Source organism: Nostoc sp. JL31 (genome assembly GCF_017114965.1).
In the GTDB taxonomy this organism is placed as follows: domain Bacteria; phylum Cyanobacteriota; class Cyanobacteriia; order Cyanobacteriales; family Nostocaceae; genus Nostoc; species Nostoc punctiforme_A.
Genome location: NZ_JABXKO010000096.1, coordinates 115344 through 173014, shown reverse-complemented (window position 1 = coordinate 173014; position 57671 = coordinate 115344). Strand labels below are relative to the sequence as shown.

At 42.1% G+C, this 57671-nt stretch carries 48 protein-coding genes (2 of these 48 cut by a window edge); 26 read left to right on the top strand and 22 right to left on the bottom strand.

Annotated features, from left to right (window positions below; translation table 11 throughout):
- A protein-coding gene (locus HWQ43_RS23025; protein ID WP_292738303.1) for a hypothetical protein crosses the window boundary here: on the top strand, positions 1-740 show its 3' portion. 31 nt of this gene lie to the left of the window's left edge; the window shows 740 of its 771 coding nt (coding positions 32-771); its start codon lies off the left edge, out of view; its stop codon occupies positions 738-740.
- Positions 741-879: 139 nt separating this feature from the next.
- Here the strand turns inward: HWQ43_RS23025 and HWQ43_RS23020 are convergent, their stop codons facing one another.
- Positions 880-1740, bottom strand: a complete 861-nt coding sequence (locus tag HWQ43_RS23020; RefSeq protein WP_292738302.1) for a PhnD/SsuA/transferrin family substrate-binding protein — start codon at positions 1738-1740, stop codon at positions 880-882.
- A gap of 181 nt (positions 1741-1921) precedes the next feature.
- Here HWQ43_RS23020 and HWQ43_RS23015 point away from each other — a divergent pair, with 181 nt between their 5' ends.
- Positions 1922-2836: a DUF3365 domain-containing protein gene (locus HWQ43_RS23015; RefSeq protein ID WP_292738301.1), complete on the top strand. Its 915-nt coding sequence runs from the start codon at positions 1922-1924 to the stop codon at positions 2834-2836.
- Positions 2837-2892: 56 nt separating this feature from the next.
- Here HWQ43_RS23015 and HWQ43_RS23010 read toward each other — a convergent pair whose 3' ends face one another.
- Together HWQ43_RS23010 and HWQ43_RS23005 are read right to left on the bottom strand one after the other, a co-directional pair.
- Positions 2893-4281 carry a serine/threonine-protein kinase gene (locus HWQ43_RS23010; RefSeq protein WP_292738300.1) on the bottom strand — a complete coding sequence of 463 codons (1389 nt, stop codon included), beginning with the start codon at positions 4279-4281 and terminating at the stop codon, positions 2893-2895.
- Positions 4282-4446: 165 nt separating this feature from the next.
- Entirely contained in the window at positions 4447-4773 is a 327-nt protein-coding gene (locus HWQ43_RS23005) for a DUF4278 domain-containing protein (RefSeq protein WP_292738299.1), read from the bottom strand.
- 311 nt (positions 4774-5084) lie between these two features.
- Between HWQ43_RS23005 and HWQ43_RS23000 the strand changes: the two genes are divergently transcribed.
- Together HWQ43_RS23000 and HWQ43_RS22995 are read left to right on the top strand one after the other, a co-directional pair.
- Entirely contained in the window at positions 5085-5339 is a 255-nt protein-coding gene (locus tag HWQ43_RS23000; protein ID WP_094348386.1) for a hypothetical protein, read from the top strand.
- Between the two features lie 3 nt (positions 5340-5342).
- The gene (locus tag HWQ43_RS22995) at positions 5343-6602 is read left to right on the top strand and encodes a murein transglycosylase A (protein ID WP_292738384.1); all 1260 of its coding nucleotides are present in this window, start codon (positions 5343-5345) and stop codon (positions 6600-6602) included.
- A gap of 71 nt (positions 6603-6673) precedes the next feature.
- Here the strand turns inward: HWQ43_RS22995 and HWQ43_RS22990 are convergent, their stop codons facing one another.
- Both HWQ43_RS22990 and HWQ43_RS22985 read right to left on the bottom strand, forming a co-directional pair.
- A complete protein-coding gene (locus tag HWQ43_RS22990; RefSeq protein WP_292738298.1) occupies positions 6674-7543 on the bottom strand; it encodes a DUF5895 domain-containing protein in 870 nt (289 codons plus the stop codon).
- A gap of 282 nt (positions 7544-7825) precedes the next feature.
- Complete coding sequence (locus HWQ43_RS22985) at positions 7826-8518, bottom strand: haloacid dehalogenase type II (protein WP_292738297.1); 693 nt, start codon at positions 8516-8518, stop codon at positions 7826-7828.
- Positions 8519-8879: 361 nt separating this feature from the next.
- On the opposite strand from HWQ43_RS22985, the gene HWQ43_RS22980 reads away from it, so the two are divergent.
- Positions 8880-10652 carry a ScyA-related TPP-binding enzyme gene (locus HWQ43_RS22980; RefSeq protein ID WP_292738296.1) on the top strand — a complete coding sequence of 591 codons (1773 nt, stop codon included), beginning with the start codon at positions 8880-8882 and terminating at the stop codon, positions 10650-10652.
- A gap of 21 nt (positions 10653-10673) precedes the next feature.
- Complete coding sequence (locus tag HWQ43_RS22975; RefSeq protein ID WP_292738295.1) at positions 10674-11804, top strand: 3-oxoacyl-ACP synthase III family protein; 1131 nt, start codon at positions 10674-10676, stop codon at positions 11802-11804.
- A gap of 174 nt (positions 11805-11978) precedes the next feature.
- On the opposite strand, the gene HWQ43_RS22970 is transcribed toward HWQ43_RS22975, so the two are convergent.
- Positions 11979-15521, bottom strand: coding sequence for an NB-ARC domain-containing protein (locus tag HWQ43_RS22970; protein ID WP_292738291.1), 3543 nt, complete (start codon positions 15519-15521; stop codon positions 11979-11981).
- A 440-nt stretch (positions 15522-15961) separates the two neighbouring features.
- Here HWQ43_RS22970 and HWQ43_RS22965 point away from each other — a divergent pair, with 440 nt between their 5' ends.
- Positions 15962-16141, top strand: coding sequence for a CopG family transcriptional regulator (locus HWQ43_RS22965; RefSeq protein WP_292738290.1), 180 nt, complete (start codon positions 15962-15964; stop codon positions 16139-16141).
- On the opposite strand, the gene HWQ43_RS22960 is transcribed toward HWQ43_RS22965, so the two are convergent.
- Complete coding sequence (locus HWQ43_RS22960) at positions 16122-16274, bottom strand: hypothetical protein (protein WP_292738289.1); 153 nt, start codon at positions 16272-16274, stop codon at positions 16122-16124. The genes HWQ43_RS22965 and HWQ43_RS22960 overlap by 20 nt on opposite strands.
- A 362-nt stretch (positions 16275-16636) precedes the next feature.
- Positions 16637-16783 carry a ribbon-helix-helix protein, CopG family gene (locus tag HWQ43_RS22955; RefSeq protein ID WP_094348756.1) on the bottom strand — a complete coding sequence of 49 codons (147 nt, stop codon included), beginning with the start codon at positions 16781-16783 and terminating at the stop codon, positions 16637-16639.
- Between the two features lie 1220 nt (positions 16784-18003).
- Between HWQ43_RS22955 and HWQ43_RS22950 the strand changes: the two genes are divergently transcribed.
- The 5 genes from HWQ43_RS22950 (at position 18004) to HWQ43_RS22930 (ending at position 24997) form a co-directional block, all read left to right on the top strand.
- A complete protein-coding gene (locus HWQ43_RS22950) occupies positions 18004-18504 on the top strand; it encodes a fatty acid hydroxylase (protein WP_292738288.1) in 501 nt (166 codons plus the stop codon).
- Positions 18505-18883: 379 nt separating this feature from the next.
- Entirely contained in the window at positions 18884-19078 is a 195-nt protein-coding gene (locus tag HWQ43_RS22945) for a hypothetical protein (protein WP_292738287.1), read from the top strand.
- Positions 19065-21044 (top strand): ATP-binding protein, encoded by a 1980-nt coding sequence (locus HWQ43_RS22940; RefSeq protein ID WP_292738286.1) that lies wholly within the window; start codon positions 19065-19067, stop codon positions 21042-21044. The genes HWQ43_RS22945 and HWQ43_RS22940 overlap by 14 nt, the downstream gene beginning before the upstream one ends.
- 13 nt (positions 21045-21057) lie before the next feature.
- Positions 21058-24429, top strand: coding sequence for a PAS domain S-box protein (locus HWQ43_RS22935; RefSeq protein WP_292738285.1), 3372 nt, complete (start codon positions 21058-21060; stop codon positions 24427-24429).
- Positions 24430-24619: 190 nt separating this feature from the next.
- On the top strand, positions 24620-24997 hold the full coding sequence (locus HWQ43_RS22930; protein WP_292738284.1) for a response regulator: 378 nt from the start codon (positions 24620-24622) through the stop codon (positions 24995-24997).
- Between the two features lie 431 nt (positions 24998-25428).
- Here the strand turns inward: HWQ43_RS22930 and HWQ43_RS22925 are convergent, their stop codons facing one another.
- Positions 25429-25641, bottom strand: a complete 213-nt coding sequence (locus tag HWQ43_RS22925; protein ID WP_094348399.1) for a hypothetical protein — start codon at positions 25639-25641, stop codon at positions 25429-25431.
- 389 nt (positions 25642-26030) lie between these two features.
- Between HWQ43_RS22925 and HWQ43_RS22920 the strand changes: the two genes are divergently transcribed.
- The 3 genes from HWQ43_RS22920 (at position 26031) to HWQ43_RS22910 (ending at position 28501) form a co-directional block, all read left to right on the top strand.
- Entirely contained in the window at positions 26031-26732 is a 702-nt protein-coding gene (locus HWQ43_RS22920) for an IS4 family transposase (protein WP_292738283.1), read from the top strand.
- Entirely contained in the window at positions 26725-27075 is a 351-nt protein-coding gene (locus HWQ43_RS22915; RefSeq protein WP_292738282.1) for a hypothetical protein, read from the top strand. The genes HWQ43_RS22920 and HWQ43_RS22915 overlap by 8 nt, the downstream gene beginning before the upstream one ends.
- A gap of 331 nt (positions 27076-27406) precedes the next feature.
- On the top strand, positions 27407-28501 hold the full coding sequence (locus HWQ43_RS22910; RefSeq protein ID WP_292738281.1) for a phosphotransacetylase family protein: 1095 nt from the start codon (positions 27407-27409) through the stop codon (positions 28499-28501).
- Between the two features lie 61 nt (positions 28502-28562).
- On the opposite strand, the gene HWQ43_RS22905 is transcribed toward HWQ43_RS22910, so the two are convergent.
- Positions 28563-29057, bottom strand: coding sequence for a DUF4188 domain-containing protein (locus tag HWQ43_RS22905; RefSeq protein ID WP_292738280.1), 495 nt, complete (start codon positions 29055-29057; stop codon positions 28563-28565).
- A 95-nt stretch (positions 29058-29152) separates the two neighbouring features.
- On the opposite strand from HWQ43_RS22905, the gene HWQ43_RS22900 reads away from it, so the two are divergent.
- From HWQ43_RS22900 to HWQ43_RS22885, 4 genes are all read left to right on the top strand, one after another.
- Complete coding sequence (locus HWQ43_RS22900; protein ID WP_292738279.1) at positions 29153-29698, top strand: PadR family transcriptional regulator; 546 nt, start codon at positions 29153-29155, stop codon at positions 29696-29698.
- Between the two features lie 84 nt (positions 29699-29782).
- Entirely contained in the window at positions 29783-30286 is a 504-nt protein-coding gene (locus tag HWQ43_RS22895; RefSeq protein ID WP_041565591.1) for a hypothetical protein, read from the top strand.
- Positions 30287-30373: 87 nt separating this feature from the next.
- Positions 30374-30772, top strand: a complete 399-nt coding sequence (locus HWQ43_RS22890) for an MAPEG family protein (protein WP_292738278.1) — start codon at positions 30374-30376, stop codon at positions 30770-30772.
- Positions 30773-30866: 94 nt separating this feature from the next.
- Entirely contained in the window at positions 30867-31358 is a 492-nt protein-coding gene (locus HWQ43_RS22885) for a YajQ family cyclic di-GMP-binding protein (protein WP_012411046.1), read from the top strand.
- A gap of 85 nt (positions 31359-31443) precedes the next feature.
- On the opposite strand, the gene HWQ43_RS22880 is transcribed toward HWQ43_RS22885, so the two are convergent.
- Both HWQ43_RS22880 and HWQ43_RS22875 read right to left on the bottom strand, forming a co-directional pair.
- Positions 31444-32001, bottom strand: coding sequence for a glutathione S-transferase family protein (locus HWQ43_RS22880; protein WP_292738277.1), 558 nt, complete (start codon positions 31999-32001; stop codon positions 31444-31446).
- Between the two features lie 6 nt (positions 32002-32007).
- Complete coding sequence (locus tag HWQ43_RS22875) at positions 32008-32472, bottom strand: hypothetical protein (protein ID WP_292738383.1); 465 nt, start codon at positions 32470-32472, stop codon at positions 32008-32010.
- A gap of 447 nt (positions 32473-32919) precedes the next feature.
- Here HWQ43_RS22875 and HWQ43_RS22870 point away from each other — a divergent pair, with 447 nt between their 5' ends.
- The gene (locus HWQ43_RS22870) at positions 32920-33639 is read left to right on the top strand and encodes a tetratricopeptide repeat protein (protein WP_292738276.1); all 720 of its coding nucleotides are present in this window, start codon (positions 32920-32922) and stop codon (positions 33637-33639) included.
- A gap of 262 nt (positions 33640-33901) precedes the next feature.
- On the opposite strand, the gene HWQ43_RS22865 is transcribed toward HWQ43_RS22870, so the two are convergent.
- Positions 33902-34312, bottom strand: a complete 411-nt coding sequence (locus HWQ43_RS22865; protein WP_292738275.1) for a hypothetical protein — start codon at positions 34310-34312, stop codon at positions 33902-33904.
- 317 nt (positions 34313-34629) lie between these two features.
- Positions 34630-34719 (bottom strand): photosystem I reaction center subunit XII, encoded by a 90-nt coding sequence (psaM, locus tag HWQ43_RS22860; protein WP_040630342.1) that lies wholly within the window; start codon positions 34717-34719, stop codon positions 34630-34632.
- A gap of 200 nt (positions 34720-34919) precedes the next feature.
- On the opposite strand from psaM, the gene HWQ43_RS22855 reads away from it, so the two are divergent.
- Positions 34920-36182: an FGGY-family carbohydrate kinase gene (locus HWQ43_RS22855; RefSeq protein ID WP_292738274.1), complete on the top strand. Its 1263-nt coding sequence runs from the start codon at positions 34920-34922 to the stop codon at positions 36180-36182.
- 354 nt (positions 36183-36536) lie between these two features.
- On the opposite strand, the gene HWQ43_RS22850 is transcribed toward HWQ43_RS22855, so the two are convergent.
- Entirely contained in the window at positions 36537-38120 is a 1584-nt protein-coding gene (locus HWQ43_RS22850) for a DUF2357 domain-containing protein (RefSeq protein WP_292738273.1), read from the bottom strand.
- Positions 38098-40212: a tetratricopeptide repeat protein gene (locus HWQ43_RS22845; RefSeq protein ID WP_292738272.1), complete on the bottom strand. Its 2115-nt coding sequence runs from the start codon at positions 40210-40212 to the stop codon at positions 38098-38100. Before HWQ43_RS22845 ends, HWQ43_RS22850 begins: the two co-directional genes overlap by 23 nt.
- 378 nt (positions 40213-40590) lie before the next feature.
- On the opposite strand from HWQ43_RS22845, the gene HWQ43_RS22840 reads away from it, so the two are divergent.
- Positions 40591-41331 (top strand): dienelactone hydrolase family protein, encoded by a 741-nt coding sequence (locus HWQ43_RS22840; protein ID WP_292738271.1) that lies wholly within the window; start codon positions 40591-40593, stop codon positions 41329-41331.
- Between the two features lie 26 nt (positions 41332-41357).
- On the opposite strand, the gene HWQ43_RS22835 is transcribed toward HWQ43_RS22840, so the two are convergent.
- From HWQ43_RS22835 to HWQ43_RS22825, 3 genes are read right to left on the bottom strand one after another with little or no spacing between them, the layout of a single operon-like run.
- A complete protein-coding gene (locus HWQ43_RS22835; RefSeq protein WP_292738270.1) occupies positions 41358-42314 on the bottom strand; it encodes an N-acetylglucosamine kinase in 957 nt (318 codons plus the stop codon).
- Between the two features lie 14 nt (positions 42315-42328).
- Positions 42329-43591, bottom strand: coding sequence for an MFS transporter (locus HWQ43_RS22830; RefSeq protein ID WP_292738268.1), 1263 nt, complete (start codon positions 43589-43591; stop codon positions 42329-42331).
- A 44-nt stretch (positions 43592-43635) separates the two neighbouring features.
- Positions 43636-44058, bottom strand: a complete 423-nt coding sequence (locus HWQ43_RS22825) for a GxxExxY protein (RefSeq protein WP_292738267.1) — start codon at positions 44056-44058, stop codon at positions 43636-43638.
- A 57-nt stretch (positions 44059-44115) separates the two neighbouring features.
- Here HWQ43_RS22825 and HWQ43_RS22820 point away from each other — a divergent pair, with 57 nt between their 5' ends.
- On the top strand, positions 44116-47100 hold the full coding sequence (locus HWQ43_RS22820; RefSeq protein ID WP_292738265.1) for a valine--tRNA ligase: 2985 nt from the start codon (positions 44116-44118) through the stop codon (positions 47098-47100).
- Between the two features lie 178 nt (positions 47101-47278).
- Positions 47279-47713 carry a hypothetical protein gene (locus tag HWQ43_RS22815; protein WP_292738382.1) on the top strand — a complete coding sequence of 145 codons (435 nt, stop codon included), beginning with the start codon at positions 47279-47281 and terminating at the stop codon, positions 47711-47713.
- Positions 47714-47823: 110 nt separating this feature from the next.
- On the opposite strand, the gene HWQ43_RS22810 is transcribed toward HWQ43_RS22815, so the two are convergent.
- Together HWQ43_RS22810 and HWQ43_RS22805 are read right to left on the bottom strand one after the other, a co-directional pair.
- Positions 47824-52233: a cadherin-like domain-containing protein gene (locus tag HWQ43_RS22810; protein ID WP_292738264.1), complete on the bottom strand. Its 4410-nt coding sequence runs from the start codon at positions 52231-52233 to the stop codon at positions 47824-47826.
- A 64-nt stretch (positions 52234-52297) separates the two neighbouring features.
- A complete protein-coding gene (locus HWQ43_RS22805; RefSeq protein WP_292738263.1) occupies positions 52298-53401 on the bottom strand; it encodes a TIGR03032 family protein in 1104 nt (367 codons plus the stop codon).
- 899 nt (positions 53402-54300) lie between these two features.
- On the opposite strand from HWQ43_RS22805, the gene cysC reads away from it, so the two are divergent.
- Positions 54301-54873, top strand: coding sequence for an adenylyl-sulfate kinase (gene cysC / locus HWQ43_RS22800; RefSeq protein WP_292738381.1), 573 nt, complete (start codon positions 54301-54303; stop codon positions 54871-54873).
- Positions 54874-54904: 31 nt separating this feature from the next.
- On the opposite strand, the gene HWQ43_RS22795 is transcribed toward cysC, so the two are convergent.
- Positions 54905-56896, bottom strand: a complete 1992-nt coding sequence (locus HWQ43_RS22795; protein WP_292738262.1) for an AarF/ABC1/UbiB kinase family protein — start codon at positions 56894-56896, stop codon at positions 54905-54907.
- Positions 56897-57189: 293 nt separating this feature from the next.
- Between HWQ43_RS22795 and recN the strand changes: the two genes are divergently transcribed.
- A protein-coding gene (gene recN / locus HWQ43_RS22790; RefSeq protein ID WP_292738261.1) for a DNA repair protein RecN crosses the window boundary here: on the top strand, positions 57190-57671 show its 5' end (the start). The gene runs 1267 nt beyond the window's last position; the window shows 482 of its 1749 coding nt (coding positions 1-482); the start codon lies at positions 57190-57192; its stop codon lies off the right edge, out of view.

Genomic DNA, 57671 nt, shown 5'->3' with positions numbered 1-57671 from the left:
TACAAGATTATGAGCCGATTCCAGAACTGGAAAAACGTCCGCCAGACATTCGCTTAAGCAAAAAAAGCCTGCTGAAATCAGCATTGCGAGCAGACTTTTTGGAAGATAGTGACGAAGTTAAGAAATCAACTTGGTTTGGGCGCTATTTAGAAGGGGAAAATATTGAATTTTATATTGAAGGTAGTGGCGGCTATTGCGTCTCTAACATTGACTTAATTAGTCATGAAATTTATTTCACCAAGCAGGCGGTGTTGGCTCAGTTAGAACCAACGATTTTTTTATCCTATCAAACTGAGTATGCCGCAGCGACGAATATTCTCAAAGAAGAACTGCGAAAAAGTTTGGATAATTTAAACTTGCGATCGCGTCTTCCCCTAACATTGATAGAATCCTCGCGTCCCAGCGGTGCTACTTTCCGAATTAACCGCACAATTATGCGGAAAATCCGTAAGAGTTTGTTATTTATCGCTGACACCACGCCCATTGCTAGTATTGATGGGAAAGAAACCTCCCAATTAATTCCTAGTCCGAATGTCTGTATTGAGATTGGCTATGCCCTCCAAAGTAAGCGGTCTGAACAGATTCTACTAGCGCAAATGCAACGCCCAGATTTTGAAGGTGAATTTCCCTTCGACCTACCGACACAGCAAATTTTGCAATTCCAAGACACTACAGAACTGAATAAAATTCTGATAGAGACGATTAAAAACCAGCTAGCACGATTCAAATTGTTTTTTTGACCGAATTTCCCTGTCAGACTTGCTGGCTGTTTTTTCTTCTCAGTTTATACTTGACACAATCTAGTAATAACAATGCTCTCTTTCACAGGAGGGCTTTTTTTAGCGAAAGCAAAGACTAAAAGTATTGTTATTGCTTTAATTAGAATAAACGAATAGGCTTCTTTTGCAGCTTGGAACTAATTGAACTTACCCGATCGACCACAGAAATCATGTATTTGTAATCTGGTACTTGTCCATTAGGTACATACCCCACTTCTTGAGCTAAACCTGAAGGTGAATCACTCATTACTTTGCGGATAAACTCTTGTCGGTTACGTTCTACATTCGGCCCAATCAAGACCACACCTAATGGTACATAATGAGGGTCTTTAAATAGTATGCGGAATTCGGTTGGCGCCAATTGTGAACTGTAGAGACTTAATTCCGCCTCCGAGACAGCACAAGCGATCGCTTTTCCTTGAGCGACCAATTCCAGTGCTGCTTTGGGTGTGGGTGCAAACATTATCTCAGCCAGCGTTGTACCATAAAGATTGTAAAGAGGAAGATAATATCCTGTTGCTGAACCTAACTGTCCTAAAGCCACTGTTTTGCCTTGCAATTGTTTCAAGTCAGTTATCGGATTATCTTTACGAACAACGAAGATTGAACGTAAATTACTAATACCTATTAAAGGAAATAGGGGAACATATTGGTGACGTGCGATCGCAATAGCCGCTAAACCCGGTGGAGCAAATACCAATGACCAAGCACGAGCATCAAGGCGCTCAACCGCTCTATTTTCATTAAAAACAGGCTCTAGCTGAATATATGAGTTTGTTTTTTCACCCAAGTAACTATTAAATTTAGCATATTGATTAATTATCTGTTCGCCTCCACCATAGTTGATTACACCAATAGTTAACGTGCCCTCAACCCCATCTCCATTTTGTGGTTTGCAGGCAGCAAATGTAAAACCTAGTAGATGAAACAGAAATAAACGACGGGGAAATCGCACAAACATCACTAATTATGGTTAAGGAAATAATTTGGCTTTCAGGACTAATTTAGATAAATTTGACTGCTGCCTAAAGCGGTTATATTGCAGTAAAAAGTTAATATTTATTTAAATATTGTTCAGAGGCTTTCTAACAGGTATAAATAAATATTAGATAAACTCGCAGGCTACCTTCGTTGCTTAGGTTATGTTAAACAACATTACGTTAAAAAACTTAAAAATAGGTGCTAAATTTAACTTGCTTTTAATATTAGTTTTCATCATCAGTATTTTGGGAAGTGGCATTGCCTTATCCAGTGTACTTCAAGGGAGAGCGCAAAATGAAGTAAGTTCTCAAGCGCAGATTCTCATCCAAATGGTGAATGCAGTTAGAGACTATACACAAAATCGTATAGATCCCCTATTAGAACCTAGATTATATACTAACCCAACGTTTACGCCTGAAATAGTACCAACTTTTTCGTCTAAAGAGGTTTTTGAAAATTTTCGTAAAAAGCCTGAATTTAAAAACTTTTTTCATAAGGATGCAACACTTAATCCAACCAATTTAGCGGATAAAGCTGATAATTTTGAAACTCAACTTGTCGAGCGTTTTCGCAACGAACCTAATACTCTAGAAATTACAGGCTTTCGTAAATTGTCAGAAGGCGAAGTATTTTACATTGCACAACCACTAAAGATTACAGAAGCGAAATGTTTGCGATGCCATTCTACACCAGATCAGGCTCCTAAAAGTCAGTTGCTAAATTATGGCTCGGAAAATGGTTTTGGCTGGCAACTCAATCAGATTGTGTCTGCCCAAATCATCTCTGTTCCTTCTCAAGATATTTTTGCCAATGCCAAACGGACTTGGATATTGATAATGGGACTTTTAATTACGATCTTTGCGATCGTAGTTTTCTTAATTAACTTCTTAATTACAAAATATGTGATTCAGCGTATCAGAAGAATAGAGAAAATAGCTCAAAAAGTTAGTATTGGTGATATGAGCGCTGATTTTGAAGAAAGCTCTCATGATGAAATTGGCGGGTTAGCAGAAGCATTTAATCGGATGAAAGCTAGCTTGAAAATAGCTCTGGAGATGCTGAATAATCAGAGCTAATAATTCGTAATTTGTAATTCGTAATTAACGAAGACAAAAACGCAATTTTGAAAAATTCAAGATAGTAGGCGTTGCTCAAATTGCAAAGCTTTTTGAGGTTCGGGTATTTGTGATGCTAAAATTTTCACAAATTCTACACGAGAGATTTCTCCAGAAGATTTCACAGCTTTTTGAACTAGAAACTTAGCTATTGGGCCAATTAATTTAGCCAACTCCCGTTCGCACTCTTCCAGAAATTTGTCACTAATGACTTGAGATTCTTGGTTTAGTAAATTGTTTGAGTTAATACCAGATTGATCGGATTTAACAGTAAGTTGTTGTAGTAGAGTAGGTTTCTCTAGTAGAAACATTGTTGTCTTCTTAAAATCAATTTGTTGATTTTCTCGAAGATGAATAGCTAATTGACTAATTAATTCTTCAAAATTGGATGCTGAGGCCGCAACTTGTCGTAGTAATCTTGAGGCGATGGGGCCGACAAATTCTAAAAGAATTGTTTCTAAGCGGTTGTAATTTTCCCCAGACAGAATAGAAGCAGTCGGATACCCAATTAAGTTTTGTTGAGCAAGCGAAGTTTGAGGCGATTGTGTAAAAGATGGTAGTTGAAGTGATTGCGGTTCTACTCTAGTATCGAGATCCTTAAGCACGTGTAAAACTTCAGCCGCAGACTGATAGCGCTGTTTAAAGTGATGTAGCACCATCTTAGATAGCACAGATGCCAACTCAGAACTGACGTTAGCTTGATGCTGCCAAGAAATTTCTCCTGTATCTGGGTCTTCTTCAAAGTTTATCGGATGTAACCCTGTCAGCGATTGTATACCAATAATACCCAAGGAATAAATATCACTGTTGGGGCGGGGCTTACCTTGCCCCTGTTCTGTAGACATATATCCGGGAGTACCAATGATAATAGTAGCCCTCGTGTGCCCTGCAATTGTAAGCAGTTGAGTTTGGACTTGTTTAACTGCGCCAAAGTCAATCAGCACAAACTTACCATCTTGTTGCCGCCTAATTATATTGTCCGGTTTGATATCTCGATGAATAACGTTGTGGCTGTGAATAAATTGTAGAATACCCAGAACTTGTTGGAGCAATTGAATTACTCGATCTTCTGTCCAACGTTGATTGGGGAATAGTTCCGCTTTCAGGGTATGTCCTTCAATGAACTCTTGCACCAAGAAGAACTCTTGGTTGTCTTCAAAATAGGCTAAAAGCCGAGGAATTTGATCATGGTAGCCGAGTTGTTCTAGCGTTTCTGCCTCACTAGTAAATAGCCGTCTGGCAGTTTCGAGAAATTCAGGGCTACGAGTGACGGGCTTCAGGTGTTTGACAACGCATTTTGGGAAACCTGGCCGATGGGTATCTTGGGCTATGTAAGTTTGACCAAATCCACCTCCACCTAATGTCTGAAGGACTTGGTAACGTCCGTCTAATAATTGTCCTAACATTGTGTCACAAGACTTAAGTCCTCAAATTAATCTTGGCACAACTACCAGCTTTGGTAAGGTTTGTTGAGATAGAAAGTCGGTAGTGCCAAAATTTCAAGCAAGGTTTTTTGAGGATTATATTACAAGTTTATGACTAACTAAACTCCAGATCGGCTTGTAGGCATATTATTGTTGAAGCTTTAATAATTCCTCAGAAATTGCCAGTGCCTCAGCTTTTGAAGTAGTTGTTGGTTGAGAGACGACGCTAACTTCTCCTAATTGATTTTTATTTACAAAATAGGTGATTCCCCGAAAGCTCAGTTTATAGGTTACTGGTGGTAGAGGAGCTTCCGCCGATTTGGAATTTGGATCGACACGATAGTTAACGCCACGGTACATCAAATTATAAGCTGGCCCAATTTGAGGAACTGGTTGAAACGGCTGTTCTGTTTTTTTACTACCAACTTTGTTTGGGTTATATTCGTAGCTCAGACCACGATAGTAAAGTTTCATAATTTTCGTCTCCTGAATAACTATTTTTCAATAATGCCAATGACTTATCAGACGTTGATTAGAGAGTTATGCAAGAGTTAAGGTAAACTTACACTTTTTTAAGGAACTGCTTAAAGGATTAGGCGTCTAGAGTGAAGAGTCATTGGGCATTGGGCATTGCAGGGGAGGCAGAGGGGCAGAGGGGAAAACTTACTGCAACTTCTCCTCTACTTTCCTGCTCCCCTGCTCCCAACCTCCCGTATGCTTACCCTTTTCATTCGGGGGTTACGTGGTTAACAATGGGTTGAATGTTTTTTAAATGATTCAATTTTATGGCTAGAACTGCAAATGAATATGCCGTATACATCCTACTGGAAAGCGGCCACCGAGAAGAAGTACGTTTTCCTACTATTCAAGAGTTTCAGAAATGGTATAGCGGCGAACTTGTGCCAAAATCTGCTTCTAATGACTTTATTAGCGTACCGATCAAAAATATTCAAGGGGAATATATGGTAGTACGCCCTTCTCGGATTGTGGCAATCCGGGTAGAACCCATTTTTAGTTCCAGTGTTGAAAGATTCAACTAAATGATGAGAAAAACCCTTGCTTTGCTTTCCTTGAGTCTAGGAATTGCCCTCGTAAACCCTCTCTGGTCGGCTGTTGCTCAGGTTCCTAACTTACTGCCGTTGCCACTACCGACTACTCCCGATCTTCCACCTATACCAATACCGATCGCTCCTGCGATCACGCCGCCGCTAAAACCAATCACTATCGGAAGCGATTGTACAGTCCGGCCGACTTGCTTGGGTTGGGATGAGCAAATTTGGGGTCAAAGAGGTAAAATAGGCGATCGCAAAGCGCTCTTGGCTTCCATTGATAACAGTCTGCTTTACCTAACAAAGGGTGACGCGATCGCAGCATATCAAAATTATCCAGTTCGGGAAATTACCCTTGATCGCGTCCGCCGGAGTTTGCTACGTTTCCGCCAACTGGTTGTCAGTTCTAAGTCAGCAGCGCAACTACAAGCTGCTGTCAGTCGTGAGTTTGTCTTCTACCAGTCCGTGGGCAACGATGGCAAGGGTACTGTTAAGTTCACTGCTTACTATGAACCTGTTTACACTGCTAGCCGTGTCAAGACTGCAATCTATAAGTATCCTCTTTATCGGCTACCACCTGATTTCAGCCAATGGCCTAAACCTCACCCAAAACGAATTGATTTGGAAGGGAAAGATGGTTTAAAAGGGAATAAGAGCAAGTTACGCGGTTTAGAACTGCTTTGGTTTCGCGATCGCCTAGACGCATACATGGTACATATCCAAGGTTCTGCCCAAATTAAATTAACTAATGGCAAGACAACATCAATTGGCTATGCCGGTGGAACTGATTACCCTTGGACTAGTATCGGCAAAGAACTAGCCAAAGATGGCAAACTGCCACTAAATGGATTAACAATGCCACGTTTGATTAGTTATTTCCGACAAAAGCCTCAAGAGTTGAACAATTATCTGCCCCGCTGGGAACGATTTATTTTCTTCCAAGAAACAAGCGGTAGAGGTGCTACTGGTAGTATTCATGTGCCAGTAACAGCAGAACGTTCCATTGCTACAGATAAGTCTCTCATGCCACCGGGAGCGTTAGCCCTGATTTACAACTCATTTCCCTATCCTGCCAATGGTGGCAAACTAGAGAGGCTTACTGTCAGCCGCTTTGTGCTTGACCAGGATACAGGAAGCGCCATCAAAGGGCCGGGCCGGGTGGATTATTTTATGGGGTCTGGCAAACTAGCAGGCGATCGCGCTGGTGTCACAGGTGGTAACGGTTCACTATATTATTTGCTGCTCAAAGAATAAAGTTAGAAGTTAGAAGTTAGGAGTTATTAATTCAAAACTGATTATTCATCACTCCTAACTCCTCACTCTTTTTAATACGGCGGATAAGCAAAATCATCTTCATCAGCATAAACGTAAGAGTTGGAAACTCCTGCCATTGCCAATTTAGGGGTTTCTGATTTTATAGGTTCCTTGCCAAATTCTTTGTATTCTTCAAAAGTCTTACAAATCATTGCAGACTCAAGAGCATCGGAAGCAATTAAATATTGTGTTAAAGTCCCTACGGTCGGATGTTTATAGTCTACAGTTGAAGCTACCAAAACTGTATTTGGTTCAATACCTCTTTCTTCACACTCAATGATGGGACAAAAAATCCCGTGAGCGTGGAATAAAGGCCCTTTTGGTGTCAAAGGTTGCTTGCGGTAGATAGCATAAGCTTTTTCTAGTTCAGCAACGAATCCACTTACTACTCTGCCTTGTTGATATTCGCAGTAGGTTTTGCTGAAACTCGCTCCGGCTGCACCATTAAGAGTTAGTTGTAGTGGTGATTCATGTAAAAACTTTTTATTCTCACCCACTATAAAAATTAGATAGCGAGTAAAGGTTTTAAATTTAAGTTTGTCGGCTAAAAAAGCATCATAATTGTCTTTGAGCGTACCCAGCTTTAGACCACTTTCTCGGTCTTTAACAGACAATGGCCCCCGACGCACTATAACCAAGCGTGGAGTAGCACTAATAAAGACTGTTTCTACTCCAGAGCTAAATTCATGCTCAACTTGCTGCCAATTATCATCTGGCACAAAGCCGACAGCATTGGCATTATCCAGCTTAATCGCCAAACCGTGAGATTGTATACCATCTGTGCCATACCGAGGATTAATCATCTGACACCAGGGAAGGACTTGAGAAGGCGGTGCATTGAATTTATCGTCTTCAAAGTCAAAATTAGCAGATGCTTTCATCGTTTTAGGCTATCAAAGTGTTTTATTGAACAAGGTTATCGGCAGGGCGCTGATCTGGAAAGCCAGTTATATGCTGTGGTTCTCAAAGTTTAAGAACATTAAACTGGCATAGTAGTTTTTCTAGAGTAAAACAGAATCAATCTATGTTGCAATCCCTGTTTAGTTTTTTAACAACAAATTCTTTCTTTGGCATCTCTCTATCTCTCTACAATTTTCTGCAATTTTTGGTCAATAATGCGATCTACTTTTTGTTCCTCTCGTGGTTAAATTAAAATCAGCAAATTAGTATGAACTTAAAGCAGCGATAGTCTTCAAATCAGGCACTTCTAAATCAGGTTGACTGACTGGTGGTAAGTTTGCACTAACCCCTTCCTCTGCTCGACGATTTACCCAGACTGTTGATAATCCCAAAGATTTGGCTGTCACAATATCATGATATACACTAGCAGCAACGTGTAATATCTGCTCTAGCGGCAAATCAATTCTCTCAATAGCCAGTCTGAAGTTGTTGAAGGAGGGTTTGTAGCTTTTGGCCTGTTCTGCTGTGATTATCTGGTCAAATTCCACCTCCAAGTGCTTTGCCGAGAAAGCAAAAAGATCGTCATCTACATTTGAGATAATTACCAGCTTAAACTTTTGCTTTAAAGTTCTAAGTGCCTCAACTGTATCGGGGAAAGGCAGCCAATCCTGAATCGAATCGGCAAGTGAGTTTAGTTCGTCAGCAGTTGGCTCAAAACCAAATCGTTCACCAAATTTCTGAACTACTCTTTTCAAAACTTCTCGATATTTGATATATTCTCCTTTTTCCATTTCTGCTTCAAATTCAGCAAAAATATTGAGAATTTGCTCATCATCCAAATTAGTTTTGTGTGCCAGCAGAAGTGGCTTTAACACTCGTAAGATGCCATTCTCCCAATCAATTAGGGTTCCGTAACAATCGAAAGTTAAAGCCTTATACTGATTTAATTCAATCACCTTTTTATACTCCAGAGCTTGATTAATAGCGTTCAGTTTTCACCAACCAAAAGACGGGTGAACCCATCTGCGTTGGCCCAGCCCGCCGCAGGCATTGCGACATCCACTGTTATTGAAGTCTCTGAACAATTTTCTATATCACGGCAACGCGGAACTTATAGGTTGCTCAAAGATTGGCAAAGTGAACCACCAAGGTAGTTTTACCGTTATACCTGCGTTAGAGAGCAGTGCTAACCGAAGTTGTATAGCCGTTATCCAAACAAATTCATATTACATTGATAATACAATGTTACTAAGTTTAGGTGTGAGATATGGGATAATAGTTATTCCAGAAAGGAAATTATTCCTAAGTATAGTTTGTATGGATGTTAAATTTCAGGATACACAAGCGAATACCACTAAAGAATTAAACTCAAGTAAACAGTCATCTCATAGCAAGGCATCCGAAACTTTGTCGGTAGCGGAAACAGTAGTAAAAATCCTGGAAGAGATGGGAGTGCAGTATGCCTTTGGTGTCTCGGGAGGTGCGATCGCGCCAGTGTGGGCTGCATTACATCAAAGTTCCATCCAGGTGCTGCATTTTCGGCACGAAGCTGGAGCAGCTTTTGCAGCCATTGAGGCGTACTTTGCTAGCGATCGCCCGGTTGTAGTATTCACTACCACAGGTCCGGGGATCACCAACGCTTTGACAGGGCTGTTAGCTGCCCGTTGGGAGGGCGCTAAGGTCATTTTCGTGTCAGCTTCGACCTCAGCACCACAGCGTGGCCGGTGGGCTTGCCAAGAAACTAGCACCTACACAATGCCTAGCGCCGGGATTTTTACTTCTGGGCAAATATTCCATTATGCAACCACTCTCGAATCCAGCGATGAACTCCCAGAGGTTTCTCGAAGGCTTGCTCTTGGACTAGGACAACCAGGAGGATTCGTAGCTCATATAAGTATTCCTACAAATATCCAGACAAGTTCATTAAAGACATCATTGCCACGCTTAACTCTGTCTCATGGTGTAGTAACAGCAGCTGAGGAAACAATCGCAAAAAGTGTCCAGTTACTGTCTGAGGGGCCGTTTGCAATCTGGGTCGGTTTCGGGGCACGAGGTGCTGCAAAAGAGATTCGCCAGCTTGCTGAGAATACAGGGGCTGGTGTAATGTGTTCACCACGGGGTAAGGGTATTTTTCCTGAAGACCATCCTCAGTTCGTAGGTGTAACTGGCTTTGGTGGGCATGAGTCAGTTTTCAGGTACATGCAGGAGTATTGTCCTTTACGGACATTAGTTTTAGGAACACGCTTGGGTGAACTTACCTCGTTTTGGAACCCCATAATGGCTCCTCGGCAAGGCTTTTTGCATGTTGATATAGACCCAGAAGTGCCAGGAACCGCGTACCCATCTATCGAAACTTTTGCCGTCCAATCCGATGTGAGAGTTTTTGTCAAGTCCTTACTAAAATATTTTCCTGAGCGTCCTGACAAGACAACAGTTCTGTCACAGTCAATAGTTAAGCGGTCAATCCCCGAATCCAACTTAATCAACCTCCATGCAGACGCTCAAGTAAGACCAAATGTGCTTATGAATGCAATTCAAAAGTTGATTGTCGAAGAGAGCAATGCAGTTGTCATGGCTGAGGCGGGTAACTCATTAGTTTGGGCAATTAACCTGCTACGATTTGCCGAACCGCATCGTTTTAGGGTCAGCACTGGCTTTGGTTCTATGGGACATTTTGTAACTGGTGTAGTTGGTGCAGCTTTGACGGGAAATCGTAAGGCTGTTGCCATTGTTGGAGATGGCGCTATGCTCATGAACAACGAGGTCAGCACAGCCGTAAAATATCAAGTTCCTACAGTCTGGATTGTCCTTAACGATGGGCGTTACAACATCTGTGAACAAGGCATGGGGTATCTAGGATTTAAAGATGCCGATGCTACTATTCCCCAAGTAGATTTCGTAAAACTTGCTGAGGGAATGGGAGCAGAAGGTGTTCGCGTGAAACAAGAGACTGAGGTGCAAGCAGCGTTAGAAGAAGCGATCGCAGCGACTACTCCATTTGTCGTTGATGTGGTCATAGATCCGACGCAAATCGCACCTACTCAAACTCGTAATCAAAGCCTGTTTTCACAAGGCGCTACCAACTATTAAGATAAGAGACAATTTTTTTATATGGTACATTCCCCAGTAGGTATTCGCTCACTTGCACTCACTTTTCCAACTATTAAACGTACTAATAACTATTACGTAGAAAAGTATCCTGAGTTAATAGCTCAGGCTGAACAAAAAGGATTAGCAAGGCTGTTTTCGCTGACTGGAACTCCCCCGAGTAACGAGTTTGACATGGAAATGCTGCCTTATCTCTCAGATCCCTTTCGTGGTACTGTTGAGCGCTGGGTGCTTGGCCCTGGCGAGTCCTCGTTAACCTTGGAGTATCGTGCGGCAATAGATGCCCTCAATGCGGCCAAACTTTCTCCCAATGAGGTTGATCTGATGATTGTCGCCTCAGTTTGGCCTGAACACATTGGATTTGGCAATGCCGCCTTCCTTGCCCGTAAACTTGGTCTTGTGGGTGCTGCATGGAATCTTGATGGAACATGCGGAAGTACGCCAGTTGTACTTCAAACTGCCTGTGCTTTGGTGCGAGCAGGAGAGTATCGTAATGTACTTGTAGTGATTTCGTGTTCCTACTCTCGCGTTTTTGACGAGCAAGATACTGTGTCTTGGTTCCTTGGTGATGCTGCCGGCGCCTTCGTAGTCGGTTCACTCGAACCAAATCAGGGTATCCTTGGCACCAAGACAGTTCATACAGGTGCGCTGTGTGAGGTAGTATCTGCTGATCTCGTAAAAGACGAACAAGGAAATTCACGAGTTCGTATGCAGACGGGCAAGGGTGCGAAGGCTCTACGCGAAACGGCTGCGGAGTTTCTTTGTGTATGTTGCGAGGGTGCGATCGCATCTGCTGGTGTCACGTTGGAGCAAATCGACTTTTTTCTTTTCAATACCCCTACTGCTTGGGTTACAAGCTTCTGCACGCGGCTACTCGGTATTGATCCAGAACGCACAATCAACCTCTACCCTGTATGTGCAAACATAGGGTCAGTACTAACTGTGGCAAATATGTACTATGCTGCACAGTTAGGCAAGATTCATGAAAATGACTTGGTTCTTATTTATGGTTCTGGTGCAGCAGGTGTTGCCAGTGCAAGTGTAATGCGCTGGGGTAATGTGGTGCTAGGTTCAGACCCTCTTGAAAGCTCTAAATCAGCAAAAAAAAGCTCTAAAAATTGGAGCGAGATTTAGCATTCTCAGCACTTAAGCCAGTACCAGTACCCGAACCATCTGCTGGATTAGGGATGCTAGAATACAGTGTTTTAAGTGCAGTTTTGTTACTGAAACGCAAAGTAATCAACTGAATTAGCGTTTGATTACAGTCCAGGTTAAATCTGTATTATCAGTCTAAATATTAAGCTTTATTTAATACTCAACTGCTCCTAAAGCTTTTAAAGTATCCTTCTGAGACTCTGTTAACCCAGTTATGCTAGTGATATTCATTCCCTCATAAGGGCTTTTGCTTCTCCAAGTTTTCAAGCATTCACCTGTTTCTACATCCCAAATCTTAATTGTCTCATCTTCACTGCAACTGACCACAGTTTGACCATCGGGACTAAAGCCAACTGACCAAACCCACCTAGTATGTCCTGATAAAGTCCTTAAACAGTCACCTGTGTCAACATCCCAAAGCTTCACTGTTTGGTCACCACTACCACTCGCTAGTATGCGACCATCCGAACTGAAAGCAACTGAATATACAGTATTTGTATGCCCTTGCAAAGTTGTGACACACTTACCAGTTCTGACATCCCAGAGTTTTATCGTTTGATCGCCACTGCCACTAGCCACGGTGCAACCATCTGCATTGAAAGTAACTGAATATATCCAGTCAGCATGACCCTGTAGAGTCTGAAGGCATCCGCCAGTGCGAACATCCCAAAGTTTCACTGTTCGGTCATGACTACCACTAGCTAATGTATAACTGTCAGGGCTGAAAATGACTGACCATGTTCTACCATTATGTTCTCGTAAAGTATTGAGGCATTCACCAGTACTGATATCCCAGAGTTTTATTGTTTGGTCATCGCTACCACTGGCAAGAAAATGGCTGTCGGCACTAAAAGTAACTGATGTAACTCGATTACCATGCCCTCTCAAGATTTTAAGACATTTACCAGTACTCAGATCCCATAACCTTATGGTTCGGTCTTCGCTGCCACTAGCAAGTAATTGAGAATCAGGGCTAAACACAACTGATGTGACTCTCGTACCATGTCCGTGCAAAGTTTTGAGAGATTTACCAGTCGTAGCATTCCACAATGTCACTGTTTGGTCATTACTGCCACTGGCAAGGATATTATCGTTTGGACTGACAGCAACTGACCATATCCCATTGTTGTAACCCTGGAATGTCTTAACACATCTACCAGTAGCGATATTCCATAACTTTACCGTTTGGTCATCACTGCTACTGGCGCAAATGTTTTTATTTATACATGTCGCTAACGACCATACCCTATTTCTATGTCCTTGTAAAGTTTTAAGACATTGACCAGTACTAAAATCCCATACCTTAACTGTTTGATCATCACCGCAACTAACAAGCGCATTACCATCTACACTAAAGGTAACTGAATGTACCAAGTCAGTATGCCCCTGCAAAGTTTTAAAACATTGAGCAGTACTAATGTCCCAAAGTTTCACTGTTTGGTCATGGCTCCCACTAGCTAGTGTATTACCATCAGGGCTGAAAGTGACTGAGTATACCCTCTGAGTATGACCCTCTAAGGTTTGAATACATGAACTGCTGTTAATATCCCACAGCCTTACCGTATAGTCATCATTTCCACTTGCCAATATGTAATCTTTTGGACTGAAGGCAACAGACCATACACTACAACCAACTTCTTGTAAGGTTTTTAGACATTTGCCTGTAGTGGTATTCCATAGCTTCACTGTTTGGTCATCACTGCCACTAGCAAGAACCTGACTGTCGGGACTAAAAGTGACTGAACGAACCCCACCACTATGACCCTCTAAAGTTTTAAAACACTGACCATTATCGGTATCCCACAGCTTTATTGTTTGATCATTACTACCACTAGCAAGAACCTGACCGTCGGGACTAAAGGAAACCGACCAAACCCAACCAGCATGACCCTTACAAGTCAGAATTTGCTGACTACTGGCAACTTCGTACAAGCGAATTTCTCCATTGGTATCACCAGTAGCTAAAAGCTTTCCACTGGGGCTAAAGGCTACCGAAAAAATACCACCAAAGGTTTCAACAAAAACAGACTTAGCTAGATGGGCGTGAGCAAAATTTGTATTATGTAACTTGACGTTTTGCAGGTCGGCTTGCCAAATAGTTAGATAAGAAAAATCATAACCACTAAGATCAGTTTCTAAATCACAAAGTAGGTTAAAGACATTTCCTGCCGTATAACTTTGTTCTAGAGGGGATATCTCTCGTAGGGTTGCTAAAATTTGAACTAAGTGATTTTCTAAGTTTTTTTTACTTCTAAAGGCAGTAAGCAGACCATTTATAACTGGTTTGATAATGAGGCGAATTTGAGTATCCCTAACATATTCTTTTGCCGTCGCTTTTATCAAAGCTTTGCTTGTGAATAAATCAATATTCTGAGTGGCAATCTCCTCACAGATGAGTTCTATCAAGTTAGTAGTCACATACTCCATGACCACAGGCTGGAGGGTAAAAAGTGATCCAGTTTTTTCAAGGAGCGTAGGCGTAGCCTTTTCGATTAGCGATCGCCTTCCTAAAGATTCCACAGCTTCTAGTAATTTTGCTTGTGGTACTGGTGATATAATATCATCTCGCAATTCTGATAGTGCGATGGACTCCCGATTAATCGCGAGCCAATACATTATTTCCTTTTCTAAATCTGACAAGCGCTCAAACTGCTGCTCTAAGATATCGCGAATGTCTCCAAAAACAGCAGTGTCTTGTTGCAAAAACTCAGTTATATTACCATCAAAAACATCTTGAATGGTCGTGGCAACTATCTTTAAGGCTAATGGATTGCCTGCGTAATGTTCAATCATTAGTTTCCATTCATCTTCTGCCGCCGATAGTCCCTTGAGTTTTAAGATTTCTTGCCCTTCTGCCACCTTTAAGCCACTCAATGGTAATGAGCGAACTGTTAGCGCTTGTCCTTCTAGCAATGCCACTTCTCTAGGTTTTTCACGACTAGTAAGCACTAAGCAGCTTTGGTGAGTTGCTTCTCCTACCCGTCTTAAAAGCTCACCATATTCCTCATATCCTTCTCGATAAAGTCCGGCGCGGCTACCACTGCGGAGAATTGATTCTGCATTATCAAGGATCACTAAACAGCGATAATTTTGTAAATAATAGAGTAGTCGCGATACGCGATCGCTAAAACTTTCTGGTAAGTTACTTTCTGTTTCCTGTTCGTCAGATAAAAATTGGATTAAGTTACCTAGAATAATTTTAACAGGTGGTGCTTCTCGTAGCGATCGCCAGATCACATACTCAAAGTTGTCCTGAATTTTTTGAGCAAACTTTACAGACAGTGCTGTTTTGCCAATACCTCCTATTCCCAATAGTGCAACCAATTGGCAGTGCTCATTGAGAATCCATTGCTCTAGTGTAATAAGTTCTTCTACACGCCCATAAAAAGCGGAGTTAAAGATAGCCTCTCCCCAATCTAAACGAGTATTTGAGCTTGAATAGTCACTTTTATCTATTTTTAAGTTAAAAACTGAAAAAAGCTTCTCAATAGTCTGTTTATCAACTCCTCCTTCCCGATTCAATACTTTCGAGATGGTAGCGGAATATAAACCAGAACGTACACTCATTTCTTCAAGAGTGTATCTATTTCCAAAATTTTCTTTTGCTTCTGACTGATGCTTTGCTTCTTTTATTTTTTGTAAACCCTTGGTAGTAAGTGCAACGCCACGCTTACGTCTCCAATTCTGTAAAGTCATGTATTAACTCACTGTTCGTTTAATCACTTTTTACTAAAAGGAATTATCTACTAGGTTGCTATAGATATGGGGTAATAGCCATAACAATCGAATAATTTCATTTTGCAGAGGATTTAAAACAGGTATATTAGCAAAATATTCACTGATAAAAACCACCTTTGGCATCTACTCATCTCGTTAATTCAACACCGCTTGCTCAACAGACTATCTGGTCTGTAGGGCATTGCTGACATCATCTCTTCAGCCGAAAGCTTCTTACATTTGGTGATCGCAGATTTATTACGTATGGTAATAGTTATTTAATACCTCGTATTTTTCCGTAATATTTTCGGGGCGTAAAGCTTAAGTTCAATCTCAAAATCTCGATTTTCACTGGTAAAGACAGCTTGGAATTGGCAATCTTGTTAAGGAAAGTTTGTATATATCTAGCTTATCAATCAATGAATAAAACTGCTGTACTTAAATTTCCCCGTTTGACAACCTCTAGTAAAAAAAGAGCGCTTAAGCGAATCACTATCAACTTGACATCAGATGAAGCCCAAAACCTTGAAAAGTATTGTGAACAGACAGGCAGACTACCATTAGACGTGATTCGAGAACTCATTCAAGCTTTGCCTTAAACTGCTGAACGTTGACACCAAGCCTGAAAAGCCCCAGTCCAGAAAAGTCATCGCTGAAGTAGAAGGTGTTGCAGATTTGGACAAAGGTTTTTAATTTTACTCTGACATGAGTAGTTGCAGGAGCAGTAATCATAGATTAGCTCCTCACGGCTGTATATTTGTTACCTCAATGCTGTTGTTTATTGTAAAAATTATAAACAATATGGGTTAGAGATTATTTTCTGACGAAGGTGACGACAGAATAAGGATAGTCATCGAACCAAAAAAATATTCTCTCACTCTTCATTGTGCAACTCAATAATAGCGATCGTGCATCTTCTTTTCGGCGCGCTGCGCTCGTCGTAAATGGGCGCAGCACGCCTGAAACTAAATTTTTATATCCTCTCAATCATATCAAAAAATTACTACCTCTTAATTTCAGACCTCCAATTAAACCAAATTATAATGCTTATATCTTGAAAATCAACCAAGGTAAAATTGTTCGCAAATCTACTTTTATTTCGTCAGTGGCAAGGCTCGAATGAGTTCTCTAATTACATCTGTTGCTGGTCTGCCTGTCTGTTCACAATATTTTTCAAGGTTTTTGGCTTCATTTGATGCCAGGTTTATAGTGATTCGCTTGACCGCCCATTTTTTGTTCATGCTGAAACAGATAAATCGTGTAATCATAACTTCAAATCCTGATTTTACCTTCCAGATGGAAAGTAACCGAAATTTTGGATAAACTGAGATACCCTTTAAATAGGACACGTTGTAAATAAATATTGCAGGTGTGCTTTACTGATTTACTAACTTGTCTATAAATGATAAAGGAAGAATCAATATTTGTTACTCTATCATTTAATTTTTTATACCTTTTAGCTTAGACTATAGTCTCATGCTTACCCGTTCGCTATGCGTAGCAAGCTATGCGCAGCAGCAACCACAGGACAAGGGTGACACATAAAGTCACTAGTGTCTACAACAAGAGCGAGCTAATAGTCTAGAGTCAGCGAATTCAAACGCACTTGGCAAATAAAGATAAATTATAAAAGTATCCCTGTCTTTTCAATATTCATCATTGAAAGTGCAGGTTGATAGCGATATTATTACTCGATTTACAGAAAAATATTTATGGCATCTAGTTAATTCTAGATTATCCAAATTTTACAGCATTTAAATTAAAATATAAACCTGCTTGATTCACCTCAATAACTCAATGAATATTGGCAGAATATCTATTTATATGCTTCTAATTCGAGTCATAATTGAAGCTTAATTGCAATAAATTTAGAATTAACAATATTGCAGAAAGCCTTAACCTAAATTTGTACTAAGTTTAACTCAACCTTTGCTTACGCTGTATGCCTTAGTAAGAAGATTGTGTAGTAACTATGGCAAAATACTGCACTCCCATCGTGTTTTAGATGTATTGATACCATTAACCCAGAGCTAAAAGTCAAATTGGAGGTTCTTACGAGTTGCTGATTAGTGCATTAAGGATCGGAGATTCATAGAAACTGCAACTGACCCAATTACATATACTCTGAGCAAAATGGCACTAAGAAAAGCCCAAAGGCTTGTGTAGTCTTGTTCCCAGCCTCCAGGCTGGGAATGTACTTAAAGTGGGCTTCTGCCTCAATTCAAGCTACTGGAGGCGGCAGCCCTTCCAGAATGGGTTCCCAGCCTAGAGGCTTGTTCCAGTCAGAGCAAGGGCTGTATCTTTTCTTCGTGCCATTATACTCTAAGCCAAATTACCTGGAGCGTAGACACATGAGACGCACAGATGCTGCTTGAATAGCGGAAAAATAGGTGTCTACGTCCACCGCATGACATTTGCATATTTTCTGTGGAGTTTTCTTAACTATTCTTGAGGAGTACAAATGCTTGAGGCTATCGCTGTTGCTTGGTTATTACTGTTTTTTGGTGATTTTCTATCTACATTCTTTTACCACGTACCCGAGCACGTTTTTGGTAGCCTTCATTTAAAAACGCACCACTCCTGGAAGAAAGACTTCCGCCACTACGCTATTTTGACTTTTAATCCCCAAGTTCTTTTGGATGGTATCTTGGGAGCTTTACCTTATGTACTTATAGCAGTAGTTTTGTGGTCTTTCTCTCCCATTGGCGTTATCTCTGGATTACTGCTTGGTCAGTTTCATGTATGGTGGAGACACATAAGTGTACTGGGTTGGCAAACTCCAAAGCCTGTAAATATTTTATGTCAAATTCTATTTATTACCACTCCTGAGAGACACTGGTTACATCATCACAAAACTAATTTAGGTTTCGGCGATATTTTCACCTTCTTTGGACAGCCTGCACAAATTTGGTTACGCTGGCTACGATTACTCAGACTTCGTTTTCGCGACTCTCGGATCTAATTAAAACTAGCGCTTACCTAAATACTTTTTAAAATTACCAAAAGAAGCTGCGATCGCAGCTTCTTTTGGTACACTCAGGGCGATTATTCTACTCTCCGAAATAGCGCTCACCTATATGTTCAAAAAGCTAATTCCCAATTTATGAGGAGTAGCAATAAGAGACATGAATTTACCATAGACTTAAATCTATGCTTTTTTCTAACTATTATTTTTTTATTTATAGTTATTTTAACTGATTAAACAGTAAGCGAGTTACAAGGAAGAATGGCTCTGGTACAGAGTTTAAAGGTATTTGCTACCGCTCGACTTCGCTGTTATATCGCTAATGTTTTTGGGAAAACTAGTCTTAATTAGTAAATTATTATATCCCTAGATTTTTATGACAATTCCTCTCTTTTCGGGAGATGCTAGGCGTAGTTTGGTTATGCAAAGGGGGACGGATAGCTACGGTGAAGGTGGCAGGAAGTTGCAATACAGTGTAGGTTTCTCTTTGAGACACTACGCCAACGAACCAACACTGATTGCTAGAAATTTGCAACCTGCTCTAGATGAGGTGTTTCATGCCCGCAGTTAGCCTCAGAAAGATGCTCAACAAAAAAGAGTTGCCATCTCTTATTCATAACTTAGTCTACCAGTTCAACATCGCGATTGATGTTGAACTGGTAGACGGTACGAAACTGATTAGCATTGGGGAGCAAACTGGAGAAAATCGATATCCAATCGAGGTTTCAGGAGAAATTATCGGTTGGGTTGTTGGGCAAGAACAGGCAACTCTACTTGCAAATTTGCTCTCATTTCTGGCAAAGCAGGAAGCTGAGAAGAAAGTACTCGCCAAAGAATTGCTGGAGCGATATCAGGAAATTGATTTGTTTGACGATATCTCGACTCAACTGACAACAAGTTTAGATACGCGACAGATTGCCCAACTTGTGCTTCAAGAATTGAGTCAATTAATTGAATCATCTGCGGGGATGATTCTGCTTTTGAGTTCAGATGCAACTGCGTTTGAAATCATTGCCGAATTTGGAGTGTTTTTTGACCACAATCAGCCAGAACCGGGTAAGGGAATTATCGGCAACATTGTGCAATCCAACCGGGCAGAACTCGTCAATGATGTGCAAGCCGATCCGCGATTAGAGGGGCAAAAAAACGTTAGTGCAATGATTTGTGTACCGTTACGAGCCAAAGAGCGGGTACTGGGAGCGATCGCCATTGGAACGCCCAAAACTGACTCATACAAGGCTGAACACCTGAAACTGGTGAGTATCTTTGCCTCTCAAACAGCGATCGCTATTGAAAAAGCTGTGCTTTACGAGCAAAGCATTCAAGCAGCTCTCCAGGCAAAAGCTCAGACACAGAAGCTTCAGCAAGCTCTCCATGAGTTGCAATTAGCCCAAACTCAGTTAATCCAAAGCGAAAAAATGTCCAGTCTCGGGCAACTTATTGCCGGAGTTGCCCACGAAATCAACAACCCGGTTAACTTTATTTGCGGCAATTTAAAGTATGTTGCCGAATACGCCCAAGACTTGTTACACCTGTTGGAAAAGTATCAGAAATTTCTACCTGTTGCTCCTCCAGAACTGGAATCAGAGTTAGACAATATAGACCTAGAATTTATCATGCAGGATTTCCCTAAACTGGTAAATTCAATGAAACTGGGCACAGGTCGCATCGTCGAAATTGTCCAATCCTTGAAAAACTTCTCCCGGCATGATGAAGCTGAAATGAAAGCCGTGAACATCCACGATGGCATCGACGGAACGCTAATGATTCTTCATCATCGTCTGAAAGCAGATGTTCATCGTCCGGCAATTGAAATTGTTAAAGACTATGCAACACTTCCTCTGATTCAATGCTATCCCGGACAATTGAATCAGGTGTTTATGAACATCCTGGCAAATGCCATTGATGCTTTGGAAGAAAGTATGGAAAATTGGGGACTCAAAAATAATCCTCAATCCCCAACCCCCAATCCCCAAATCACTATTCGTACCATAGCCATTGACCAGCAGTGGGTTGTAATTCGCATTGCCGACAACGGCCCAGGCATGAAGGAGGAGGTAATTCGCCGCATTTACGATCCCTTCTTCACCACGAAAGATGTTGGGAAGGGAACGGGGTTAGGCATGGCAATCAGCTACCAAATTGTTGTAGACAAACATGGGGGAATGCTTAAGTGTCGTTCTCAACCGAGTGAAGGGACAGAATTTTGGATTCAGATTCCAATAAATTGTGCATTGGCAGACGCTCCTGAAGAACAAAATAGCACCTCTGCATTGCCAACTCCCACAACGAAACCATCGCCGACTCCCGATACCGACGGCTTCATTTCATCAACTGTTCCAATACTCAAACCGACGGATCTACTGATCCGCCATACTCAACTGATCCAGCGACTTTCACAGCACAGTCCAGATGTGGAAGGTGCATCACCCGATCAAATTTACCAGATGTTCCAACGCCACCCAATTTCGTTAAAGCTTTACGCCACTTTGTTGTCTTGGTTCTGTTGTTCTAACCCTACTCAAATACGCCACTAAAGAAACCTCAACCATGTTTAACCAACTTGATGAATACAACAGTCAGCTATTTGAACAATGTCCCGTTGGGCTGGTACTGTGCCGAATAGATGGGACGCTAATTAGCATCAACCCTGCCTATGCTGACATTTTGGGGCGAACTGTTTCAGAAACCCTGAATCTGGGCGATCGCCAGATTACTCCTGAAAACTATGCCATCACTGACCAAGCTACCCTAGAGAAACTAGAGCAAACTGGTCGCTACGGCCCATCTGAAAAGGAGTTAATCCACAAAGACGGGCATCTAGTTCCGGTGAGGATTTCTGGACAGATGATTGAGAAAGATGGAGAGCGACTGATCTGGTGTAGTGTAGAGGACATCAGCTACCTTCGACGCGTCCAGCAGGAACGCCAAGATACTGAACAAATACTGAAACAGAGTGAAGCCCGATACCGTTCTTTGGTGACAGCTAATACACAAATTGTCTGGGTAAGCACACCAGAGGGAATTTGCTTTGAACTGGCAAGCTGGATAGCCTATACAGGTCAAAGTCTAGCTGAAGCAGAAAATGGGGGCTGGATTGATGCCGTTCATCCTGACGATCGCGCCTATACCGGAGAAGTCTGGAGTGCTGCCGTGGCAAACCTGAGTATGTATCAAATTGAATACCGAATTCGTGGCAAGGAGGGCAACTATCGCTACTTTTGGGTCTGGGGTGCGCCCGTTATAGAAGAAGATGGCAGCGTCCGAGAGTGGATTGGCACCTGCACCGATATTCATGAGCGCAAGCTGGCAGAAGCCGAAAATCAGCGTCTTAAAGAACGATATCGCTCGTTAGTAACTGCTACTTCACAGATCGTCTGGGGAGCTACCCCGGAAGGACTGGGAATAAGTAGTGAAATGCTCACATGGATGGACTATACGGGGCAGAGCGAAGCTGAAGTAGAAGGTTGGGGCTGGATCGATCCAATTCACCCCGATGACCGTGCCCACTCTACAGAAGTCTGGAATGCTGCTGTGGCAAACCGAGGTATCTACCAAACCGAATATCGGTTGCATGGTAAAGATGGCACATACCGCTACTTTTGGGTCTGTGGTGCCCCCGTCCTGGAAGAAGACGGCAGTATTCGGGAATGGATTGGCACCTGTACTGATATTCACGATCGCAAGCTGGCAGAAGCTGAAAATCAACGTTTATTGGATATGTTGAATCATTCCAGCGATGCCATCATCGTCCGCGACATGAGCGACAAAATCTCTCACTGGAATCAGGGTGCCGAAAGACTCTACGGTTGGACGCGGGAGGAAGTGAAAGACCAATGCATTCACGCATTTCTCAAATCAACCTTTCCAAAACCTTTAGAAGAAATTCTATCAGAGTTTCTACAGGAGGGCACTTGGGAAGGAGAACTGGAACACATCACGCGCGATGGCAGACCGATCACCGTTCAGAGCCGCTGGACTTTGCAACGAGATTTATCCGGTCAACCCTGCGCCATGCTAGAAATCAATACTGACATCACTGCCCGTAAACAAGTAGAAATTGCTCTACGGCAACTGAATCAAGAACTGGAAGCCAGAGTTGTTGAGCGGACGGCTGCCTTGCAAAATACCTTAGCAGAAGCGCAGGGATTAAATGCCATTTTAGATAACTTAGCTGATGGTTTGTTAGTGGCAGATACTACAGGACAAATCACCCACTTCAATCCTGCCTTTTTAGCTATGTATGAATTGACAGCTAACGCCGTCAACGGTCACTACCGAGAATTGCCGATACCTGGTTTAGCAGACCTGGTTGCACGAACTCAGTCCCATCCCGGTGAGGTCTTCTCTGCCGAAGTTGCATTGACCAAAGAACGCATTGGTCAAGCAGTGGCAACCGCCATTTTCAAAAAGACGGCAGATTCAGAACCCGCTGCCTGCTTCGGTTCGGCACTACTGATTCGAGATGTGACAGCAGAAAAGGAAATCGACCAGATGAAGACCGATTTCATCTCAACAGTTTCCCATGAGCTGCGGACGCCACTGACTTCTGTCCTGGGTTTTGCGTCCATCATTCAAGAAAAGCTAGAAACCGATGTGTTCCCAATGCTTGCTACCGAAGACCGCAAGCTTCAGAAAACGATTAAGCGGGTGGCTGACAATCTCAACATTATTGTGTCGGAAGCAGAACGGCTCACATCTTTGATTAACGATGTCCTGGACATCGCCAAAATGGAAGCAGGTAAGGTGGAATGGCAGATGCAGCCCCTCGATCCTAGCGAATTACTGGATTGGGCAACTAATTCTACTGCCGGGTTATTTGAAAGCAATGGCTTGCAGTTAGTCAGCGAGATTGAACCAGGACTGCCTCAGATAGTAGGCGATCGCAACCGTCTGCTGCAAGTTTTAATCAACCTGATTTCTAATGCCGTTAAGTTTACCGAATCTGGTTGTGTTACCTGTCGCGTCAAACAAGGAAATGACGGTGTTTGCATCAGCGTCATCGACACAGGCATTGGGATTGCACCTGAAGACCAGCCGAAAGTATTCGAGAAATTCCGTCAAGTTGGCGACACTCTCACCGACAAACCCAAAGGCACAGGATTAGGACTGCCCATCTGTAAACAAATCGTCGATCATCACGGCGGTAGAATCTGGGTTGAGAGTGAAGCAGGTAAGGGCAGCGTATTCTCGTTCATCATTCCCACCTACGCCAGCGATCAAAAAACCACTGCTAATCTAAATTTGGATACGCTAGTCAAACAACTCAAAGAACACGTCATCACCAAAAACACTGTACTGAACCAAAACCGTAAAACCATTTTGGTTGTAGATGATGACGCTAACATTCGAGAACTGCTCCGCCAACAACTGGAAAACGAAGGCTACAATGTTCGCGAAGGAAAGGACGGCATGGATGCAATTCATCAAATCAAAATATCCCGTCCCGATCTGATTCTCTTAGACGTGATGATGCCCCAAATCAACGGCTTCGATGTGGCAGCCGTTCTCAAAAATGATCCACAGACCGCAGACATTCCGATTATCATTCTGTCGATTATTGAAAACAAAGAACGCGGCTACCACATTGGCATTGATCGCTATCTCACCAAGCCTATTGACACAGAAAAACTCCTTAGCGAAATTGGCTCACTGCTTTACCAAGGCACTTCTAGTAAAAAGGTATTGGTTGTAGATAAAAATGCATCAGCCTTAAAAACCCTATCAGATGTACTGCAAACTCAGGGATACAGCGTGATTGAAGCCTCCGATCCACAAGAATGCATTTATAAAGCCTTGTCAGCCAAACCTGACATGATCATCATCGATTCTATCTTCTCTCAAGAAGCCGATTTGGTGAAAACCCTACGCTTTGAGAAGGAGTTGGAAAATGTATTTTTTATTATGTTGTCTGAACAGTAATCGCTGGTGCTGGCGACTGGGTGCTGAGTACTGGAAAAAATTAGTGGGACCTTACTATATAATCTAATCCCCAATCTCTAATCCCCAGTCCCCAATACAACTCTTGGAGAGGCTGCGCCAACGGCAACTCTTAGAGACGCTGTTCGTGTTCGCTCAGTACAAGTCCCCTAATCCCCAATCCCCAATCCCTATGACCCAGAAAATTCTAATTGTTGATGATGAACCCAATATCTTGATTTTGATGGAACAAGCCTTAGAAGCATTAGAGGACGAAGGTGTTGAACTTCTAACTGCTAGAAATGGAGAAGAAGCTCTCGAAACTATTAAAATTGAAAAACCAAACCTGGTTTTTCTTGATGTGATGATGCCGAAAATGAATGGTTTGCAAGTCTGCCATATTGTAAAACATGACCTACAAATGACTGACATCTACATCATAATCTTGACAGCTAAGGGGCAAGAATTTGATAAACAAAAAGGAATTGAGGTTGGTGCAGACTTATATCTAACTAAACCATTTCGCCCCAAAGAAGTACTTGAAAAATCAATGCAGGTGTTGGGTTTTTGAGGAAAACTATGAAAGCTTTTCATCGGTGATCGCAGTACTTGGAAGAATCGGAACAAATCTGGTTACGTTTCCTTAATGGATCAACGGTTAACAGTACTCGCTCTAAGGGGTGATAAAGTAGCTACAAAGCAGACTGGATAATAGTCATAGCACGTATACCCTTCTGAAAATAGGGTAGTTTACTGGGCTTGAGACGCATCAAATCATGAGCTAAATCAGCCTAAAACTCTATTGCACCTACCCATAACTTCTCATACAAACCGATCCAAAATACACTATGTCTATACTGCGTAGGCGTAGCCGGCCGAAGGCATTGCTGTAATTCCTTGAGACGACCAACATATTTTTATAGTCCCATTTGGCGGGAGTTACGACCAGCTAAAATAGCACAAGTTTTAATCCACGAATAATTGATTTTTATCTACTACATATCATAAACCTGAAACAATACGAACTCCTTTTTTACGCATAGTTTCTTTGAGATCCTGATAGAGAGTATCATCACTAACTAGCAAACCATGTTTAGTTTTCGTGTTTACAATTGCATATCTTGGTTCTTTTTCTGAAGGTGAAGCATTGAATTTTAAGAGTGCCCAATCAGAGTCCTCCCAAAGATATGAAAATTCTTCTAAGTTTGTGTTCATATCAATACCTCTTTTTTTAAACCTAAATCTTACTTAGCGAAGAGAAAGGTTTTTACCTTAATTATGGGTAGTTTTCATTACCACTTTTGTATCTTATACGTATCTACGAGCTAAATTTTAGCAAATAAATACTACTACCAGTCGATCGACTTAACGTAATTTTAGAAGCAGAGTGTTTGGGCTGAAGGGGTGACAAAGGGGCTAAAACCGACGAAATATAAGAGTGTGACCGTTTTGGGGTAAAAAAAGATAGGTCAGGCATTCTCAACAAGACCCATCAAATGATAATGTTACCTAAATTCTACCAAAGCTGCTTTCAGAATCTACTGACACCTGGACAGTACAAGATGCTCGAAATCTTGATAATGCTCTTGCAGTTTCATAAAACTGTGACGATTGAGAAGCTCTCATCTGTATTTCCCCAACCAATAAAATTTGAAAGTCGGCGACGCAGTATTCAAAGGTTTTTATTGTTGCCCCAGTTATCAATTCAATACCTCTGGTTTCCAGTACTAAAACGATGGGTCAAAAATAATCCAAAATCAGTGAAGAAAAAACTGATATTCGCCATTGATAGAACACAGTGGCGCTGTGAAAATGTATTTGTAATCAGCTTAATTGAACAGAAAAGAGCAATACCAGTTTACTGGATATTATTACCCAAAAAAGGATGTAGCAATTTGGGTGAGCAGAAAAGATTAATCCGCCCATTGCTACGGTTATTCAAAGGATATCGAATTCTCGTACTGGGAGATAGAGAATTTCATAGTATAAAACTGGCTCATTGGTTACACAGTAAGGGAATTGACTTTGTGCTACGTCAAAAACAAGGCACGTATATTCGCCAAGGAAATGAATCATATCAACGGTTACAATCTTTGGGATTAAATCCTGGTATCTCGTTCTTCCTGACGGGTATTCAAGCCACTAAACAAAAAGGCTTTGCTCATTTTAATTTAGCTGGGTATTACAAGCGTAAATACCGGGGTAAGCTTGAACCTGCTGGCTGGTTTTTACTAACAAATCTTGAGAGTCTTGCAGATGCCATTAAAGCAAATAAGATTGCGAAGCGGCATCGAAGCTATGTTTAAAGATTGTAAAACTGGTGGTTATAATTTGGAATCAACGTATGCAACTGGACAACGATTAATTGCACTAATTTTATTGATTGCAATCGCTTACACAATTGCAGTTTTAGCTGGTCGCAACTCCCGAAAAATGGGACTACAACAATATGTTGGTCGGCTTCAAGAATTAAAGCGTTATGCACGCCGGCATAGTGCTTTTTGGGTTGGATTATATGGGTGTTTATGGGTAGGTGCTATGGAGTTTTGGTCAGATTTGGCGATCGCACTTGTGCGTCTTAAGCCCGGTAAACTACCCTATTTTCAGAGGGGTTTACGTGCTATGACCCTTATTCAATCAGCGCTCTAGCCTCTTTGTCACCCCGTCAGGTGTTTGGGATAAGTCATCACTTTAGTAGCATAGAACATCGCCAACTCCCGTAGTCGGGAACTGGAACAGCTAGAAACCTAGAAGGCATTGAACCTAGTTTTAAGGTTTCAGACAATCTTTATTGGTTCTAAAACCCAAAAAATTGGTCTAATCTGAAAAGCCTACCCATAAGTAGCTCCCTTGCTTGTTCAATCAGAAGGTAATTCTGGGAAACCTTAATTTGTGAGAGCGAGAGGCTTTTGCCAGAAGGAACTAGAATTAGGAAACACCTAGCTGGGTTCTTCTGACTTTTGAAATTAGGAGTGCATGTGTGCCAAAATCCCCTAAATATTTGCTGATTGGATCAACCGAGAATTACAGCGGTAAATCTGCAACTGTTCTGGGTTTGTCTCATCAGCTACAGCAAAAAGGTCTGGATATTAGCTACGGTAAACCACTCGGTACGTCTTTCAATTCGTCTAGTGGAACCGTAATTGAGGAAGATGTCCAGTTCATCGCTCTTAGCCTCAATTTGCCGGAAAACCGCGTTGCACCTACAATGCTGGCTTTGGATGAACCAAATGTGCAAAAGCGCTTGCGAGGGGAAGACAAAACCGATTATCAGCAGTCCCTAATACAGCAATATTTACATAAGTCTCAAGGAGATTTAGTGTTACTGGAGGGGCCTGGTAATTTGTCCGAAGGCAATTTGTTTGATTTGTCTTTGTTGCAAATGGCTGAAGTATTGGATGCTGGTGTGCTGTTAGTAAGCCGCTATAAATCCTTGCTTTCGGTTGAGGCACTATTGGCTGCAAAACAGCGTCTGGGCGATCGCTTGATTGGAGCTGTGATCAATGATATCCCAGTCACCGAACTAGAAGCAGTTGAAACTCTCGTGCTACCATTTTTGGAACAGCAGGGTATTCCGGTGCTAGCAATGCTGCCAAACAGCGATTTGCTCCGCAGTGTGAGTGTTGGCGAACTAGTCAAACAGTTAAAGGCTGATGTTCTCTGTCGCAACGATCGCATGGATTTGTTGGTAGAAAGTCTGGCAATTGGAGCGATGAATGTCAATTCAGCTGTTAAATATTTCCGCAAACGCCGAAATATGGCAGTGGTGACAGGAGGCGATCGGGTGGAAATTCAGCAAGCGGCTTTGGAAACATCTACCCAATGTTTAATTCTCACTGGGCAACTACCACCCCCACCGTTCATTCTCAGTCGCGCTGAAGAACTAGAAATACCCATTTTGTCTGTTGACTTAGATACCCTAACTACTGTAGGAATTGTTGACCGCACTTTTGGTCAAGTCCGTGTCCACGAGCCGATTAAGGTTCAGTATATTCGTCAGTTGATGTCCGAGCATTTTGACATTGACCGCTTGTTATCCAAACTAGGTTTAACTCCCGCAGCGGCATTGTCTTAGATTCATCAACTCAAACTTTTAAGAGCATCTATGCTCAGTTATTACTTAGGAGGCTGTATTGCTAGGATACAGCTGGTTCGCCGTCACCTCCCAGGCGACGGCGTGCTGTTTCCTTCCGTCCCATCGCTGGGACGTGTTTAGTTGCAGCAGCTAATCCAAAGACAGGCATATTGCCGTAAATTGCCTCATATCTTCCCGGCTCGATTAAATAAGTTTCGTGCCAAATGCCAACACTGCCATCAGCACCAATGGCTTGATTAAACCTTTGCCAAGCTTTTAAATGTGCATCGGCTGGATTTCTGGCAAAACGCTCCAAATCCTCGAACGATCGCCAATACTGAATCAGTCCTACCCCTTGCGGGTAGATAAACTTTTCTCCCCCTAAAAACCCTTTTTCAGGATTCTGATTAAGGCTTTGTAGCATGGGTGACATTGCCCTGGCTGTGGGAATCCATTTAGAAAAAGCGAATAATTTATTAATTCGCATCCCAATTAGAAACACAACAAAAGGTTCATCAATCTCGGCTGTAAATCGTCCCGGTATTACTTGAGGCATCTCTCACTCCTGGTTGTTTAAGTTAATATGCAACTAATTGCATATAGTTATTGTTATGCAATTAGTTGCATAAGTCAAGTAGTGAATTAAAAATTATGGCATTAGCGCACGCAATCTTAGCGGCTCTGGTTGACGCACCATGTAGTGGGTATGATTTAGCAAAACGATTCGATGGCTCTGTAGGCTTTTTCTGGTCAGCAAGTCACCAGCAGATTTATCGGGAGTTGGCGAAGCTAGAAGATCAAGGATGGATCAGTTCTGAGTCAATTCTTCAAGCAGGACGGCCAGATAAAAGGCTCTACAGCGTTACAGACTTGGGAGAACAGCACCTCAAAGAGTGGATTGCTCAACCTTGTGAACCCACACCGATTAAAGATGATTTACTAGTAAAAATTTTTGCTGGTCATATTGTTCCTAACCAAATTATCTTGGCAGAGCTAGAAAATCACCAAAAAGCCCATCAAAAAAAATTGTCTACGTACCATAACCTAGAACAGCGTTACTTTCAGAATCCGCAAGAACTGCCAGAATCAGGCAAATTTCAGTATTTAACTCTCTTAAATGGCATTAGTTACGAAACACATTGGCTAGCCTGGTGTAACCAAGTAATGGAGTTACTGAACCAAACAATCGAAAAATAGTCGCAATGTCTAACTTAAGTTTTCTTCGCATCTACACGCTGTTTGGTAAAATATCTGGGTCGTTTAGTCTGATTATCTCCATCTTTGAGCCAATCAACAGACCTTATTAACCTCGATACATTAGCGCAAGAACTGGCGACAATCCAGCAAACGGGTTCTAAAAGAATTGCCTTGCTGGGTTCTCGTCACGTCCCGATTACGCATCAGAATCTTATTGAAATGATGACTTATGCCCTAGTTTTATCGGGTAATCGAATCATTACTTCTGGTGCTACAGGTACAAATTCCGCGGCCATCAAGGGAGCAACCCGGGCTGATGCAAATTTGTTGACGGTGATTTTACCCCAAAGCCTGGAACGCCAGCCTTTGGAATCGCGCCAGCAACTAGAACAGGTAATGCATCTAGTCGAAAATCCCAGTAATGATAATTTGTCTCTGGCGGAAGCTAGTTATTTGTGCAACAAGGAAATTGTTTCCCGTTGCCAGCAACTAATCTGCTTTGCGTTTCACGACAGTCGCACCCTGTTACAAACTTGTCAGGATGCAGAAGAACAAAGAAAAGTGGTGACGCTTTTCTACTTTGATTAGTCATTTGTCATTTGTCTTTTGTCATTTGTATTTGACTAATGACTGATGACTGATGACTGATGACTAATAACCAACGACTAATAAGTAATGATAATTTTTTTGTACTCGATCGCTGCTGCTGCCGTTCTAATTTACGTGCCATTTTTGCTAGTAGCTTATGCCCGTGCGCGTATTGGGTATGAAATGTTTTCTACTCCTCGCGCCATGTTTGATAAATTGCCACCTTATGCCCAACGGGCTACTTGGGCACATCAGAACACCTTTGAAGCCTTTATGATATTTGCCGCAGCCGCATTGATGGCTTATGTAACTGGTGTAAATTCTTTTACAGCCCAAGTAGCTGCGATCGCCTTTGTGGTGGCTCGTTTCCTATACTCAATTTTTTATATTTTGAATATACCCCTTTTGCGATCGCTGATGTTTGCTATTGGCATCCTTGGCTGTGCCACTCTCTTTTTCTTGAGCATCATCCAAGCTACTAATTAAGTGGGGCATTGGGCATGGGGCATTGGGCATGGGAATTATTATTAATGTTTTATGCCCAATTCCAAAATCCAAAATCTAAAATCCAAAATATTTTATGGCTTCTACTTTTTCCTTTGACATTGTGAGCGACTTTGACCGACAAGAATTGGTCAACGCTGTCGATCAAGTTATACGAGACATCAAAGGTCGTTACGACCTCAAAGACACTGAAACTACTGTCGAGTTAGTTGAAGAAAGCATTAATGTTAGCACTGACAGCGAGTTTACCTTAGATTCTGTACACACCATTCTGCGAGAAAAAGCCGCCAAGCGTAACCTCTCCCAAAAAATCTTTGATTTTGGCAAGGTTGAATCAGCCAGTGGTAATCGCGTGCGTCAAGAAATCAAACTCAAAAAAGGTATCAGCCAGGAAATCGCCAAACAAATTTCCAAATTGATTCGGGATGAATTCAAAAAGGTACAAGCTTCAATTCAAGGTGATGCTGTGCGGGTTTCTGCCAAATCGAAAGATGACTTGCAAGTTGTCATGCAGCGGCTAAAACAAGAAGACTACCCAGTTGCTTTGCAATTTACAAATTATCGTTAAAAGATTCGTAATTCGTAGTTAAAAATTTAATTACGAATTACGTTAGCGCAGCGTTAGCGACGCAGGAGCGTCATTACGAATTATTTTAAGTCCGTCCGCCAATACTTCTTTGAAATGCCGGACGCTCAGATAACTGCTTCATATAGTTCAACACCGCTGGATAGGGGCTGAGGTCTAGCTTCAGTATCATAGGAATGTAATTCAAAATAGACCCCACTGCCACATCAGCAACAGTGAACTCATTGGCAAGTAAAAAAGGTTGCTTACTGAAAATTTCATTTAAGGGAGTCAACAAGCGGGGCATTTCCCGTTCTCGATTCTCTTCTCCAAAAATCCCTGGAGCAAGGGTAGCATTAGCAAACAAAACCCATTGGGAAAATACAGCACGTTCCTCTGGTGAAAGTGGAGTTTTACTATACTTATCGGCAAGATACAGCAAAATTGCCCCAGATTCCCAAAGCTGAAAATCCTCATCAACAATTGCTGGAACTTTACCAAATGGGTTGATTGCTAAATACTCAGGCTTGAGGTGTTCACCGGCCTGCATATCAAGCTTGACGAATTCGTAGGGAATTCCTAATTCCTCTAAATACCAGTGAACAATTGATGCTCGACTACGAGCGCCACCGTAAAGTTTTAGCATAATTACTTAAAGAACTTTGTGAGTATGAGAATGCTGCTTAACGTTGTCTTCTTTGGTGACAACTCTAGCGGCGTTTAACACCCGTTTCCGCTCAATGGAATACTTAAACTCAGTGTAGTTTGTACCTAATGGAATCAGAGATTTTGCAGATTCACGACGCTTGTAGGTACGAGCTGCTGCAAATGCCCGTGGCACAAATTCCTCTCCAAACTGAGCCGACTCTGGGAAGCCATCTGGCAGCAGTTGTGAATCGCCATCCAGCACAGATCCCAAAGTTGTGGCATGAGCCAGCTTATAGGAGGTAGGAATGCCCTTTAACAGCGCTTCCAAAGCCGCAGAGGGAATCGGTTCTATAACTTCGATTTGATAAACTTCTCCATCTTCTTTGACGAAGCAGGTTGCCAAGCCGATGACAATGTAATCATCGGTTGCTAAATCAGGGGCATTGGGATAGGAAATTGCAGTTGTCATCGGGAAATTTCTCAAAAAAATTGAATATGGGGATTGGGGACTGGGGCATTGGGCATTGGGCATGGGGCATTGGGGATTATTATTTCCCTTGTCTCTCTCATCTCCCTCATTTCCCTTGCCACCAGTCCCCGTCTCTTCTTTCTCATCTCTAAATGAACGGCTTGTTGGCATTCTACCAAGTTGTCGCTCTCACTACTTGACTAGTCTTTGAGATTAACGTCTGCTATTTCTGGAATTTTCCTTCGGGATCAAGTATCTATGATTAGGTTTGAGGAGCAATTGTTTATTTAAGGGGTAGATTTCTACTGGTGTGAGTAGTTTAAATCTCAGTCTTAAGATGGCTTTAAAGTAACCATAACTACCTTGAGAATAGACACAGTGGTAAAATCACCAGCGTTAAAAAACTAGACTTTTATTTAAAAAAGCAGGGATTTCAAGCAGGGAAAGATGAATATTCACTCATTTTTAGCTGACGATGACCAGCAAAGTAACCAATATAAGTATGTTCTAAATACTACAAAAAAACTTCAAGAGCGAAGGAAAAGCGATCGCAGCGAATCTATTTTTGGGGATAGCTACTTACGCTCTTGTGCTTTGAGGTTGGCTCAACAAGGAGATTATACTGAGGCGATCGCACTTTTAAGCCAACTAATTTGCCGCCATCCTCACAATGCCGTTGATTACAACAACCGGGGGCTAATTTATTTCCAAAGTGGTGAAAGGCAAAAAGCGCTTTACGACTATAACACCGCCCTGAAACTTAATCCCTATTTGGCTAGTGCTTATAATAACCGAGCAAATTACTACGCGGCTTGTGGAGAATTAGCTGTAGCACTTGCCGACTACGATCAAGCGATTGATTTGAAACCTCACCATGTCCGCGCGTGGATTAACCGAGGCATTACCTGGCGTGATTTGGGGCAATACGAAGTGGCAATTGAGAATTTTGAGGTAGCACTGCTTTTCGGTCAACTAGAAGGTCATATCTGGGCTGAACGTGGCAGAACTTACCATCTTTGGGGCGACTGGAATTGTGCGATCGCTGATTATCGTCGCGCCCTTACTCAACTACCCTCTCTCGACAATGATAAGGATATTATTGGTTGTCGCTTGCGTTTACAACTCGAAAATCGGCTAGACGAGTTATTATCTCAATCAGCGTCCTAATTGGTAGATTAGTCCTTTTTGCAAATTCAAGATTCAAAAAGTAAATTCTTCATTTTGAATTTTGAATTTTGAATTGGAGCGTTCGCGCAGCGTCTCGTAGAGAAGCGACGCTGTATCGCTAATGATTAATAGATGATAAATACATAGCTATTCAAAAATTAGCTATTAACCATTACTTATTAGCAATAATATAAATTAACACCCAGTTTATACGTAGCCTGAATCACAATAAACCGAAATAATCCCAAATTCGCCATTTGTCTTAGGGTAACGAGTCTGTTGGCTCATCTTCTCGGCGATCTTGATTCATCAACACGATCTGACGCTGGCTAGGATCGAATCGGTATCCTTGTCGTTGTCTAATAGTTTTAGCTTCTTGCGGATCAAAGTTACGGCTAAATTCCGCCTGTAAACCATTGACATGTCCTTCCATCAGCTTGACTTCAGTACTCATTTCTCGCAATTTTTCTTGCTGTAACCAATGATAAGGCAAGAGTTGTGTTAAAGCAGATGCTGCAACGGCTGTAATCACAAGATTGACCGCTATTTTGGCTGTGCTTTCCAGTGCCATCACCTGGTAAGAACGTTGACGAAGATGCCGCTTGGGTCGAGAAATGACCTGGCGTTTTTGTATAGGTTGTAACGGTGGTCTGGAGGGTTGAATCGCGTTCATTATGCTAAAAGATAAGCTCGCTTAGTGAAGTGAAGTACTATCAAGAGTGCTGAGTTATGAGTGCTGAGTGAGATTTCTAACTCAATACTCAGCATTTAGCACTCAGTACTCAGATATCAGCACTCCTGAATGCTTGATTTAGCTGTCATATTACTTCATTTTTTTGAAATAGCTACAAGTGTCGCATTAGTTAAAAAATAACCTGGCTTACGTAAGTGCAAGGTTTCTAGGTACTTATGGCATAAAGCCATAAAATCTGGAAATTGCACCCCGTACTGCCAGGATTATTAACTTTTTAACTGTGTCACATCGGAGCGTTATTTGTAAAGTTCTGTGGCTAATCGCCAAGCTAGAACCCCTGGGATCAAGGCTACAACTAGAGCGATGTAGACTTGAGTATCTGAGATGGAAGATATCTGAGCGATGTACAGAGTATCTAAGATAGGCATGGCTGAAAACCTCCTAACCTGAATAGATTTTGAACAGTTCGTTTACTACTTTTCCTTGTTTTGCCAAGATTGTGGAATATCTTGTTACAAGATGCAACAAAAGCAGTTATTTGTCAGTAGTCCTTATTTATTCTCCATTAAAAAAATTTATAAAAATTATGAATTTATATCTGGGTATCGACTTCGGCACATCTGGCGGGCGCGGTGTGGTGATTGACGAGGAAGCCTCTTGTATTCAGGTAGAGGTGCGATATCCCTTCAACAACACATCAGCCGCCGTTACGCCAAAAATTTGGCAGGAGGCTTTGTTTGTGTTGGTGGAACAAATACCTGACCAATTGCGGCAAGAAATTAAAGCGATCGCAATTAATGGGACTTCTTCCACCGTCTTGCTGGTCGATGCTGCTGGCAACCCTGTAGATGCACCATTGCTGTATAACGATGCGCGGGGATCATCTGTGCTAGAGCATTTGAGGAGTATTGCACCCCCCAATCATACCGTGTTGAGTGCCACCTCCAGCCTAGCCAAACTTTTGTGGATGAGGCAACAACCCTCTTTTAGTGAAGCTAGATATTTCCTGCATCAAGCAGATTGGCTGGCGTTTCTTCTACATGGACAGTTGGGTATTAGCGATTACCATAATGCTTTAAAGCTGGGTTATGACGTAGAAGAGTTGAAATACCCACAATGGCTAGAAAAGCTAGAAATACCAATTCAGCTACCCAAAGTTTTACCTCCTGGTACTCCCATTGCCCAATTGCGTCCTGAAATTGCCGACAAGTTCGGTTTCCGGCGTGATTGTCTGATATGTGCTGGTACAACTGATAGTATTGCAGCTTTTCTCGCCAGTGGCGCAAAATTACCCGGTGAAGCCGTGACTTCCCTTGGTTCAACGTTGGTACTAAAGTTATTAAGTCGTACCCGTGTAGAGGATGCCAGATATGGGATTTACAGCCATCGCCTGGGTGATTTGTGGCTAACTGGGGGCGCTTCTAATACTGGGGGTGCAGTACTAAAGAAATTTTTCACAAACGCTGAGTTAGAAAGCCTTAGTCGGGAGATTGATGCCTCAAAAGCCAGCGAGTTAGATTATTATCCATTGTTGAAGGTAGGCGATCGCTTTCCGATTAATGATCCCAATCTACCCCCACGCTTGGAACCACGCCCAGATAATCCAGTGGAATTTTTGCATGGCTTGTTAGAAAACATTGCCCGCATAGAAGTGCGAGGGTATGAATTATTACAGCAAATGGGCGCAGACAAATTGAGCCGTGTTTATACTGCTGGCGGTGGCGCGGCGAATTATACTTGGACTGCGATTAGGGCGCGTCATTTGCAGGTTCCTGTAGTCGCGTCAGTGTACACAGAAGCGGCTTACGGAACGGCGCTGTTGGCGATGGGAGAGAGAAAAAGGGGTTAATCAACAACGCATCTTTTGGTAGATATCTTTTAAATCAGTATCTATCCCAGTGACAATCGACATATCTCCGACGATACTTGGATGATTAGATACCGGACTATAGATTCCAGGTTCATCATCTGGGCAGCTATTCGGGGATGGGTGCTTCGCAGCAAGCGAATGTCATCTGTCCCCTTTATTAATTACTGGTATGATTTATAACTAGTTTACACTCATAAGTAATGGGTGCATTAAGGCAAACATGACAAACTTTCACTGGGGATATTAAGTGATCGCAGTGATGGTAAAAGAAAGCCATGAATGCCCTTTGCCGGATTCGTCAAGTCGGACATCAGAAGTCCAGATGGTTCATTGTCAGGAAACTTCAAAGGCTTTATTTAGCAAGCGACGCAGATGCTCCTGTAGGATACTTTCAGCCCCAGGATAAGCTGGAAGAGCCTCAATTTCAGCGTTGGAATGAGATACATAGGAGCCAGGGTAAATAATCGCAGCATAATTAACTACTTGCCTACCTTCTCTGTTTTGAATAGCGTCATGGTAAGTGTGCATCTTCTGAATATCAGCAGTTTTAGGTTTTCCTTCGTTGCTGGTGTTTTCCAGTGGCTCACTCTCAAGTTTGTACTTGGGATCAAATAAATAAACTTGTTGAGAGCCATTAGCTAGTTTGATCTCTACTGCTACATCAGGGCGCAATGTAACGCTGGCGCTTCGTAGTTCTCCATCTTTGCCATAGCTTCGTTCAGGAATTAACTTAATTTTTGTCTTGTGTTGTGGGTGAATTAAAACTAATGCTGGTTGTCCATTGGGTAAAATTCTGACGTAGACTCCCGTTTTATCTCTAGCAACTAAACACTGGGTTTCAACTTTGTATCCTTTGTCTATAGCTACTTCCAGCAGCGTTGCAATTATCCACAAAGTTCCCCAAATTTGGTAAAGTTTGTAGAGATTCTCCAAAGGTGCATCAAGGTCTGAATCATCCAAACGCACAGCAGGACTTCTGATGAATTCCAGATAGCCTTCTAAAGCAGCATGGTAAAGTGAACGGTTTAACAAAACCATCGTAATTTGATTGGGCAAATATTTAGGCTGACTCACCTCATCCAGAAAAGCTGCTTGTTGACGAGCCTTTTTTAATTGGTAAAACAGAGACTTAATCTCTTCCAAAGGCTTACCTTTAGGGTCAGCTTCAAAAGCTTGCCGAATTCGTCTAATTCTCTGATTGACAAGCTCAAAAAATAACCTAACCAACTGGTTCTCATAAACATCAACAGTATGCTCAACTCTGATATCCGGTACGCGAATCGGTCTTCCACTCACATCCAAGTTATGCCCTCGAAAAAAAGCTTGAACTAGCCCACCAAGAGGAGGTTTGCGGACTTGATCTTGCCGAACCCAAATTTCATTAGTTTTGAGGATTTGATGAGGATTACGAGAAAGTTGACTCAAAATCTCACTCAGTCCTGGTCTTTTGCCTGTGCCATTAATAGCCCGACGTAAGCGAAGTAGTTCCTGAGCTAAAGTAGTTTCGCCTAGTTGCGGTAATTTCAGACCAGCTAAAGCCCCGGTACGCTGTAAGCCTATCGCTACTGAGGTTGGCAGACGAGAATCGAGATCCTCTAGCATCTGAGCAAAAGCTTCACGACTAATTTTCTGAGGCCAAACTGCAATTGTCTGTTCCTCAATCTCATTTTGATACTCAAGCCGCAGTCGGTAGTAACCAGGGTTTGAGCGAGGCCACTCAGCTAGTACTCGAAACTTTCCACTCAAATCCATTACCAAGAGTGGGAGTTTTTTATCTTGAAGCCAAAGCCGTGTTTGTTGTAATTTTTCTTGAGGTACATGAACTTCCAACCAAGCAGGTTGCCACTCACCTGGAGCATCTATAATCTCGCCTTCGCGGCTAAGAAAACTCAGTTTAGAAGTAGGAGGTAAATCCATGTTGTTCAAATGTTTTTAGCATTTTGCTAGCTTTAGCGTGGCTTAGATGAAATTTATTTTCAGCAATATCAACAAATGCTTTAAGGGCTTCTCCCACCCTATCATCAGCACCTTTTAGTTTGGGCAGAATCTTCTGTAACAATTGTTCGTCTAAAGCTTCTTCCCAAGAGATATTCAAAACTTTAGCTTCATTCACATAGTTATTTATTTCATCTAAAACACGAAAAGCAAATGGAGTTACTAGGTGCAGATTATCCCAAACTTCCATTAAAATTTCACGATACTCAACTTCACCCAAATGCTCAAATAAATCATTACGGCAAACCTCCATTTCTATCATTTGCGCTCTATCATAAACTTTGTCAGCAAAATTGTGAGTAGTTTCGTCTACATTGACTGTGCCAATAAAGTAAAGGTTAGGTGGTAACAAAACTTGTTTCTCGGATGCAAGTTCAATTTGGGCTAATCCTTCACGCATCCTAACTTCCATCGCTGAGAGAAACTTGGCAAAGTAATACTCTACCCGTGCTAAGTTCATCTCATCCAAGATTAAATGGTAAGGTCTAGGGGTGCGTTTTTCTGTTTGAGCTTGTTCATACTCTTGAGCCGCTTTTTCTAAAAAATGACTAAACGCAGTGTAATGGTATTCTTTGTCCATTGGATTGAAGTAGCCGAGCAAATCTTCGTTAGTAGTCCAATTAGGAGCCACAGGAACTAAAAGGTATTCAGCCGCTACTACCTCAGTGTAAGCTTTGGTAAGCCAAGTCTTGCCAGTCCCGCTAGTTCCTGAAAGAATTACAAATTTTCTTGTTTTAAGAGCTAAGTGGTAGCGTCGCAAGATACTTTCAGAAATACGCAGACCTTTAGAGCGGATATTTTGATTAATCTCTGTAAACAAAGGTTCAGAATAGTCTGGATAAATAGTTTTGAGAATACGCTGTGCTTCTTCGTAATTATCCACGTCTTTTTCCTTATCAAATAATTCTGTAGCTCTGCATAAATCCTCAAAAGCTTTTTGCTGATTATTAATTTTTAAATAGGTAAGTCCTCTATGGTAATAGGCTAAAGCGAAGTTAGGATTAACATGTAAAGATTGGTTATAATCACCAATGGCTTTATCGTAATTTTCAAGTTTACAGTAAATCTGACCTCGCTCATCGTAAATTTCGTAATTTTTAGGTTGAATAAGTAGTAAATAATCATAATCAGATATAGCTTCGTCAGTATATCCTAATTCAGCTTTTACTTTTCCTCGATATCGATAAGCATCAGCTAAATTGGGAGCTTCTTCTAAAGCGAAGTCAAATTGTTTAATAGCATCTTGATACTTTCCTTCTTGATACTTACTCAATCCTCGTCGGCAGTATATTTTCCCATATTCTATATTAGTTTGATGTAAATATTTTTTAATAGCTGTGATTGGTTCATCACACGTTGCCACCAAAAATAGAGGAAAAATTTCTTCCAATACCTGTTTTATTTCATTAGTTAGCTGTTGATAGTCAAAAGTTAATATATTCTCTAATCTGATAGCTCTATATACTATAATCTTCTTAGTAGCACTATTTTGTCGAGCTACTATTTTTAACCATTCAGCTAAACGATTGATTGTATTAATCGATTGACTAGGCTCAGTAAATAGAGAATATTTATCTGATAATCGAATATTTTGGAGTAAAATTTCTTTGATTATTTTATTAGTCTGAATATTTTTAATGAATTTTTGCCTATCGTTACTTGTCTCAGGAATGTATAATCCAAAATAGAAAGCTTCTTGTGTAATTTGTATAATAAAATGAGCCTTATTGTTTTCACTATCTATTTGTTTTAAAAATAATCTATATTCAAAATAAGGAATATGAAAATTATATTTCAAAACAGCATTTGTATTGAGTAGCTTTCTTATTTCCCCTGATATCTGAGCAATTGTAAACTGGTAGAGTTGTTCTAATGGCTGCTCAATATAGCTTTTGTAAGCTTCTTGGTTTTTTAAATAAAAATCTCTTTTATTTGAATGTTTTTTTAATTGTGCAAGAAGGTCAAGACTTTTTAATGAAAATGGGCATTCTGGATTTACAAAAACTTCTGTCATTTGACCTGATAACGATAACTAAAATTATTATTGTGACATATTACACAAAATCCAACTACTTTACTGCTTTAAAAATGCGATCGCACTCTTAACCTCTCTGTTTCCTCTGCGCCTCTGCGGTTCGTTTCTTTGTTAAAATGCGATCGCTTTTCATTCCGCTTCTCCCGTTAACCTCTGCAACGCCAACAAACTAGCACCGTAAGCAGGCTCATACCTCGAAAAAATTACTTTTACCTCAGAAAACTTCTTAACAACTGGTGATATTAAGCGATCGCAGTGATGGTAAAAGAACGCCAAATTGTGGGTTGAAAGTAACCGGATGCTGCGGCGCTACAGTGTAGAAGCTAATGACAGCAAGCGTAACACGGAGACAAAAAAGTGCAAATCACTAAGCGCAATGTTGAATTAAGAGTAGATGGCAGCTTAATGCGTGTTTATGTTGCATCTCCCAAAGCAGCCGGAAAATACCCTGGTATTGTCTTCTACAGTGATATTTATCAGTTAGGTGATCCAATGATTCGTCTAGCTAACTACTTAGCAGGATACGGCTATGTAGTAGCAGCACCAGAAATTTTTCACCGAATTGAGCCAGTTGGTTTAGTAATAGAGCCAGACGATCTGGGAAGGATGCGGGGAAATGACGATGCTCGTCGAACCTCCGTAACTGATTATGATGCCGATTGCCTTGCTGTAATTGAATTTCTGAAAACAGAGAGTGCGGTTTCTCCAAATCAAATAGGCACTCTCGGCTTTTGTATTGGTGGACATTTAGCTTTTCGCGCAGCATTTCAAAGCGAAATTCGGGCTGCCGTTTGCTGTTATCCTACTGGTATTCCCAGTGGTAAGCTTGGTAAAGAGGTAGCCGATACAATCCAAAGGGTAAGTGAAATCAAAGGCGAGATGCTAATGGTATTCGGTACTCTTGACCCTCATATACCAGAGAGCGATCGCCAAATCATAATAAGAGCAATTGAGAATGCTAACATACCTCACCAAGTTTTCTTGTACGAAGCAGAACATACATTCATGCGTGACGACGGTTATCGTTATGATTCTACTGCTAGCACCTCTGCTTGGTCTGAAATAGTCACTTTCTTGGGGCGCATATTCGCAAACTGAAAACTCCTATTATTGCTTTCTTCGCGTCAATTTTGAGTTGTCTGCAAAGCTAATAACCCAGCACCATAAGCAGGTTCATACCTCGGAAAAATCACGTTTACATTAGGAAACTTCTTAACAAGAGACACTGCAAATCTTTCATGGATCTTGCATCTACCGCGCCACACACTTCCTGTTGTGACTACCTCTAAAACTGAGTCAGCGCTAAAAATTGCATCAATTACTGTAGATGTAGTTTTCACTAACTCTTTTACAGCATGATCAATTATGATATTCGCTACAATATCACCTGACGCTGCTGCTAAATCTACAATTGGTGCTAAAGCTGCTATCTGTTTAACTCCCCATTCTCGCCGATATACTACTTCTATTAAATCTTCTATATTTTCCAAATTAAGATGCTGTTTGAAACCCTCTATCAAACTCGTTGAAATCTCTCGTCCATCATAAGATTTTAATGCTGCATTCATACCTGCGAGCGCAATTTTATAAGCGCTACCTTCATCTCCTAAAATGTAACCCCAGCCGCCGACTCGCTTAGTATGTCCTTCATGATTTCGGCCGAAAACTATCGAACCAGTACCTGCTGCAACCACAATTCCTACAGGCTGACCAATTCCACCAACTAAAGCAATTAAAGCATCATTACAAATTACAATATTGGCTGGCTGTAATGCCCAAGTAATAGGCAATTTATTATTCTGTAACTCTTTTACTAAACCTTTTACTACTTCGATATCTGTTGCACGACCTACACCTCCTAAACCCAAACATATCGCATCAATATTCACAGTATTTGTAATTATTGCTGCCTCAACCGCATTGTGAATTGCAGATTGAATAGATTGTAAAGTTGCTTCGATACCTATACTCTGATAGTTAGACGGGCCTGCTTCACCACGGACTAGCACTTGACGCGAATCATCCATCAAGACACAAACTGTCTTGCTACCGCCGCCATCTATTCCTAAAACATAACTCATAGATTGCAATAATCTTAATTATTTTGATGCTTAGGTTTTTCTTTTAAAGGAATAAAAAAGAGAGCAATCATTCCAGGAATGGTCAGCAAACAGACCAAGACAAAAAATAATGGATAGCCAAGTGCTTTTTGCAAATAACCGCTAACTAAGCCTGGTAACATCATTCCTAAAGCCATAATGCCAGTGGAGATAGCAAAATGAGAAGTTTTATATTCACCTTGGCAAATATACATTAAATAAACACTAAAAGCTGTAAATCCAAAACCATACCCAAATTGCTCCAAGGAAACCAAGGGATACACTAATGTTAGTGAAGGCTTCATGTAAGCCATATACACATAAAATACATCAGGTAAATTCAATGCTAAAGCCATAGGAAATAGACATTGTTTTAATCCATATCTAGAAATGAGTAAGCCTCCTAAAATTCCTCCACAGATTAGGGATATTACCCCAAATGTACCGTAGACTAATCCCACATCTGATGTTGATAGCCCTAAACCACCTACTTCTGCTTTGTCCAATAAAAATAAAGAAGCTATCTTGACAAGCATTGCTTCGCCAAGTCTGTAGAGCAAGATAAATGCTAAAATGCTTATAATTTTATATTGAGTAAAATATGAGTTAATGATTGACCAAAAGGGAATATATCCTGTAGCTTCTAATTGTTTGTTATCTGATTGAGGTAAAGGTAAAAATAGGCGATGATAAATAAACAGGATTGCTAAAATTAAAGCTGAAAAGCCAATAGCTATAGTCCAGCTTAAAGGAATATTATTGAAATATAATTCAAGTTGACCTGCTAAGACTACTAATATTCCTGAACCGAAGATAACAGCAAGTCTATAAGATAGTGAGCGAATGCCGACAAAGAAGGCTTGTTGTTCTGGAGATAAAGCGAGGAGGTAGAAGCCATCTGTGGCAATGTCATAAGTTGCAGAAATAAAGGCTCCTATTGTTAATGTTGCGAGGGAGATGAAAAAGAAATTTGGCAGTTGTAAGGAGATGGCTATCAAACCCAAGCAGCAGAACATGGCAAATTGGGTATAAAGTATCCATTTACGTTTGGTAGAGTAAATATCAACAATTGGGGCCCAAAACATTTTGATGACCCAAGGTAGATAGAGAAAACTTGTCCATAAGGCAATTTGAGTGTTATCTATTCCGAGTTTTTTGTAAAAGATTACGGAAACTGTGTTGATGATAATGTAAGGGATGCCGGAGGTGAAATAGAGGGTGGGGATGAATTTCCAAGGGGAGGTTGTTTGGTGTTTCATGGATTTGGGGGACGAACCGCAGAGGCGCAGAGGGCACAGAGAGATTAAGAGAGGATAATGCGTTTGATGCCGTCTTTGAGGAGGGGGACGTTAAAGTTGATGAGAAGGGCTAAGGGGTAATTAGTCATTTTAAGGTATGAGAGGACTTGAGCTTCGTGGATTGGGGCTAAATTTTGAACAGCTTTTAATTCCACAATTAAACAATTGGCAACCAGAAAATCTAATCTCCCCTTGCCTACTTCATGTCCTTTGTAATTCACTATTACCCCCTTCTCAACCACATGAGGTATCCCGCACCTGAAAAATTCTATAATTAGCGCCTCCTTATATACCTCCTCCAAAAACCCAGACCCCAACACCCTATGCACCTCAATCGCTGCCCCAATCACCTCACCCGTAAGCCGATTCATATCCTCTCCTAACTCTCTTCCCTCCGCGTTCTCTGCGCCTCTGCGGTTCGTTTCCATCAATCCCTCTCCAACCCTGTGGCAAAATTTATTAGAGTCCTTCCTTAGTTTTCCCGCATGACCGCAACCATTCCCAATCTCCCCAGTCTCTACGACCCCTTTTCCACTGAAGCCAAGTGGCAAAAATTCTGGGAAGACAACCAAGTTTACAAAGCTGACCCCAACAAAGGCGGCGAACCCTACTGCATCGTCATTCCCCCTCCAAATGTCACCGGCAGCTTACACATGGGTCACGCTTTTGAAAGTGCCTTAATTGATACCCTCGTGCGCTACCACCGGATGCAGGGACGCAATACCCTATGGCTACCCGGAACTGACCACGCCAGCATTGCTGTGCATAGTATGCTGGAAAAGCAACTCAAGAAAGAGGGTAAGACTCGCTATGAATTGGGGCGCGAAAAATTCTTAGAACGCGCTTGGCAATGGAAGGCGGAGTCTGAGGGAACAATTCTTAATCAGCTACGACGCTTAGGTGTCTCAGTGGACTGGTCACGGGAAAGGTTTACCCTGGATGAGGGTTTATCTAAAGCTGTTGTCGAGGCGTTTACTCGTCTCTACGAGGAAGGCTTAATTTATCGTGGTGAATATTTAGTTAACTGGTGTCCCGCTTCTCAGTCGGCTGTGTCTGATGTGGAAGTAGAAAATCAAGAGGTGAATGGAAATCTCTGGCACTTCCGCTATCCCCTCACCGATGGTTCCGGTTTTGTAGAGGTGGCGACAACTCGACCAGAAACGATGCTGGGCGATACGGCAGTAGCGGTTAATCCTAATGACGATCGCTACAAACATCTCATTGGCAAAACTTTAACTCTGCCAATTCTACAACGAGAAATTACCATTATTGGCGATGAATTCGTTGATCCTACCTTCGGCACGGGTTGCGTAAAGGTAACTCCCGCCCATGACCTGAACGATTTTGACATGGGTAAGCGTCACAATCTGCCGTTAATCAACATTATGAATAAAGACGGCACTCTCAACGCCAATGCTGGGGAATTTCAAGGACAAGACCGTTTTGTTGCTAGAAAAAATGTGGTTTCTCGCCTAGAAGCAGATGGCTTTTTGGTGAAGATAGAAGATTATAAACATACCGTTCCCTACAGCGATCGCGGTAAAGTACCTATTGAACCTCTCCTCTCAACTCAGTGGTTCGTCAAAATTCGCCCCTTAGCTGATAACACTCTCAAATTCCTCGACCAGCAAACTTCCCCAGAGTTTGTCCCCCAACGCTGGACTAAGGTCTATCGTGATTGGCTAGTAAAACTCAAAGATTGGTGTATTTCTCGCCAATTATGGTGGGGACACCAAATTCCGGCTTGGTACGCTGTCAGTGAAACCGATGGGCAAATTACCGATACCACGCCCTTTGTGGTAGCGAAATCGGAAACTGAAGCTTGGGAGAAAGTTAAATCACAATTTGGCGAAAATGTCAAGCTTGAACAAGACCCAGATGTGCTAGATACTTGGTTTTCTTCTGGACTCTGGCCATTTTCGACTTTGGGCTGGCCAGAACAAACTCAGGATTTAGCAACTTACTATCCGACTACCACTTTGGTGACAGGCTTTGACATCATCTTTTTCTGGGTAGCCAGAATGACCATGATGGCTGGGCATTTTACGCAGCAAATGCCTTTCCAAACAGTTTACATCCACGGCTTGGTGCTGGATGAAAAAGGTCAGAAGATGTCAAAGACCAAAGGTAATGGTATTGACCCGCTGTTATTAATTGACAAATATGGTACTGATGCCCTGCGGTATACCCTAATTAGGGAAGTGGCTGGTGCGGGTCAAGATATCCGGTTGGAGTACGATCGCAAAAAGGATGAATCAGCATCTGTAGAAGCATCCCGCAACTTTGCAAATAAGTTGTGGAATGCTGCCCGGTTTGTGATGATGAATTTGGATGGACAGACACCGCAACAACTGGGGAATCCAGTCGCTACAGAATTGAGCGATCGCTGGATTATCTCGCGGTATCATCAAGTTATCAAACAAACCACCAATTACATCGATAATTACGGTTTAGGAGAAGCAGCAAAAGGACTCTATGAGTTTATTTGGGGTGATTTCTGCGATCAGTATATTGAACTGGTGAAATCCAGATTGCAAGCAGATGCCGATCCAGTATCGCGGCGGGTAGCACAGGAAACCCTCGGCTACATATTAGAAGGAATTTTAAAACTGCTTCATCCGTTGATGCCTCATATTACCGAAGAAATTTGGCAAACTCTCACCCAACAACCGGTAGATTCCCCGCAAACTTTACCATTACAAATATATCCCCAGGTAGATGCAAACCTAATTGATCCAGCTTTAGAAGAACAGTTTGAATTGCTGATTGCTACTATCCGCACAATTCGGAATTTGCGGGCGGAAGCAGATATTAAGCCAGGGGTAAAAGTGACAGCGAATTTGCAAACTGAAAGTGAGAAAGAGCGGGAAATTCTCACTGCTGGACAAGATTACATTAAAGATTTGGCGAAGGTTGAGACTTTAACCATTACTGACAAGCAAGAAAACCAAACTGTTGCTGCGAAAAAACCTCAAAGGGGTTTGAAGACAATTGGCTTAATTATTGTGGCCATTGTCTTTGGTAGAGTGGGTTTAGCTGCGGGAAATGCCATTGATGACATTCCCATCGTCGGAACTTTCTTTGAACTAGTTGGTTTTGGTTACACAGCGTGGTTTGTTAGCCAAAATTTACTCACTGCTCAAGCTAGACAAAAGTTATGGAGACAGTTTTTTCCCCAGAAAGAATTAGAACAACCACAAGAAGCAGAAAATGCAATCGCAGGTGTAATTGGTACAATACAGGTGCTAATTCCTCTAAGCGGTGTGGTAGATATTGAAACTGTGCGTGCCAAGCTAGAAAAAAGCTTGAGTAAAGCTGAAGCCGAAGTTCAATCCCTGAGTACCAGATTAAACAATCCTAGTTTCGTAGATAGAGCTAGGGCTGACGTGGTACAGGGAGCGCGCGATGCGTTAGTAGAAGCACAGAAGCAAGCTGAAATTTTGCGCGATCGTTTGAAGGGGTTGTCGTAGCGATCGCCTGCATGGCTTAGGATAACTGTAATGGGTAATGGGAGTGTTAATAATTCCCAATTACCCATTACCAATTAACAAAGTAAAAATATCAATTCTAGTACTTCTAGTACTTATTTTTTTATTAAATTTTTTGAATTTTGAATTTTGAATTTTGAATTGGAGCAAAGCGACTCTCATGCTATATCTAGCCCAGGTGCGTAAAAACGATTTTTTAGACCAGCACCAGTTACGCTTATTGGCGCGTCAAGAAGCTGATAACTTGTGGGCGATAATTCCCGAAGAAGCTTTCATTCTGCTTGGAAAGGGAAAAATCATGAGTGAGAACTTGCTTGTTCTAGTCGAACTTTCTCCTACAGGCGATATTGAAAGACTAGAAGACGCCACTAACTGGGTACTGCATCTGGTACAAAACTACCTCACCATCGGCATTACCCCAGAATTTTTGCAGCATGAGGCCGAGCGAGCAGAACATTGGCGACAATCCCTGACGTTGCAAAACCAAGACTTAGCAAGGCGTTCTTTAGAGTTGGAAGCCAGACGCGAACAAATTCAAGCCTTAGAAGAAAGCCTCAAACGCGAGAAAAATGGTTATTCCCAAGAGGAAGGTTAAAAGTTTGCAGTTATGTTGCACTCAAATGTGTATTTATAAAAGATTACCCAGCAAGAGTTGCTCTGTCTATTACTGGGTAATTTCTCAATGCTTGCTATAGTTAGCTTGCGTTAGGCAATGATAGTAATATTTGCACTACTAAGCGCTACCTGATTGGAGAACTGGGCAATTTGAAGAACTTGTGCAGCCTTACCAATCCCATCCGCGTCAAAGAAAAGATTACCCGTAGTTTGATCGTAGATAAAGCGATCGCTTGCTGTTATCGCAGTGGTACCAAGTCGAAACAGGCCCGAATCGAGCGTAGTATTTTGAGATTGAACCAGTCCGAATTCAGCCTTGGAAATCAAGATAGTATCCTCTCCAAGAGTAAAATCAGCGATCGTATCATACCCTCCAGTACGGGTACCACTTAGGTTGAAGCTATCTTGCCCAGTTCCACCAATCAATACATCTCGACCAACTCCACCAGCGATTAGATCGTCACCTGCACTACCGAACAAGGTGTCATTGCCTGAGTTACCAAAGAGGCTATCATTGCCATCAACTCCATTCAACGTGTTAGCACCATTATTTCCCATCAGGATGTTATTAAGGCTATTACCAGTACCATTGATTGCCCCAGTTCCAGTCAGAGTCAAATTCTCTAGGTTATTTCCCAACACCCAATTCACCGAAGAATTGATTAAATCTGTACCTGCATCTAAGTATTCAATAATCAAGTCGTTTACGTTGTCTACAGTGTAAATATCATTACCGACTCCACCATCAAGACTGTCAGTCCCTGCACCTCCATTCAAGGAGTCATCGCCTACACCGCCTAACAAGGTGTCATTACCTGAGCTACCAAACAGGCTATCGTTGCCATCAACTCCATTCAACGTGTTAGCACCACTATTTCCCACCAGGATGTTATTAAGGCTGTTACCAGTACCATTGATTGCCCCACTTCCAGTTAGGGTCAAGTTCTCCAGATTATTTCCCAACACCCAATTCACCGAAGATTTGACTAAATCTGTGCCTACATCTGAGCCTTCAGTAATCAAGTCGTTTACGTTGTCTACAGTATAAATGTCATTGCCGACTCCACCATTGAGACTATCAGCCCCTAAACCTCCATCCAAGGTGTCATCACCTGCACCGCCCAACAAGGTGTCATTGCCTGTACCACCAATTAGGCTATCATTGCTATCTTCTCCACTCAAGATGTTAGCGCCAGTATTTCCAATCAAGATGTTCTTAAGACTGTTACCAGTACCATTGATTGCCCCACTTCCAGTCAGGGTCAAGCTTTCCAGGTTATTTCCCAACACCCAACTCACCGAAGACTTAACTAAATCTGTACCTGCATTTAAGCCTTCGATAATAATATCGTTCACGTTATCTACGATGTAAGTGTCATTACCGATTCCACCATCAAGACTATCAGATCCTAAACCGCCATCTAAGGTATCATTGCCTGCACCACCCAACAAGGTGTCATTATCGGAATCACCAAAGAGGTTATCGTTGCCATATTCTCCACTCAAAATGTTAGCGCCAGTATTGCCAATCAAGATGTTATTAAGGCTGTTACCAGTACCATTGATTGCCCCATTTCCAGTCAGGGTCAAGTTCTCCAGGTTATTTCCCAACACCCAACTCACCGAAGACTTAACTAAATCTGTGCCTGCATTTAAGCCTTCAATAATAATATCGTTCAGGTTGTCTACGATATAAATATCATTGCCTTTACCACCTATGAGACTGTCAACTCCTGCACCACCATCTAAGGAATCATTTCCATCGCCACCATCAAGGGTGTCATTATCACCTAGTCCTTGGAGCGTGTCATTGCCCTGCAATCCTGAGATGATATCAATATTGACTGTACCATTTAGGTTGTCTGCACCTAAAGTACCATTAATCACATTGTACTGATTAATAGTCAAGTTGACGGTAGCAGTACTATTGCCTCCGTGCCCATCACTTATAGTGTAAGTGAAGCTATCCAAGCCATAATAGTTTTGGACAGGGGTATAAGTGTAAGTACCGTCGTTGTTGTTAACTAAGCTTCCTTGGCTAGGTTGGGTGAAGCCAGTAATACTCAAAACATCACTAACATCGACATCTTTATCATTGCTTAACAGAGTAGTAGCACTAATAGTAACGGGTATGTTTCTTTTTGTGGTGATGTTATCGTTAACAGCAACAGGCGCATCATTCACAGCCGTAATATTAATATTGCGGCTAACGGCAGTACTATTAGCAGCCCCATCATTAACTAGAAAGCTGACGGTACGAGGTGTAAGACTAGGGTTATCACTGTTGTTGGTATAAGTAATGGAACGTAGTGCGGTTTGATAGTTAGCAATAGTGGAACTGCCAGTTAAGGTTAGAATGCCTGTGTTGCTGTTATAGCTGCCGATAATCCCATTTTGGTTGGTGAAGGCGAGAGTATCTTGAGCAGAGACAAAACCATTGGTAATGCTGACGGTGGCACTAGCCAGGTTGGCGGAGTCTACGTCACTAACGGTGATACCTGAGTCAATGAGTGTAATAGCATTCTCAGTGTATACTAGGGCAGAGTTGGTGGCAGTAGCAATGGGTGCATCATTCACCCCCGTAATATTAATATTGCGGGTAACGGCAGTACTATTAGCAGTCCCATCATTAACTACAAAGCTGACGGTACTAGTTGTAGTACTGGGGTTATCACTGCTGTTGGTATAAGTAATGGAACGCAGTGCGGTTTGATAATTAGCAACGGTGGCACTGCCGGTTAAGGTTAAGACACCTGTGGTGCTGTTGTAGCTGCCCGTAATCCCATTTTGGTTAGTGAAGGCGAGGGTGTCTTGAGCAGAAGTGAAACCACTAGTAATGCTGACGGTGGCACTAACCAGGTTTGGGGATTCTACATCGCTGACGGTGATGCCTGAGTCAATTACTGTAGTTGCGTTCTCGGTATATGATAAGGCAGAACTCGTGGCAGTAGCAACGGGTGGATCATTTACCGACGTAATATTAATATTGCGGGTAACGGCAGTACTATTAGCAGTCCCATCATTAACTAGAAAACTGACGGTACGAGGCGTAGTACTGGGGTTATCACTGCTGTTGGTATAAGTAATGGAACGCAGTGCAGTTTGATAATTAGCAACGGTGGCACTGCCGATTAAGGTTAAGACTCCTGTACTGCTGTTGTAGCTGCCGGTAATCCCATTTTGGTTGGTGAAGGCGAGGATATCTTCAGCAGAGGCAAAACCACTGGTAATCCTGACGGTGGCACTAGCCAGATTGGGGGAGTCTGTGTCGCTGACGGTGATGCCTGAGTCAAGTACTGTAGTGGCGTTCTCAGTGTATGTCAGGGCAGAGACAGAACCAGAGGTGACTGTCGGAGGAACCCCGCTGTTGTTGTTTAGTTGGGCATATATACCCTCCCCAGATCCGTCCTGACCATCGCTTTGCCAAGAAATTACAAAATCTCCAGTAGCATCCGTTGCTACTGTGGGGTTAGTTTGACTGTTGTTGGTGTAGGTATTGACCAGAAATTCGCCTCCAATAGCTACCCCAGAACTGTTATAGCGTTGGGCATATATACCATAGCCAGACCCGTCCTGACCATTGCTAGTCCAGGAAATAATAAAGTCCCCATCTGCATCCATCGCTACTGTGGGATTATATTGATTGCCGTCAGTGTGGGTATTGACTTTGAATTCGACCCCAATAGCTACCCCAGCACTGGTGTAGCGTTGGGCATATACACCATAGCCAGATCCATCCTGACCATAGCTTTGCCAAGAAATTACAAAGTCCCCAGTGGTATCCATTGCTACTGTGGGGTTGTTTTGATAGCCCTGAGTGTGGGTATTGACCAAAAATTCACTTCCTTGAGCCACCCCAGCACTGTTATAGCGTTGGGCATATATACCCAAGTAAGACCCGTCTTGATAATAGCTTTGCCAGGAAATAACAAAGTCCCCAGTCGCATCTATCGCTACTGTGGGGTTATATTGAGAGCTTTCGGTGTGGGTATTGACCTGAAATTCGCCCCCAACAGCCACTCCAGAACTGTTGTAGCGTTGAGCATATACCCCATAGCCAGACCCGTCCTGACCACTGCTTTGCCAGGAAATGACAAAGTTCCCATTGGTATCCATCGCTACTATGGGGTTAACCTGATCGTTGTTAGGGGAGGTATTGACCTGAAATTCGCCCCCAACAGCCACTCCAGAACTGTTGTAGCGTTGGGCATATATCCCAAAGCCAGACGCATCTTGGCTTTGCCAGGAAATAACAAAATCCCCTGTGGAATCGATCGCTACTGTAGAGTTAAGTTGATTGCCGTTGGTGTTGGTATTGACTTGGAATTCCCCCCCAACAGCCACGCCAGTACTGTTGTAGCGTTGAGCGTACACCCCATCGCCAGACCCATCCTGAGCATTACCAGTCCAGGAAATGATGAAGTCCCCATCAGCATCCATTGCGACTGCGGGGTTAATTTGATTATTGTTGGTGTAAGTATTGACTTTGAATTCATTCATGAAAAAACCTCTGAAAAAACTAGAAATTTGATTTCAACAATTACGGCCTGATTAAACAGATTTCTTAGTCATTAGGAATCACTGCACTCGGTCGCAGCCAATAATTCAACTCTGGTGCAGTAAATGCTTGGCGGATTTCTTTTCGTTCCTGATTCAAAACCATCGGACGCTGTACACCAGTAAGAAACTGTACATCATAAAGTTCTTGACAGCCTGCGGTGAACTTCAGCATCCCCACCTGTTGCCCATTTCGTAAATCCACGACTGCCACCCCACAAAGCAGCTGCTCAAACCGTTGAGTAATGGGCAAACCTCCGAAAATATGCCGTTCCCGAATCTGGCATAGTCCGACTAGGGCGTAATACCCGACGCAGCACAACCCCCGCAAAAATCCAGGGAGTACACAGACTACTTGTTTGTCTCCTGATTCTGGATGAATGCGCCATATTTCCCCTGCACCAGAGTTGAGTAACCACAAAAACCCGTCATGCCAAATTGGGGAATGGGGCATTGATAATCCTTCTACAATAATTTCATTGCTCTCTACTTCCACTACGACTCCACCGTTGGCTTTACCCGGTCGCCATCCTCCGACGGTATTTGTCGCACCAAGGGCAGTCACATACTTGGGTTTGCCATCCACCATTGCTAATCCATTTAGGTGACACCGATCTTCTGGCACTACTTCAGAAATAAATTTCGGATGCCAGCGCGGTACAAAGCTAAAGTCTGGACTCAAGGTAGAAAGACACGAAAAGCGGGTATTGACAAGCCACAGCCCTTCTCTGCCAAATTCCAGGTCGTGAATGTTCAGGTCGCCTGTAAAATATGTCATCCGTGGCAAGAAGAGGGCATCGTAGCGTCCGGGCTGGTCTTCTAAAAACTCATAAGCTAAGGCGGGGGCATTGGCTAATAAACAGACTTCATGATGGCTAGCCAGTGCCAATCGTGAACCATTCACTGCCAATCCCATTGGTTTGGAAAATTGGCGTAACAGCATGGTTATCTGTTCCCCATTCCAGCCTACTAGTGCTAGTTTTCCGGCTTGGTAGGTGGTGATGGCAACTGAGCCTCCGGCTTGACTAAGCCAGGAGATAAATCCTTGATCGGCATCACATTGAATTAAGTTATTCTCTTCTGGGGCAGTAGTGGGAAAAGTGGACAACATAAATCAGTTGAATTAAATTTCAAATTTTGTTGAGGAACTTTAGACTTAGTTAAATACAAAATATACTCAGTGGCTCTAGCTCTTAAAATTGAGCGGTCAATTACCAATTACGAACCCCGAAAATTACTGGCACAAAGCACTAGTACAGCATGGCGTAAATCCAGCTATCACCTCAATTAAGCAGACAAGTTGCTCAGAGAAACTGATTAAAGGTGAACAAATTTATGCCAAAGTGTACTAGTGATTGATGTCATTAGTTTTGATGAGTTGTGAAAGTTTGTAGTCAGAGCTAAAACCCTTGAAATTGACTGATAAATCGTTCACTACGAAACTCTCAGAATTGATCACACAGACCACTAAGCGTGCCATTATTGTCAATAAACAAGCTTGTACCAGAAACAGTACCTAAAGGAATCGACCCCAGAAAATAGGTCGCGCCGCCATAAAGCTGCACTGGATCTAACTTTGCAGATATTTTGAACTTAGTTTTTTATAATGTCCTAGCAGTAAATATTGTTTAGCAGTATACTGTTATAATAAAGACTTTTTTGTTTAAAAATAAACTGTATATATACTGAATGTAAAAATTAGCTAAAACTTCAATAATTTAAAAACTTGATCGGCAAGTTTTGTTACTATAACGGCAAATTGCGTTGTTAGGGTAGATAAAATGCGTAGATGTAGCCCGTCGTATACATCGCCATCCTTCGTATTAAATATTTAGCCTAAATACGTATAAATATGCGATTTTTCACTCGAAATCAGTAGAGGAAAAAGTAGCAAGGTTGACATAGGGTACCTTGTAATTGCTGAAATTCCTGCTAAAAAAGGATTATAAAAATAAAATTACTATTTGACCCACAATTACCTAAAAAAGCTTTTTTGGTGTGCCATTTAAAATTTACGACGAAAGTAGGATGAGACAACAAGAGTGTGGTGTGACAGTATGGTTCACTGGTCTGAGTGGTGCAGGTAAAACTACTATCTGTCAATTCGTGGAGAAGGAACTGCGGATACAGGGATACAGAGTTGAAGTTCTGGATGGTGATGCAGTACGTCAAAATCTATGTAAAGGATTGGGTTTCAGCAAAGAGGATCGAGAGGAGAATATTCGGCGCATTGGCTTTGTAGCTCACCTTCTTGCTAGAAATAATGTAATTGTATTGGTTTCGGCAATTTCACCGTACCGCGAAATTCGGGAGGAAGTGCGCCAAATGACTCCATTTTTCATTGAAGTTTACGTCAACGCATCATTAGAAGTTTGTGAACAACGAGACGTAAAAGGGTTATATAAAAAAGCAAGAGCAGGAGAAATTAAGCACTTCACTGGTATTGATGATCCTTATGAAATACCACTCTGTCCTGAAGTCGAATGCAAAACTAACCAGGAAAGTGTTGCTCAAAGTGCAACTAAGGTCTTAGAAAAGCTAGAAGAGTTGGGTTATATAGTTGCTAGAATAAATAATTTATGAGTTAAAAACTTTGTTTAACTCATAACTTTTACTAGGATGCCAATAATTGCCGAATTAACCGGGCTACAGCTTTCTGTGTGAAGCGGTTGGCAATTTGTTGACCTAAACGTTGTACATCTGAATTTACCAATAACTGGGCAATTTGAGATGTAAGTTGCACTGGGTCAAAGCCTCTTGTTTCTCGGAGAATACCTAATATACGCTTGATATGCTCCAAGGTTTGTTGTTGCTCAACAGTCGCTGCTGGAGTTTCATTAACTGCTGTCAATCCTACCCGTTCTCGCAACAGGGAGGTAAAGTTATGCAAAACATTTTTACCTAAAGCATCAAGTCCGTTAACAGATTCATCTACTAGCTTGTCACGAATAAAAGCACCGCGTTCAGATGCCAGAAATTCTATCCCCTGATTCAGCACTAAATTAAAGTCGTAGTCTTGACTATTACGCGCATTTTTTAACAAGTTTTCTAAGCGATTCCAGCGAAATCTGCCATCTTTAAATAGCAAATCTTGCAATGATGCTCTTAATTGCGGTGCTGGATCGGTTAACAGGCGTTTAGAAACGTAGGGATAAGCTTCGCTGAGAACTTTAAAGTTGGGATCTATAAATATTGCAATCCCTTCGAGGGTTACGAGAGAGCGAATAATTAAGGCGTAATAGGGCGGTACGCGGAAAGGATACTCATACATCAAAGCCGATAGTTCATCGGTGATGCTTTTAATATTAAGATCGGCAACACTGGCTCCTTCGGCATCAGCAAAGACTCTCGCAAAAGCTGGGATAATTGGTGTTAAATCGGTTTCTGGTGATAAAAAATCTAACTTAACGTAATCTTTTGCTAATCCTTCAAAGTCGCGGTTGACGACGTGGACGATCGCTTCGATCAAACCATAACGCTGTGGTGGTTTAATCTCGCTCATCATCCCAAAGTCGAGATAAGCTAATTTGCCATCGGTTGTTGCTAACAAATTACCAGGGTGGGGATCTGCATGGAAAAAGCCATGTTCTAGCAGCTGGCGCAGGGAACACTGCACACCCACTTCAATTAGATAACGAGCATCTATGCCTTGGGCGCTAATTTCTTCTGTCTGGGTTAATTTAGTGCCGTTAATCCACTCCATCGTCAAGACGCGGCGATTGGTATATTCCCAGTAAATTCTCGGTACATATACGTCTTTTATATGACCGTATAACTCGAAAAATCGCTCCGCATTTTCGCCTTCATGGATGTAATCCATCTCTTCAAAAATGCGATCGCCTAATTCATCGAGAATCCCAACTAAGTCACTTTTTACCCGTTTAACCTTTTTCTGCACCCAAGCGGCGAGGTTACGCAAGATATACAAGTCAATGGTGATCCCCTCTCTTAAGTCGGGGCGTTGAACTTTAACGGCGACTTCTTCACCAGTTTTTAGCTTACCTTTATACACTTGTCCCAATGAAGCCGCAGCAATTGGCTGGGCCGAGAGTTCGGCGTAAACCTCTTCTGGAGGAGCGCCTAATTCTTCTTTAATAAACTGGTAAGCAATTTCGTTAGGAAAAGGCGGTAATTGGTCTTGTAGCTTAGTTAATTCTTCTAAATATACGGGAGGAACTAGATCCGGTCTGGTGGATAAAGCTTGGCCAATTTTGATGTAAGCAGGCCCTAATTGGGTCAGCAATACTCGTAGCTGAGTAGCTCGGCGGCGGTCATTTTTGACGACAATTCCCCGTTTACTATCCGACCACAATCCAAAAACAAAGGATAGAGTCGGCCCCAACACGGCAAAAATCCGCCGTAAAACTTGCACTTTTCTATTTTGGTAATGCGCTGCTATGCCCACAGGATCGTAAAGCTTCTCAGGTTGGGCTGCTATTCTCACCTTTTGGGCTGCTAAGAGTCTTGGCGAGCGTACAACTAAGCTTGGTGTACCATCTTCTGGCACTACATCAATAACATCCAGTTCGTCGTCTCGGCGATTTGTGCCGTTGCGACTATCCTCCTGAATCGGTTGGGAACTAGGGGGAAGTGTCTTAACAATCATGAAGAAGGCCACCAGTCAGAACGATCACATTCATTAAGTATTGTAACAATATGTTTATAAATTGGGTATTAGTTATTTTTTCCTCATCTCCCTCTGCTCTCTTTACTCCCTAGTAAGCGATTAATCGTGTCTCTTCCAACTCCCCACTCTCTAGTACTAATAGGTCTGTTACACTTAAACGGGCATACATACTAATTCAATAGTAGTAGGTATTGCTAGTTGCTGAAAGATCATACTTATTGTCTTGTAAGTTAGAAATATCTGGCATCTGCCCTCATGGAGAATTTGGCTTGATGTTGCTTTGCCTGAGAATTGAAAACTTTGCTCTAATTGACCAATTAGAATTAGAATTTGGCGCGGGACTAAATGTGTTAACAGGTGAAACCGGCGCTGGAAAATCGATTATCTTGGATGCCATTGATGCCGCTTTGGGCGGTAAAGTCTCTAGTAGAGTCATTCGCACGGGGACAAGTCGGGCGATGGTAGAAGCTACTTTCACCTCAAACGCTCCCCTAGCGGCTTGGTTGACCGAACAAGAAATAGATTTGCTTGATGAAAATTCTGTAGTCATTAGCCGAGAAATCACAGCCACTGCGAGTAATGTCCGTAGTCGATCGCGGGTGAATGGTGTGTTGGTAAATCGGCAGATCATGGCAGGAATGCGCGATCGCTTAGTAGAAATCACAGCCCAAGGTCAAACGGTACAAGTGGGACAATCTGCCCAAGTCCGGGACTGGTTAGATTTGTATGGCGGCGACTCTCTCATGCAGCAGCG

What these genes read in the sequence shown, in the direction of transcription:
- HWQ43_RS23020 (WP_292738302.1), bottom strand. Translation starts at nt 1,740, where the DNA reads ATGTTTGTGCGATTTCCCCGTCGTTTATTTCTGTTTCATCTACTAGGT.
- HWQ43_RS23015 (WP_292738301.1), top strand. Translation starts at nt 1,922, where the DNA reads ATGTTAAACAACATTACGTTAAAAAACTTAAAAATAGGTGCTAAATTT.
- HWQ43_RS23010 (WP_292738300.1), bottom strand. Translation starts at nt 4,281, where the DNA reads ATGTTAGGACAATTATTAGACGGACGTTACCAAGTCCTTCAGACATTA.
- HWQ43_RS23005 (WP_292738299.1), bottom strand. Translation starts at nt 4,773, where the DNA reads ATGAAACTTTACTATCGTGGTCTGAGCTACGAATATAACCCAAACAAA.
- HWQ43_RS23000 (WP_094348386.1), top strand. Translation starts at nt 5,085, where the DNA reads ATGGCTAGAACTGCAAATGAATATGCCGTATACATCCTACTGGAAAGC.
- HWQ43_RS22995 (WP_292738384.1), top strand. Translation starts at nt 5,343, where the DNA reads ATGAGAAAAACCCTTGCTTTGCTTTCCTTGAGTCTAGGAATTGCCCTC.
- HWQ43_RS22990 (WP_292738298.1), bottom strand. Translation starts at nt 7,543, where the DNA reads ATGAAAGCATCTGCTAATTTTGACTTTGAAGACGATAAATTCAATGCA.
- HWQ43_RS22980 (WP_292738296.1), top strand. Translation starts at nt 8,880, where the DNA reads ATGGATGTTAAATTTCAGGATACACAAGCGAATACCACTAAAGAATTA.
- HWQ43_RS22975 (WP_292738295.1), top strand. Translation starts at nt 10,674, where the DNA reads ATGGTACATTCCCCAGTAGGTATTCGCTCACTTGCACTCACTTTTCCA.
- HWQ43_RS22970 (WP_292738291.1), bottom strand. Translation starts at nt 15,521, where the DNA reads ATGACTTTACAGAATTGGAGACGTAAGCGTGGCGTTGCACTTACTACC.
- HWQ43_RS22965 (WP_292738290.1), top strand. Translation starts at nt 15,962, where the DNA reads ATGAATAAAACTGCTGTACTTAAATTTCCCCGTTTGACAACCTCTAGT.
- HWQ43_RS22960 (WP_292738289.1), bottom strand. Translation starts at nt 16,274, where the DNA reads ATGATTACTGCTCCTGCAACTACTCATGTCAGAGTAAAATTAAAAACC.
- HWQ43_RS22955 (WP_094348756.1), bottom strand. Translation starts at nt 16,783, where the DNA reads ATGAACAAAAAATGGGCGGTCAAGCGAATCACTATAAACCTGGCATCA.
- HWQ43_RS22950 (WP_292738288.1), top strand. Translation starts at nt 18,004, where the DNA reads ATGCTTGAGGCTATCGCTGTTGCTTGGTTATTACTGTTTTTTGGTGAT.
- HWQ43_RS22945 (WP_292738287.1), top strand. Translation starts at nt 18,884, where the DNA reads ATGACAATTCCTCTCTTTTCGGGAGATGCTAGGCGTAGTTTGGTTATG.
- HWQ43_RS22940 (WP_292738286.1), top strand. Translation starts at nt 19,065, where the DNA reads ATGCCCGCAGTTAGCCTCAGAAAGATGCTCAACAAAAAAGAGTTGCCA.
- HWQ43_RS22935 (WP_292738285.1), top strand. Translation starts at nt 21,058, where the DNA reads ATGTTTAACCAACTTGATGAATACAACAGTCAGCTATTTGAACAATGT.
- HWQ43_RS22930 (WP_292738284.1), top strand. Translation starts at nt 24,620, where the DNA reads ATGACCCAGAAAATTCTAATTGTTGATGATGAACCCAATATCTTGATT.
- HWQ43_RS22925 (WP_094348399.1), bottom strand. Translation starts at nt 25,641, where the DNA reads ATGAACACAAACTTAGAAGAATTTTCATATCTTTGGGAGGACTCTGAT.
- HWQ43_RS22915 (WP_292738282.1), top strand. Translation starts at nt 26,725, where the DNA reads ATGTTTAAAGATTGTAAAACTGGTGGTTATAATTTGGAATCAACGTAT.
- HWQ43_RS22905 (WP_292738280.1), bottom strand. Translation starts at nt 29,057, where the DNA reads ATGCCTCAAGTAATACCGGGACGATTTACAGCCGAGATTGATGAACCT.
- HWQ43_RS22900 (WP_292738279.1), top strand. Translation starts at nt 29,153, where the DNA reads ATGGCATTAGCGCACGCAATCTTAGCGGCTCTGGTTGACGCACCATGT.
- HWQ43_RS22890 (WP_292738278.1), top strand. Translation starts at nt 30,374, where the DNA reads ATGATAATTTTTTTGTACTCGATCGCTGCTGCTGCCGTTCTAATTTAC.
- HWQ43_RS22885 (WP_012411046.1), top strand. Translation starts at nt 30,867, where the DNA reads ATGGCTTCTACTTTTTCCTTTGACATTGTGAGCGACTTTGACCGACAA.
- HWQ43_RS22880 (WP_292738277.1), bottom strand. Translation starts at nt 32,001, where the DNA reads ATGCTAAAACTTTACGGTGGCGCTCGTAGTCGAGCATCAATTGTTCAC.
- HWQ43_RS22875 (WP_292738383.1), bottom strand. Translation starts at nt 32,472, where the DNA reads ATGACAACTGCAATTTCCTATCCCAATGCCCCTGATTTAGCAACCGAT.
- HWQ43_RS22870 (WP_292738276.1), top strand. Translation starts at nt 32,920, where the DNA reads ATGAATATTCACTCATTTTTAGCTGACGATGACCAGCAAAGTAACCAA.
- HWQ43_RS22865 (WP_292738275.1), bottom strand. Translation starts at nt 34,312, where the DNA reads ATGAACGCGATTCAACCCTCCAGACCACCGTTACAACCTATACAAAAA.
- HWQ43_RS22855 (WP_292738274.1), top strand. Translation starts at nt 34,920, where the DNA reads ATGAATTTATATCTGGGTATCGACTTCGGCACATCTGGCGGGCGCGGT.
- HWQ43_RS22850 (WP_292738273.1), bottom strand. Translation starts at nt 38,120, where the DNA reads ATGGATTTACCTCCTACTTCTAAACTGAGTTTTCTTAGCCGCGAAGGC.
- HWQ43_RS22845 (WP_292738272.1), bottom strand. Translation starts at nt 40,212, where the DNA reads ATGACAGAAGTTTTTGTAAATCCAGAATGCCCATTTTCATTAAAAAGT.
- HWQ43_RS22835 (WP_292738270.1), bottom strand. Translation starts at nt 42,314, where the DNA reads ATGAGTTATGTTTTAGGAATAGATGGCGGCGGTAGCAAGACAGTTTGT.
- HWQ43_RS22830 (WP_292738268.1), bottom strand. Translation starts at nt 43,591, where the DNA reads ATGAAACACCAAACAACCTCCCCTTGGAAATTCATCCCCACCCTCTAT.
- HWQ43_RS22825 (WP_292738267.1), bottom strand. Translation starts at nt 44,058, where the DNA reads ATGGAAACGAACCGCAGAGGCGCAGAGAACGCGGAGGGAAGAGAGTTA.
- HWQ43_RS22820 (WP_292738265.1), top strand. Translation starts at nt 44,116, where the DNA reads ATGACCGCAACCATTCCCAATCTCCCCAGTCTCTACGACCCCTTTTCC.
- HWQ43_RS22815 (WP_292738382.1), top strand. Translation starts at nt 47,279, where the DNA reads ATGCTATATCTAGCCCAGGTGCGTAAAAACGATTTTTTAGACCAGCAC.
- HWQ43_RS22810 (WP_292738264.1), bottom strand. Translation starts at nt 52,233, where the DNA reads ATGAATGAATTCAAAGTCAATACTTACACCAACAATAATCAAATTAAC.
- HWQ43_RS22805 (WP_292738263.1), bottom strand. Translation starts at nt 53,401, where the DNA reads ATGTTGTCCACTTTTCCCACTACTGCCCCAGAAGAGAATAACTTAATT.
- HWQ43_RS22795 (WP_292738262.1), bottom strand. Translation starts at nt 56,896, where the DNA reads ATGATTGTTAAGACACTTCCCCCTAGTTCCCAACCGATTCAGGAGGAT.